The sequence below is a fragment of the Paenibacillus sp. FSL R5-0923 genome (assembly GCF_038009145.1).
GTDB lineage: Bacteria > Bacillota > Bacilli > Paenibacillales > Paenibacillaceae > Paenibacillus_AQ.
Map to the genome: position 1 here is coordinate 2,479,877 of NZ_JBBPAT010000001.1, position 57,671 is coordinate 2,537,547.

Consider the following 57,671-nt stretch of genomic DNA (forward strand, 5'->3'; position numbering starts at 1 on the left):
TAGATATATTTCTATACTTTACTACACAAGGAATAAAAAACCTGCATTTCTTAATAATTCTAGCTACGTCATTCTTTTAAATATTTCTCGAAGAAAACAATTAATCAGACCAGTAAAGACATAATGGGGGATCTGTTTAATAGTTATAAAGCTTCTCAACTGCCAATAACTTATCTTCTTCTGTAGGTTTAGAATAACGAAGTATCATGTCCGCTGAACTATGACCGCTCAATGATTGAATTACCGAAATATCAATATTTGCTCTGACCAACCCTGTAATGAATGTATGTCGTAATTGGTGGGCATGTAGGTCGTGTTGTTCTAATAGATGCTGAACACTTCTAACGCTTATGCGCTTGTCTCTGTTACTTAAGAACAGGGCTTCATAGTCATCTGAACGCTCCTCAAGATATTTCCTTATAGCCCGCCTTGTATCAACGTCTAAGGGTATTGTACGGGCTTTATTACCTTTACCAGCCATAACCCTTAACTCACCTTTGCGTTCACTAAAATCAATGTCAGACCTATCTAAGGCGACCAGTTCAGAAACCCTCAAGCCTGTATTAAGTAGTATCTTAATGATTGCATAATCTCGTTTATTGCCGTTTCTGTCTACTTCACGCTCAAGCCGCATCCGTTCTAGCCTGTCTAGGGCTTTCGGAGCTGTCTGCTTATAGTCAGGGGCTTTGATGATATGGACTTCATCTATGCAATCCAACTTTTTAGCCCATCGACAGAACTTCTTAATAGCGTTATAGACCTTGTTAATTGTAGCGGCGGACTTCTTCTTGCATGCCATGTATGTAACGTACTGCTGAACGTCAGTGCGGCTGAAATGCTCAAGTGTAGTTCCACAACCGTCAAGCCAATGGCTGAATTGTTGCAGGGCGTGGCGGTAGGTCTTTACTGTTGCCTCGCTTTTACCTCGTAAACCTTCACTAATGAACTTGTCTAACATACTCATCTCTCCCAATAAAAAGGACTTAGATAATTCTACGCAATATTTTCAACCTGTTAATTGTCCTATTCGCCCAGATACTGGGTAACTTTCAGGATGATAGTAGCATAGAATTACTATTCTACGCAATAATTCCACGCAAAAGTAAAGTTGGTTTGATTTAAGAGAGGCACTCGGGCGGCGGAACTCTTATAATATAGGTTGATAGTAAAGCATTATTTTGTACTCTTTCTCCCCTTTTTTCAATGATAGATAGAGCGAAGAGAAGGTAGTGCTGAGTACTACTTCTTTATTATTCTTTATTATTCTTTATTATTCTTATATGTAATACTTAGACAGTTAGAATACCCAGATACCATCTAGGATTATTGACCAGAGTAAGGAAAGATATTTCCTTATTTAATGAACTGAAAGGAAAAATCCTTCTCTTAGAAAGGAAAAATTATTCCTATTTTAAGTAAGGATTTTTCTTTGTTACATTTTTTAGACTAACCTGTTATGACTGTCGTTTATCTCTGCCACCTAGATCAATCAGCACTGTATTGTACATCATTCTTGATACGATGATTCCTCCAAGATATGCGTCTTGACGAAGGACTGAATCTACAAAATTCGACGTATAAATAGTGGACTTCTGTTCTTCCTTCCGATAGTCAATCACATCGTAAAGCAGATCCCGAATAACTGGAGTGATTCTACCACTTCCGATATCATCTAAAACTAGTAAAGGAGCCTCTCTCATTTGCTCCATATCTCTAAGACTTTCTTCATACATAGCATCGTCACGGTAGCGATCGCGATTTTTGTTAGCCCAGGTGTTGAATTTGATATAGAGCGCCAGCGGATTCTCGAAGTCAAATATCTCTGGATTCATGCAGCCCTTGTAAATAAACTCATTCATGATTGCACAGGCTGTGTATGTTTTACCTGTCCCTTTATTCTGGTGAAATAGCGCCAGGTTAAATCCTTTTTCTACTACATTCAATGGACGTTGTAGAAATCCGGTGATCTGTTTTTGAAATAAGCCATTATCATCATCAAATTTAAAGTTACGTAGGTTAGCATTCCGGTACTCCTTGGGTATACGTGATAGCTTCAATGCTTGTTCTAGCATAACAAACCCACTGCATTCAGCATTTAATAGATAATTTGGGGGCAGCGGAACAGAACGATTGCGTCTACCGCACCAGTCTTTTACTACACAAGATTCACAAGTTACGTATGGATCTTCCATTATTTCTCCTCCCCATAAATCGCCTTTAAGAACTTATCTACATCAATACCTTTGTTTTCTTGGACGGCCTCTTTAATATCTAAATTTTGATTGATACCATTTGTAGAATGCTTGTCTTGGTGCTCTCTATTTTCGTAGAGTGTAAAGGGCACTCCTGACTCTACCGCTGCATTTACACGTTCCAACAAACCAGTATCAGCCATAAAGTATGCTTGAGGATCAGTTTTCATCTTGTTGTCGTAAGGGACTCCCTTAAAGAACTTGTCAATGTGAGACTTAGTCTTGATTTTATCTCCAGAATACAAATCAATCACCTTAGAAATACATTGTTCTAACGTGCCGGATTTTTTACTCGATTTAGTATGATTCTTTTTAGTAATTTCTTTGTATCTACTTGAGAAGTAAGTAGTGAAATCTGATTTACTCCAATCGTTAACGCTTTCTGGGAGATTGTGCTCTGTAGATTGCTTAGTTTTTGGAAGTGTGCTACGTGGAATAGGGGGACTGAATGATCCATAGGGAATTAATTGCTCACAAAGATACTGCTGATATTCTTCTAGGATTTCTTTCTTCTTTGAATCATTAGCGTTTTTAAGTCGCTTAACATAATCTTTTTGTACAGCAATTGTGGCGGTTTTCATAGCTTTTAGAAAATCTCTTGAACTCTTTCCACTATAACGGAATGACTCAATAACTTGGTTTTCTATGACACCAAGAAGGACATAAGGGTTATTCACGAAGAGCTCTTTCTCTTTGACGAGAAAGATAAAATCTCCATTATCACCTCCATCCCGTGAAAATGATTCTATAAAGCCTAATTCTTTAAGAGATTTTGCATAGTTTAAGATAGATTCCATCGTACAGTTGTTGAAAATCCATGTAAGAAGGTTTCTAGGGAGCTTGACTTCGGTTGTGGTAATACCTCGTGAATAATCGATATTTACAATATTCATAATCTGTCCGAGGAGTTTCAATTCTTCTCCGTTAAGTCGATTACAGCAAGCGATAACATTATCCAGCCTTATGAACGGCTTCGCATCACCGTTATTGAAATAAATCTTACCTGTAGGCATCAGTTTCGCCCCTTTCTTTGAATAGATTCAACCAACGTTATAGGGGGGATATGATACCTAGAGTTCATTCCCTCTCCTAACTTTAGTACGGCAAGCTGAGAGCCATGTAATGCCCATAACATCATTCTCTGGCTTACCTTTGTAATCTTCGATGCCTCATTAAACTTTTTGAATTCTTTCAAAAGTGATTCCTCCTTAAATTGTGTTTACAAGTAAGTGATACATAAAGGGCGATTAAAACACCTTTTGCATACTAGTTATCGTGGTTACAACTTAAAAGGTTGAGATTAAAATTATCTATTACTTTGATTAATATAATTAATAGGTGAAATAAAGCCCCTGAAGGATTTATCAGGGGCTTACTAGTTGGACTACGCATTGTCGGGGAAGAGTTTGTCAGCGTCATATCCTATTTCATTTAGAAAGGACTTTAAGTGAGTGACTTCAATCCAATATGGGTATATTCCAAAGCCCCTAATATTTTCTGGGATACGTTCAACCACAGGCTTTTTTTGCGAAATCCACTTGTTGACTGTTTTCTGACTAACCAAATTGCTGTGACTGTTTATAGTAAGCCTATGTGCAATTTCAGGAATGGTATAGTATCTTTTCATTATTAACGTCTCCCTTCATTAATTGAATGTTCTATGAATTCACGTAAGTCCGCTTCTCGTATACGCCATAAAGAACCGACCAACTTCATTGCTCGTATCTTTCCTTCACCTAGCCACTTGTAGCAAGTGACCCTTTCAATGTTCAACATCTTGGCTACTTCATCTGCAGAGTACAAGTGACCTAGATAAGTTTTAATATCTTCCATTATTGCTGACCTCCTGAAGTGTTATTGCTGATGAAGTTCCGTAGCGACTCTTGAGAGATTCTAATACTTCCCCCAACTTTGCAGCTTGGTAGAGTGCCGTTATTACACATGATGTAGACCGTTGTGTACGAAAGCTGTAATATATCCATTGCTTCTTTGATGGTGAATAAGCGTTCGATAAAGACCGCTCCTTTCGTATGTGTATTAATTAGAATCACAATATAAGAAGTCGGTTTGAAAAATTAACAAAATCTTGTACAAGTTCAACATAATCTATAAAAAATCATTAAATACAGATCAATTGTTTTCAGAAGTATAGGTGAGAGAATGAAGGTAACCAATTAGAGGAATTCCGTAGGTTAATGCAGCTTAATGCTACATTCATTTATAAGATAGTACCTGACTAAAACAAGATTTTATTAGTAAAGGCTTCAAGGGGGAGTGGGGAGAATAATGTCTTTGTTATTTAATAAGTAACTTGAATACTGAGTAAGTGCATGGTAATATCAAATTATTCGCTACACAGGATTCGAGGCGTTATAAACGTGGGTTTATGACCTTTACTACCAAAAATACTGTGTGACTAGCAGAACGGTATAGATTGAGAAAAGACCAGGAAGCCTTATGTATCAAGGGTTTATGCTTGAGAATGGCGTTTGAATAAAACGCACAGGACTTTAAATCCTGCGGTATGTGAGAACCGTACGGGTTCGACCCCCGTCCTCGGCATCACTAAAAACAAGGGTTTCAGCTCATTTGAGCTGGAACCCTTGTTTGATTTTAAGCGGGTTTGCTGGCATTTTGCTAACGCCGGTTCATTCTGGTTTTATAACGGCAGCCTCCTTTACTGAATTTCCATCAAAGGAGCCGGATGCCAACAATATGCAATGTTCCCTTTTCGTACTCGTTTCTTTCGGTTTCCGCAAAAGGGCGTGTACAAAGATTTGAATTCATCAGATCCAATGAAAGCGCATATTTATAAGGGTTACCAGGTTAGATACAGTCCGGATGCAAGCATAATAACCATCGTATTATCAAGTGCAAACTTGAGCGGAGTCAGATATGATGTTTTCAATTAAAACAACAAATCTGTTTTGAATGGTCTCATTTCCATAGCCGGAAAAGCAGCAGTTGCATGCGCTGGGGTAATAAAAGGAGGCAGTTATGCAGGATTTTGCAATGTCGATGTTATGGTTATGGATTTGCTATTTTATGGTGACTATTGTTGGAGTCTTACATACCGTATTTAATATTTATGCGTTAAAAATGAGTCCAATGGACGAAAAAGGTATGGGGGAGGGATATGAAAAAACAAAGCCTTGGCATCCTCTTTATAATGTCATTCTGTTTTCTATCTTTGGTTGGCTATATATGCGGGGGTTATCTGTACCCAACCTTGAAGAAGCTCTTATTACAGGGGCAATATGGGCCGGAGTTTGCATTATAATTGATGTTTTGGGCTGGGTGATCATTAAGCATCCTTGGAGTCTTTCTTTCAAAGAATTCTATATTCATTATCAGCCATGGATTACACTTATATATTTGGTTATTTTTATGGGTCCTGTAATCGGATATTTGTTCGTTTAATTAAATTTCATATGGAGCATGAGGGCATGGCATTGAAATCGGGCGGTCATTGATTTCTGTTTTGCATGCTACACTTGTTCGAGTCATTGAATCGTATACAATTGTTCAGGCACATGAGAAGGCTCTTAACTTTCTCATGTGCCTGTTTTTATTTTGCAGACCTGATCTCATCTTGCAAAGTTATAGTGCTTCCAAGGGCGATGGCTTCATCGACCGCGAATGACAGTCTGATATCTATTAAGGCATCCGCTAATGAGTATGCTGAAATTCCCGTGTGCAGGAAGCTGGACATATTCAATAAGGCTTGTCCTATCCCAATCTCTTCATCAGAAAGGGGAGAGGGATGAAACGGGTTCTGAAATAGACTAAGCTGTCCTGCACGCAATTCATGCAAGGAGAGACTTTCCAGACTGCCTTCCTGTCCGCCTTGAATCCGACTAATGTTCATATACTCGGTCTCTTCGGTTCCCAGGCGACGGATAATCTCATTATCGCGAATTTCCCCATGTGATCCGCGGATGAGTACCCGGTTGGTACGGAGGGGCGAGAAATATTGGGAGCGAGTGAAGTCAAGCACAGCGCTTTTGCCGGAGGGAAACACCATAATTGCGATATCCTGCTGCTCTGTCTTCAGGTCATCTTCGGCCTCCCTCCCCCTATAAGAGAAGTCCATGATTGGAACCTCTAGCCGGCGAGCTGTGATTTCACATGCTGTGCCAGTGATCGAGAGCCATTTACGGATCAGGCTGATTCCATGATAACCATGCGCAACAGAGACTTGAACATGACCTACCTCGCCCAAATGTCCGGTTTGAATATAGGCGGTTCTTGCCTGATGGTGAGGCAACAGCGGATATTGCTCGGCTATTTGAATCAGAGGGAAATCCATGGCGCTGGATCGAAGCAGTTCATATTCAGCCGGCGTAGAGGCGGTGGGTGTTTCGGCCAACACAGGTACTTGCAGCGCTGCAAGCTCCAACAGCAGTGAGGCGGCAGCGGTCTTGGACACCGCCAGGACCACAAAATCGCTCTCGGCCGCAAGGTGTTCTATCGAGCTGTATACGGTCAGTTTCCATTTGTCGATCAGTTGCTGGTATTTGGCAGGGTTGCGGATCAATACACCGGTTACCTGAAATTGCTGCGGAAGCAGGTGAGCCAACTTAAGATACATTTCCGCCCGCCAGCCGCTTCCGATTATTCCAAAACGAATAGGTCTGTTCATCTTTAAAGTACACCTCTAATGGTTGATTAGTATGTAAACAACTTCGCAGCACAGGCACCAGTTGTCTCTTATTATTGTATATAAAAAAATGATAGAGTACATAGGATTATGTATAATGTGAAACTATTACTTTTTGTTGTCTTTAGCTAAGCTATCTTTTGCATTTACATACAAAGGAGCGATTATCCAATAGCCGGATGATCGCTCCTTTGTATAATCCAATTATAAAATTTCAATCAATGACCCATTCCGTGATTGTTAACGGTGTAAATTGTGGAACCCGAATCGACAGCGGAAGCACTTGCAGAGGCGATCATTAAGCTGGAACTAATCAAGACTACGACTGTAAGCAAGAACATTTTCTTTTTCATTAGTAAACTCTTTGACTATTATTTTTTCCATTATGTTGTGATACATTTGAAGTTGTGATTGATGAGCATGTTCTCTTAGGAGCTCAAAGAGTGCTACTGATTTCTTGAGGTTTGTATCGTTTTCAATTTTGATACTAAAAATCAGAGTTTCTAGAATAGTGTTGATTGCTTCGTTCATATTCTCTTGTTCGTAGTAATACATCACCAGCAAATAAATGTATTCCTCGTAATATCTTATATCCACATTAGTCACATACTCTTCTATGTCATTTACGTTGTTTTTAAGATCACTCAGAATCCAATCTACGGAATAGTTATATTTTATCGAGGATTCCAAGATGGTAATTAGTCCTGGCAGTAACTCTTCCTCAGCACTGTTTCTAATAAATTCAACATACTCCTTTAGGACCTCTGTCTGGCCTTCCAAAAGGTCGAGCACGTAGGTATTGGCTTTTGCAATATTACAGTAGTATTTGACTTCATTAATTCCCTCATCATCTAGTCCTTTGATCCAGCCCAATTCAGCATATTTTTGAATACACATTCTAGCTTCAGGATACTTACCGAGCTTTTGCAGTGCGATTCCTTTTGAACATAAGCTAAATCCAAAATAATAGGGAATACTCCGCTTCAGGTTTTGTTCTCTCAATGTGTCACTGCTTGTCTCATATATGAGTGCAATCTGGGTAATCAATCTATCTGCAATTTCAATCATAGCACCCCAATTTTCCAATGAAAAAGATGCCTTAAGCATACAAGTTAAGAAATCAGCATTTAATCCATCCAAATCCAACTTCAATGCGATCTTCCTTTCTTCTGTATATCATTCATCTGTTATTGCTTTGTCGTTTGTATCTCTAGACTATTCTTTATTTTTCCAATAAAGTAAGTGATTTTCATCACTGGAACGAGGAAACAAGAGTTTGTTTTGTGATTGTCCAAATATAACTAAGGTACAGTGTTCTCACTAAGTTCCATAGAATCGAGGGAATTATGTTTGTTAGGCTGTTTATTTGCCCCTCTATTTAGGGGTTATTTGTACGTAAAATACCGAAATGTACCTATCTTGGAAATCCATATTCAATTATGATCTTTCCGAAAGAAAGCGCTATCAAAGTAATTTTGACCACATTTCCTGAGGGGGTAAGGATGATTTGAAGCGAATGGGAAAAAGATTGGGTATGAGTCTGCTAGTATTCATTATTGCAGCAGCACAGTTCGGTTTTACAGGAATGAAAGGCAATGTTGCGCAAGCGGCGGAAAAGAGTATGGCTCAAAAGCCGTATATGGGCTGGAGCAGTTACAGTATGCAAGTGTATGATGGGGCAGGAAACTGGACATCGGCGGAGAGCGTTAAGAAGCAATCGGATGCGATGCATGAGAAGCTGCAAGCCCATGGATATGAATATATTAATATTGATGCGGGCTGGAATGGCGATATGGATGAATACGGGAGACCTATTCCTAGTGAAGTCCTTTATCCGAACGGATTTCAGGAGGTCATTGACTATGTTCATAATAATGGACAAAAGATTGGGATCTATCTGATCCCGGGGGTATCTATCGATGCATATAACCGAAATCTTGAGGTGTATGGGACAGGCGGCGAATGTCGTATTCAGGATATTACGGCCAAGCCGCTTACCATTATGGATTATTGGAATTCCTACACCTATAAAATTGATTTCACGAATCCCTGTGCCCAGAAGTATGTGGATTCCATTGCAGATATGCTTGGTGAGTGGGGGATCGATTTCGTCAAATTCGACAGCGTAACCCCTGGGTCGGGGATTGACAACTTGAGCCGGGATGCACGCGGCGATGTAGAAGCATGGTCCAAGGCTTTGGATAGAAATAACATCTGGTTTGAGCTATCCTGGGCGCTCGACCACAATTACGTAGAATTCTGGAAAAAATATGCTAACGGTTGGCGAATTGATTGGGATGTTGAATCTTATGACGGCAGTGGGTTGACAGCATGGCCGAGTATTTCCCGATTATTCCCCAAAGCAGCACTTTGGTGGCGGGATGCAGGCCCTGGCGGTTGGAACGACTTCGATTCTCTGAACGTTGGTAACGGCTTCATGGATGGTCTGACCAAGGACGAGCGAAAGACCGCGATGACGTTCTGGTCCATTTCTTCCGTGCCGCTCTATACAGGGAATGACATGACACGGCTGGACAGTTATGGACTAGAACTGCTTACCAATGATGAGGTTATTGCCGTAAACCAAGCCGGACGTCCTGGTCATCCGGTATCGATGGATACCCAGCAGCAGGTATGGTATGCCAATAATGGAGATGGGACTTACAGCGTTGCTTTGTTCAATCTGGGTAGTCGGGGTGCGGAGGTTAAAGTCAAATGGAGTGATCTTGGCCTTGATGGTCCGGCTTCAGTGCGCGACCTATGGAGCCATTCCGAGCTGGGAACCTTTGAGAAGGAATTCAGCGTTGGCATCCTTGAACCCCATGCCTCTCGCATGCTTAAAGTAACCGCGCTAAGCGGCACATCAGCTGTCAATAACGATGATACAGGGATGCGCTACAGCGGAGATTGGAAGCGAAATGGAGGCAAGGAGCTGTTAGAGGGGAAGCAGGATCTGAGCATTACAATTAAGGATTCCTCGGCTGCTGCTACCAGTACTCCTCAAGAGGATGCTCTTAACTCTGGGGCTGACCCTGCTGCGGATTCAGCTTCGGCAAGCAATACCACTGTTACGGATGTGGTTTACATTAATGATAATGACAGCGGCATTAAATACAACGGCATATGGCAGGTAAGCTCATCCCGAGAACATGGAGATTATAATGGCGATGTGCACTATACCGAGAAGGACGGTGATTCTTTCGAGTACACCTTTACGGGAACAGGCATTGAGCTGCTGACGGAAAAGCATGAATCGCAAGGAGAAATGATTGTTACATTAGACGATGGGGTTGCACAGACTGTAAATGCGTATACAAGTGGACCGAGAGAGGTACAACAATCTCTTTATAGTGTATCAGGACTTTCTAACGGCCCTCACACGCTTAAGGTGAGCAAGGGATCGGGAAATTATATGCTGCTCGACGCGCTGAGAGTGACAACAGAAAGTCCGGCTGGGGGTCAGAACAGTTCTATTACTCCGACTTCCGCTGGGTTTGATAAAGCAACGGAACAACAGAAGGATGTCACAGTCACGCTTAATCTGCATGGTAATACGCTGAGTGGTATTGAGAATAATGGAGTGGCACTCCGCGAAGAAGATTATACGGTGACTAATGACAAATTGACCATTAAGAAGGAATATCTTGCACAGCAATCTGCTGGCATAACAAGTCTTAACATCATCTTTAACGCCGGTGATCCACAGACGCTAGCGGTACACATTAGCGATTCTACAGGCATCCGTTATGTGATGGTTAATAATGACGATCCGGGAATCAAATATAACGGTACTTGGTCCCGCAGTAGTGGAAGAGGAATGGGCGACTACAATGACGATGTGCAGTATGCGGAGCAAAATGGTGATTCTTTTGAATATACCTTCAGAGGAACAGGGATTCAACTGTTCACTGAGGTAGACGAATCACAAGGGGATATGGATATCTATGTAGACGATCAATTCAAGGGCACGGTAAGCGCTTATCGAAACGGGCGATTGTCACAGCAGATTCTGTACAGTATCTCTGGGCTTACAGATGGACAACACACACTCAAGGCTGTGAAAAAATCAGGCAGATTCATGCTGCTTGACATGCTCAAGGTAGAGATTCCGAATATGATTAATCCGGTCGCAGCGAGCTTTGATAAATCGCCTTCTGCTCAGGAGGACATTGAGATTACACTTCTACAACAGCCGGAAAGCTTTATTGGCATTACGAATGGATCATATCATCTGGTTCCTGGGACCGATTATACGGTAGCTGGTGACCGTGTTACACTGAACAAATCTTATCTCGCATCACAACCAGTGGGAAAGCTGAACCTCAGCTTTACTATTGGTGGCGATTATCTTAATGATGTGCATTCAACGACAGTGGAAGGCGATTCCTTTGAATATACCTTCAAGGGCACTGGAATCCGCTTGATCACACCTACGGGTCCAGATCAAGGTGAAGTAGATATTTATGTGGACGGACAATGGATTCAGACCGTGAATGCTTATAGTCAGAGTCGACTGACACAACAGGAGATTTACAGTATTTCTGGATTGGCAAGCGGCTTACACACACTTAAAGCTGTGAAGAAATCAGGTAATCTCATGCTGACAGATCAATTGAAATTCACAGTCTCAACCAGTGATGGCGGAACAACGAACCCTACAGAACCTCCAACACCAACGCCGACAGCAACACCTACACCGACTGATGCAGGGGGTCCGTCTATACCAGCTCAGCCTTCATCCACACCTACCCTGACTCCGACGCCAACTCCGGCATCTGGAACTGATGGGAAGGATGATGCCGAGACGATGCGACATTCGGCGTATATCAACGGATATCCGGGAGGCTTCTTTAAACCCGATGCTCCCATTACCCGTGCTGAGATGGCAACCATCCTAGCGAAGGTTGCTGAGAAAGAGGCCACTGGATCAGGCGTAACATTCAGTGATGTTCCCTCCAGCTATTGGGGGGCAGATGCTATTGCCAAAGTAGCTAAGATGGGACTAATGAACGGTTATATTGATGGTACTTTTAAGCCTAATCAACCATTGACGCGTGCAGAAATGGCTAGTTTAACAGCCATGCTGAGCCCGAATTCTACAACATCGGGTCGCGGCTTCTCTGACATCACCGGTCACTGGGCACAGGCAGCGATAAAGAAAGCCCAAGATATAGGCATAATGAATGGCTACAGTGACGGAACTTTCCGCCCGAATTCCAAGCTTACTCGTGCGGAAGCCGTTACAGCTATCAACAGAGTTTTGGGCAGGGGCCCACTTATTGGTGTCACGCAGCCAGGGTGGAACGATGTTCCAGTCTCCCACTGGGCATTCGGTGATATTGAGGAGGCATCGACCGACCATATCTCGAAGCCTAGTACACAAGGCGGAGAACAGTGGACAGAATAAGTTGAGCGATGAATGAACGGAGGGGCCTTCTTTGGCCCCTTTTTTCTGAATGATATGAGATGAGAAAAAGAAGGGGGGATGAGCATGAATATTCTAATTACCGGAGCAAGTGGATTTATCGGAACGGCTCTAGCCAAGTATTTGGCAGATAAACATACAGTGATTTGTCTGTCACGCCAAGCTCCGGAAGGGGCTTTTGCGTATGTTCAGGGTTCTTTTGATTCGGCGGAGGATTTGAGCAGGCTGGACTCGTATGATATTCAGGCGGTGATTCATCTTGCCGCAGTTACTGGCGGCTCTACTGAGGAGGAAAGCCTTGCTGTTAATGTGCTGGGAACAAGGAGATTGTACCGATATCTGCTTGACCACGGTTGCCAAAAGTTCATCACAGCGAGCTCCATTGCCGTGGTGGGTGGACTCACTGAGGATTTAATTCCGCTTGAGCTGCCTATCCCAGATGATCATCCCTGTTTGGCAGCGGATGCCTATGGGCTAAGCAAGGCTATGGTCGAGGAGTTGACCCGGTATTTTCATCGCAATCATAAAGATACCGACTTTATCAATCTTCGCTTTGGAGCTGTAGCCTCCCCAGGCTGGATTCCTCCTGTCTTGAAGACAGGATCCAAGCCAACGCTCCCGTTCATCACACTGGGGCATGTCCATGCTGAGGATGTGGTGGAGGGAATTACTGCGGCACTGGAATCTCCACTTAAGCCGGGGGTAAGAACTCTCAATCTGGTTGGGCCGGATGCTAGCAGTAATTTGCCAGTGGCTGAGCTCCTTACCCCGTTGGTGGGGAATGATTTTAATTTGGATTATTATCATTTTTCCGGTCAAGAATATAAGCCTTTGTATGCTATGGATCGGTTCAAGGAGGAATTCGGTTTTGTGCCTTCACATTCTACCCGCCATACGATGGATACAACTTAGAAGGGTTAACACACTGGAAAGATAAAAAAATTCGGATGGTGAATAAAAAGCAGTGATAACGGCGTATATCGCTGCTTTTTATCCAGTTCTGAAAGTTTTAACACCTGTAAAATTGGGTTTGCACACTTGACTATTAAGTAAAATGTTTTAATCTATGGTAATGATAGCGCTATCGAAATGATATTAGGGGAGGGGTCACTACGCTTAAATATTCCAATATCTTTCGTAAATTCTTAATCTCCTATGTAGTCATTTTGGTCATTCCCAGCATTGGCGGATATATGTCCTATCTGACTTCGATTTCTGTGACAGAGTCTATCTCTATTGAGAACGGGGTCACCCAGCTCCAGAAAAGTCAGGAAATATTGGAGCGCCGCATGGCGGAAGTAGAAGGGTTTACCAGGCAATTGGCAGTCAACCAGGAGCTAAACGTTCTGATGAATGAAAGAGACAATGAGACGAACGTGTATGGCATTTGGAGAACGATGCGGAATGTCCTGACTTTCGGTCAGACGAATGATTTTTTGCAAAACTATTATATTTACCTCGCCAATTATAATCTTATTCTAACCCCAGGTTCTTCTTACCGTCCGGAACATTACTACTCTAATTTCAACTATAAGGATCTTTCGCTACAGGATTGGATCAAAGAAGTGCTTGAGAAAACCCACCGCAGTGAAATCAAGCCACTCAGTGACTATGTTAGCAGGGGCATGCAAACCTCCGTTATTACCTATATGCAGTCACTCCCTCTGGATAGTTTCAACGATTCTTCACCAGCTGTCGCGGTAGTGATCATAGACGAGAAAATTATTTCTAGTCTATTATCTGGTCTAACTGAGCGATACGGAGGCTGGGTTCATATCAGCGATGCTGAAGGAAATACGATTGTCCTGCAGGGAAGTGATGAGCAGAAAATGGCCCATATGACCGCTGATTCGGATTTCGATAAAAACAAGGTTAGTCAGTTCTATGAAGACGATCTAGTGATCACGACTCGTTCTGATTCGAACGGCTGGGTATATCAGACAGGGATTCCCCGGCATATTTTGATGGAGAATGCTAACAAGATCAAGCAAATGTCCATACAAATTACGGGAGGAACATTACTCATCGGCTTGATAGTTGGACTAATATTAGCTTACCGTAACAGCGCTCCAATCAACCATATGCTTAGCGTCATGAAGGAGCAATTTGGCAAGGAAGAGGCCTCCGCCAAGAATGAATTTGACTTTTTAAGCGGAAATATTGCCAATATGATCACCAAGAACAAGTTGCTGGAAACCGAACTTAATCGTCAGCTTCCGTTGGTCAGGGATGCATTTCTGAAGCGGTTATTAGCGGGTGAATTCAAAACGCATGATGAGATTCTCACTGCCGCTGAGCAGGTGGGGATTAACTTGAAACAGAACACTGGATATGTTGGAATTGTTCAGATTAACGGCTATGCCGGTATGGACAGCGTTGAAATTCTCAATGAGCTGAATGCTTCCCGTTTGCTGCTGAAGCAGTCCCTATCGGATCTCGGAGTGGATGTACTAATGACGGATATGGGCTCCGACAAAGTGGTAACTTTGTTTTTCTCCAAGGAAGAAGAGACCGACAAGGCGTATGAGGCAGAGAATATCACTAACATTCTGGAGAATTTGGCGCAGTACGTTTTTAATGAGTACCGTATTACTACTCAGGCGGGCTTCGGTGATCTTTTTACAGAAATAACGGAGGTTAGCCTTTCCTTTGACCAAGCCAAACAAGCTCTGGAATATGCCGTCTACATGAATAAAAAAGGAATTGTATGGAGTAGCGAAGCCCAAAATGAGAATACGACCTACTATTATCCACTGGATACAGAGCAACGTCTGATCAGTACCATTCGGGCTGGAGAGCTAGAAGAGGCTAAACGGATTGTCCGTGCGATTGTTGCCCAGAACATGGAACAGCGTGAATTATCCATGGAAATGAAGCAACAGCTTGTTGGTGAAATAAAAGGGACGTTTCTTAAGCTTCTGGATCAAAAGGCTTTTACAGAATACCCGGACATCGAGAGTGTGAAGCGGAGGGTCATAGACATTGGTTCATCGGAACGACTCGAAATGATTCAGACCGAATTTTTTGTCATTATGGAAGAACTGTGCGGACTTATTGCAAATAAAAAGAAGGATGTTCATATTCAGATTATTAAGCAGATCAAGGAATATACCGTAGAAAATTATTCGGATACAGAGCTGAGTCTGTACCGGGTAGCTGAACAGGTGGAACGGCCTGAAAAATACATTTCTCAATTGTTTAAAGAGGTTACCGGTGTCAATTTCTCTGATCATCTGATAAAAGTGAGAATGGATCAGGCTGTGATTTTGCTCAAAGATAGTCGGTATACGGTCGATGAGATTGCTATGCGGGTGGGCTATAACAGTTCACATTCTTTCAGACGGGCCTTCAAGCGGTTAATCGGCGTTTCACCGAGCGCTTATAGACAGTCTATTGATGAATAAACAGTTGTTTGGTGAAAATTAAGTATTAGACTGATTCATTAAAAGAAGCAGCGGCGGACCAAGACTGAACTGCACCCCGTCAAGTAGACAGTACAAATAATCAAAATCGTTAAACGGCCTTGGTCCTAAATTCCATCGGACTACGGCCGTTTAATTTTGCTTGTAACCGTTCGTAATTGTAAAAGTGAATGTAGGCCTCAATGTCCCTTTTAAGCTCTTCAAAGGTATGGTACTTGTGCAAATAATACTTCTCACATTTTAAGGTCCCCCAGAAGGATTCCATTGGACCGTTATCGATGCATCGCCCAACTCGGGACATACTCTGAACCATTTTGTTGCCATCCAGAAGCTTCTTAAAGCCCAGTGAAGTGTACTGATAGCCTCTATCGCTATGAAGCAATGGGCTGCTTTCTGGGGCTTCTTGTAAGGCGAGTTTCAACGTTTGGAATACAAGTGGATTGTTATTGGAACGCCCTAATACATAAGAGACGATGGATTTATCATGGAGATCGAGAATAGCGCTTAAATACGCTTTCTGGTCGTTGCCATACTTGAATTCCGTTACATCGGTGAGCCACTTTTCATTCGGCGTATCCGCATGGAAGTTGCGGTTTAGGACGTTTTCCGCGACCTGTTGTGGAGTAGCATTGGCATACTTTTTCCTCTTCCTCCGAATAACGGACTGAATTCCCATGACCTTCATTAGCCGCTTTACGCGCTTGTGGTTAATGGTTTTTCCGGTTTGTCTGCGCATATGCAGAGTTAATTGACGGTACCCAAAAGTGCGCTCCACTTTCTCATAGATGGTCATCATTACCTGGATCAACTGCTCATTCTCCTGCTCACGAGGGCTGGGCTTGCGATTTAGCCATTTGTAATAGCTTGAGCGTGCAATTCCTGCAATTTCGCATAGCCGTTGAATGCTTGCTGACACGTCCTTTTGAAGTTCTTGAATGGCAAGGTAGATCGTTTCCTGCCGTGTTTGATTTAGCGTCGCCTTCTTTCTAGTTCCTCTAACTTTTTTAAAAATGCATTTTCCGCCCGAAGTCGTTCAATTTCGTACTCCATTTGCTTCATCTTGAGTTTCTGTTGGTCGGCCGCCGTTAACTCTTCTGGGGCTTTCTTTCTTCCTCGACCATCCTTTAACGCGTCCTGGCCGCCACCTTCAAACTTCTTCACCCATTGGTATACTTGCTGATAGGAGACCTGAAACTGTCCAGCTGTCTTTTGGTAATCATGTTGATTGCTCAGACAATACTGAACGATTTCGATCCGTTCTTGCCAAGTCGTAGTTCGCCCTTTTGTCATAGCTTTTCTTTCCCCTTTGTAGGCTGTTAAGCTGCTATGACCATTATACTTGTTAATCCAATTGAAGAGCTGCCTCGTACTAGCAATCTTGTATTTATCGATGATCTGATACTGAGACAAGCCCCCCTCAAGATAGTCCTTCACCGCCTGGAGCTTCAGTTCAGCACTGTACCTTTGAAGATGTGTACGGCGCTCTAGCCCTTCATATCCATGTGTCTTATATCGACGTTGCCATTTCATTAAAGTCGTCTTGTTAATCCCATATTTCATCGCAGCTGCTAAAAAACCAATCTCCCCATTCGATACCTCTTCGAGGATGGTGAGTTTCTCCAAAGCGTTATATTTCCCTCTAGACATGAATAAGCTCCCCTCACAGTAGCAGGCTTTTTTTATTTCGCCTGTCTACCATATGGGGAGCATATCAGACTTGATAAATAAAGTCTTAGACTGCCGCTGTTTTCGTTCAACTAACGTTTCCCGGTAGCTTTGGGGATCGCCAACGGTCTATGGATTACCGATCTCTGATCTCCGATATCCGTGTCTACTTTACTTTATTTAATAAGTTTGTCACCATTCTGCTCAATGTCCCTTGATCGACGAAAGGAGCAAGACTTGCCAGCAGATCTGGGCTAAGATGTTCAGCTTCGACTCCACCAATCAACTTCTCGAGATTTTCCCTGTCCAGAAAAGGTGCGAGGCTTATGATCTGGTCCGCATCGATAGTGCCGTCTGCAACCCGGTCTACCAAGCGGTTTAATGTTTCTCTGCTAATAAAGGGTGCCAGCCCTTGAACGGAATGCCAGCTCGAGCTGCTCTCTTCTGCTTGTTGTACCAAGCGATCTACATGTTCTCTATCAAGAAATGGGGCAATCCCAACAAGATTGTGCACTTCTAAGGAAACGTCAATCGATTTATCTACCAGTCGACATAATGTGTCGCTGCTGACGAACGGAGCGAGTCCAGTAATGGTATTCCACACAATTTCGCCCTCTTCTGCCTGACGAACCAGTTCATCCAATGTATCTGTTCCAAGGAACGGAGCCAGCCGCATGATCACGTCTAAATTAAGGACGCTGCTGTCTAATCGTTCTGTAACCTTATGCAGAGCGCTTGCTTTTACAAACGGCGCTACTTCTACAAGCTCCTCCAGCTCCGCCTCTCCGGTATTGACCATCTCTGCAACTTGTTCCGGCCTGTTCTCTGCGATCTCCTCAACGATCGTTCCTAGGTGCGGGTGCTCCCGAATTTCTGTATTGTCTCCTGCATTTAAAATGTCGTCTACCGTTTTGCCGAATAATCTCGCAAACTTCGGAAGCGTTCCGATATCCGGTAGTGAGTCGCCCCGTTCCCATTTCGATACCGCTTGATGACTTACATTCAGTTGATCGGCAAGTTCCAATTGGGTCAAATCCTGGTCTTTGCGAAGCTTCGAAATATAAGCTCCAATTTTACGCAAGTCGAGCATTGTATACCTCCAATAAAACAAAATGTACAGTGCGCACTGTCAAAAACAGCATAGCATTTCTGCAAACGCAATCCTATCAAGCGTTGGTTGAATTGTCTCATGCGATTTATTCAACTGCCGGTAGAATTGTCCAGATTGAAAATCTCCAGAGAGGGCCTGATTCCGGAAAAATGGCCGTTCTACAGCTATTTTGTTCTCCCTGAATAGGGTTATTTGTACGCTGAAATGCCCAAGTGTACCTTTTCTTTGGGGATAAAAGTCAATTATGATCAACTCGTAGAAAGCGCTATCATAAACTACTGGCGGTTGCTTAGGGGGGATTGTTCTGGAGAAAGAAATAGTATTACACCACAAGTCGTTACCGAAGCGTAAGGGCTCTGTATTTTTACAAAATGCTCGTAGAAGTATGAAAAAGCACTGGCAGCTACATTTGCTCGTGATTCCACCTCTGTTATTCTTCCTCATTTTTAAGTATTATCCAATGCTGAACGCGGTTCTAGCCTTCAAGGACTACAACGTGATTAAAGGAATATGGGGAAGTCCATGGGTTGGATTTCATAATTTTCGATTATTTTTTGATAATCCGCAGTTTTGGACCCTGCTCAAGAACACCATCATGCTTAGTGGTTACCTGCTGCTGGCGGGATTTCCAATTCCGATTATCCTTGCGCTCATGATTAATGAATTGCGCGGGGGAAGGTTCAAAAAGTTCGTCCAGCTGGTCTCTTTTGCGCCTTATTTCATCTCGACGGTTGTCATGGTGTCCATTATTATGCTATTTATGGCACCTCGTCTTGGATTTGCGAACATCGCTCTCAACTTCTTCGGTTTGGAGTCGATCAATTTCCTTGGAGAACCGGGAATGTTTCGTTCGATTTATGTCTGGTCTGATATTTGGCAGACTGCGGGCTATAGTGCCGTTATCTATTTAGCAGCGCTTGCCGGTATAGATCCTACGCTTTATGAGGCAGCCAAAGTCGATGGCGCTTCACGCTTTCAAAAAATTCGTTATATTGATCTGCCAGGTATTGTGCCTACCATCGTCATCATCCTGATTTTGAATGTTGGGAATGTCATGGCTATTGGCTTTGAGAAGGTCTATCTTCTGCAGAACCCGCTCAATCTGGCGAATTCCGAGATCATTGCCACTTATGTCTACCGGGTCGGTTTGCTGAACGCCAATTATAGCTTTGCAACTGCGGTTGGTCTATTCAACTCGGTAATCAACCTTATTTTGTTGCTTACGGTGAATGGCTTGGCTAAACGCATCACAAACAACAGCATCTGGTAGGAAAGGAGCAACCACATGGCAGCAGTTCAGCAAAAAATTAAAGAATCAACTGGCGATAAGCTATTTCTGACCACTATTTATATTCTACTCAGCCTCGTGGTCATCGCGGTGATTTATCCGCTAATTTTTATCATCAGCAGCTCGATTAGCAGTCCAGCAGCCGTTACCTCCGGTCGAGTCTGGTTATGGCCTGTAGATATTTCCTTCAAAGGTTTCAAGGTTCTGCTAAATACACCTGAGATCATTACAGGCTACGGCAACTCCATTTTTTATACAGCCGCAGGGACGTTCATTAGTGTTGTGCTTACGATCATGATCGCGTACCCTTTATCACGCAGAGGTTTCTTCGGACGCAACACTTTGATGATGATCATCACCTTTACGATGATATTCAGCGGCGGGCTGATTCCGACCTATATGGTCGTGAAGGAACTCCATTTGATTGATACCCGCTGGGCACTGCTGATACCAAACGCGATTTGGGTATGGCAGGTCATTATTGCCCGGTCATTCTTTCAATCCTCCATTCCGGAGGAGCTGCTGGAAGCCAGCGAAATCGACGGTTGCAGTGATATGCGGTTTGTCTGGAGCGTTGTCATTCCGTTATCGAAGCCCATTATCGCGGTGTTAGTCCTTATGTATGCGGTAGGACAGTGGAATGCATACTTTGACGCTTTGATTTATTTGAAATCAGCGAATTTGTTCCCACTTCAGCTTGTCTTACGAAGCATCATCATCCAGAACAACAGTGCAGGTACAATGGATGCGATGAAAATGGTGGAGCGGCAGCAGCTTGCTGAGCTACTCAAATATGCACTTATAGTTATCGCTACTCTGCCTGTACTTGTTATCTATCCGTTTGTTCAGCGTTATTTTGTCCAAGGAATGCTGGTCGGTTCAGTTAAAGGTTAATTCACAGCTTTCAGAATCTGGAGAGGGGGAGAGGCACGCAGTAAAATGACAGAAAGATATCGTACCTGCCTAAATTATAAAAGGGAGTGATCGAATTTGAAGAAAAGTATGATGACCTTGTCATTGGTCCTGGTATTAATTCTTACGGTGGTGTTAAGCGGATGTGCTAATAAAAATACAGATAACACATCCTCCGCACCTGCTGAGTCGGGTAACTCGGAATCAGCAAGCAAACCGGTGGAAATCAGCGTGTTCTCGGTTCAGGAATCCGGGATCGATGTTCCTACCAATAAATTTTCGAAATTTGTGGAAGACAAATTCAATATTAAATTCAAATGGGAAATCAACCCTTCAGACGGAGCTAAGGAAAAGCGCCAAATCTCACTTGCTAGTGGTGATTACCCTGATGCTTACCTGCTCACTCACTATATCGATCAGTTCTCACAGGCAGATCTTCTGAAGTATGGCAAACAGGGCGTACTGATTCCTCTGAACGATCTAATTGATAAATATGCTCCGAATATTAAAGCGGCTATGGAAAAGAACGATAATTTGAGAACGCTTAACACAGCGCCTGATGGTAATATCTACGGGCTTGTCGCTTACACAGAGTGCTTTCACTGCTCCTATCCGAGCAAAATGTGGCTCAATACCGAGTGGCTGAAGAAGCTGAATCTGGAAATGCCGAAGACAACCGAAGAATTCAAAAAAGTGCTGGAAGCTTTCAAAACACAAGATCCGAACGGGAATGGAAAAGCAGATGAAGTGCCGCTAAGTGGCTCTATTGAGGAGTTTGGTGTACGCATTGTACCATTCCTCATGAATGCATTTGTATACGATGATGACCGCAATTATCTGAACATGATGGATGGAAAAGTTCAATCGGCGGCTGTCACACCGGAGTGGAAGGAAGGCCTGACCTATATCAAATCTCTGTTTGACGCAGGTTTGATTGATCCAGGGGCATTCACACAGAATGCGGAAGCCTTTAAGAAAATCGGTGAAAATGCCGATGCGGAAATTCTGGGCGCTGGTGCGGGCATGCACCCTGCGATTTTCGTCAATATTGATCCGGGCAATAGAAGCTCGGCACACTACAATCCTGTACCACCGATTAGCGGACCGGAAGGTATCTCCTATGCGACTCATGATGCAGGTGGCGTATCCCCAGGAGCGAAATTTGTCATCACCAACAAAGCTAGCGAGGAAGCACAGATCGCTTTAATTAAAATGGTAGACTACATGTTTACTTCTGAAGGACAGACCAATGGTGGAAGCGGTATGAAGGGCATTGATTGGACTGATCCAGAAGAAGGCGATGTAGCACTGGACAAAGATGTTAAACCAGTGATCAAGACCATTCCTATGGCGGAGGGCGAAGCGCCGCGCAATGCGGGCTGAAGCGGCATGGGTCACTTCTATATGCCAAAAGAGTACCGTGATACCTTCGTTCAAGCTACTGACATCTACGCTTCCAGCGGTTATGAACGCAGATTGTATGATGCGACTCTGCTGTATGAAGGACATGAGCCTAAAGAATTATTCCCGATCTGGTCGATTTGGATTGATCCAAGCGAAATCGATGAAGCGAGCTTATTGCAAACCAACATCAAGAATTACATTGAGCAAAATCAGCTTCAATTCATCACGGGCAACAAGGATCTTAATAAAGATTGGGATGCATATATAAAAGGTCTGAAAGACTTGAAGCTAGATCGTTATCTTGAAATCTTGCAAAAGGCTTACGAAACTTCTAAAAAATAAAATATTGAAATCAGAATCAGGTGCTGTAAGATATACCCCAGCACCTGATTTCTTGATTTCAAGGAAAAATATACATTTTTATTTACGGAGGATCAGTCATGACAGAAGAGAAACATTGCAATCATCAATTTGTGGTTCCAAGACGGGGACTACCGAATACAAGCGTGAGACTTGCGGGAAAGGAGCCGGTGACTGTCGCCTTTTTGGGTGGTTCCATTACAGAGGGGGCAGGTGCTTCCGACGCGGACACATTTAGCTGGAGAGCGCTGACTGGTAAGTATCTGCAGGAGCGATTTGCGAATCATGAATTCCGCTTCATCAATGCAGGAGTGGGTGGAACGAATTCCACGCTGGGCGCTCACCGATTACAGTCGCATGTCCTGCAATACGGCAAGATTGATCTACTATTCGTTGAATTTAGCGTCAATGACGGCAACGACCGGGAAGAATCCATTAGAGGTATGGAAGGAATTGTGCGACAGTGCAGACGGTTGTCGCCCGGCACTGACATTTGCTTCTTGTATACGGCAGCAGAGAAGAATCTGTCAGGGAGCAATCCCTTTAACATTGCCGTCCACGAAGAAGTAGCTGAGCATTACGATCTTCCATCTGTTAATTTTGCAGCTAGAGTTTATGCACAGACCCAGGCCGGACAAATAGAGTGGACCGAGCTGGCTCCGGATGGATATCATCCCAACGATGACGGACATGCGCTGTATGCTTCTTTTTTACAGGAGTATTTGGATGCAGCTCTTGTTCCTGACAACACACATTCAAATACCCGAAGCGCGTTAAGTATTGCTCCTCTGGAGGAGCGAAATTATGAATACGGTAATTTACTGGATTTCAGAGGCGCTGATCATGCAGATGGGTTCGAGCTTCGCGAGCTTACCTCTGATGATCCACTGATGAACTGGCGATTTGGAACGGAGCATTTATATACAGACAGCAAAGAGGCATCTTTTTCTTACACAGTAACCGGACAGAGTGTGGGTCTGCTGCTGCTCTACGGCCCGGACAGTGGGATATTCGAATATTCGCTCAATGGCGGTCCCTTTCATGCGGTTAACTTATTCGATGAATGGTGTCCGCTTGCGTTTCGGCCTATTATTGCTATGTTCGGAATTGAGGAACAACGTCAGGAATTGCAAGTAACCGTGCGAATTACAGGGAAAAAGGATGAACAGAGTAAAGGCACCAGTCTGCGCATTTTGCAGCTAATGTACAATTGATTATTCTAACCTAGAGGATTATACTGCCTCTTATTAAGCGTTTACAATTCTAAAAAAGTTGGTGTTGATCATTTCTTTTACAGAACACAGCGTCGATTCTTCTCCTATCGTAATCCGCCTGACTGACTATGGTGTTCTGCCGGATTCCGGCTTGGATGCTCAGCCAGCCATGACAAGAGCTATTGAGGCAGCCGCCGAAATAACTGGGCCGGTCCTGCTGGATTGTCCAAAAGGCTGCTATCATTTCTATCCGGAAGCGGCGATCCGGAAACCCTACTACATCTCCAACACTACCAGTGAAGAAGAGAATCCTGATGTCACCAAGACTATAGGAATTCTCTTAAAGGGGCTGCACAATTTAACATTTGAGGGCAATGGCTCTCAATTTATCTTCCATGGCAAGCAGACTATGTTCTTGCTGGATGGATGCAAAAATGTAGAGATTCGTAATTTACATACCGACTATGCTCGGCCGACTGTGACAGAGATGGAGATTACTGAAAGCGGTACTCATTATTTCGATGTCCAGGTTCACCCCGATTCGCGTTATGAGATCAGGGATGGCAAGCTGGTCTGGATCGGTGAGGGCTGGAACTTCTCGGAAGGACCAATGCAGACCTATGATCCATTGCGCAATACGACTTGGCGGGTGGACAACTGGTCGGAGCTGGCTGATTCGGTTGAAGAGCTGGAGCCGATGAAGCTCCGCTTGCATTTTGATCATCAGCCTGAGGTTGTCCCCGGGCAAGTCCTGCAAAGCCGTGATGGTATTCGCGATCAGGTAGGTGTCTTCATTGTGGAAAGCTCTAACATCACCTTCAGCGATGTGGGGCTGCATTTTTTACACGGACTTGGTGTTGTAGGGCAGTTCAGCGACAATCTCACCTTTCAACGCATGGATATTTCGCCGCGCCTGGAGACAGGCCGAACGGTTACTGGCTTTGCGGATTTCATCCATATGTCCAGCTGCCGAGGTAAAATAACTGTTGCAGACAGCCGTTTTGCCGGTTCTCATGATGACGTCGTCAATGTCCATGGTACCTATCTACGGATCGTGGAGCAGCTGTCTGCCAATAGGGTGAAGGTTCGGTTCATGCATCCGCAGACTTACGGTTTTATGGCCTTCCATCCAGGAGACGAAATTGAATTTGTTCGTTCTGGCTCTCTGACCACCTATGCTGCTAATGAAGTGATAGAGGTTACGCGTCTCAACCCACGTGAGCTAATATTGACTTTAGCACAGTCTATTCCTGAAGGAATTGGCAGCCATGATGTGATCGAGAATGTAACCTGGACACCGGAGGTTGAAGTCGTAAATAATCACCTCGCGCGGGTACCGACCCGCGGTATCCTTGTGACAACCCGGCGTAAAGTAGAGATTAAGGGGAATGTTTTTGATCGGATGCAAATGAGTGCGATTCTGGTTGCCCTGGATGCGGAGTCTTGGTATGAGTCTGGCAAGGTGGAGGATGTAACCATCGCCGAGAATCATTTTATTGAATGCGGAGGCATCGAGCATCCGGTTATTTTCATTTCGCCAGAGAACACAGAGGTTGATGAGAGCACTCCTGTTCATCAGGGTATAGTTATTAAGAACAACAGGTTCGAGACTGGTGAAACGTTAGTCCTTAGTGCCAAGAGCACCCGCGGACTGGTCTTCAGTGCTAACGAAATTGTCATGGGTGGGGAAAGTACGAACTGTCTTTCCAGTGTTACGGATGCGATACGTTTAACTGCCTGTAGCGAGGTCGATATTCAGGATAATTAATTCAATGTGCTAGGGCAGGTTGTGTTAGATCGCGATATGGATCGGTAGATCGATGTATAGAAAACGCTTTATCTGATCTTTATAATGAGGGCAGACTTGGGGGAATACATTATTTAATTCATGACAGATCGTGAGGGAGAGAACCAATGAAACTTCAATATGACAAGCCAGCAAATGTATGGACCGAAGGGCTTCCGATTGGGAATGGCCGTCTGGGTGGTATGATCTTCGGCGGTGTGGAACAGGAGAAAGTCAGTCTAAACGAGGATACATTATGGTCGGGATTCCCGAAGGATGGGAATAATCCAGGTGCTAAGGAAGCTTTGCCAAAGGTTCGAAAGCTGATTCAGGAGGGCCGGTATACAGAAGCGGACACCCTGACTAGAGAGATGCTAGGTCCGTACACCCAATCGTATCTGCCTTTTGGAGATTTACTACTTCGTTTTGAGCATGGTGGTGTTTATCAATCCTATCGGCGGACATTAGATATTGAACATGCGGTTCACCGTGTTGAATACAAGATTGGTAATGTTACTTATACCCGTGAGATGTTCGCTTCACATCCTGATCAGTTGCTCGTGCTGCGTCTGACTGCAAGTGCACCGGGAGCGCTGAATGTACATGCTACACTAGATAGTTCGCTTCGGCATAGCCTTCACGCTCAGGGTGATAACTTTGTACTCTCGGGAACTGCACCGGAGCATGTTGATCCAAGCTATTTTTGGAGTGACAATCCGATCCAATACGGAGAACCTGGCAAGAGCAAGGGCATGGCCTTTGAAGGACAACTCTCCGTAGTAGCAGAGGATGGGGAAGTTACCGTTGACGGTAGTGGAATTCATCTGTTGGGAGGAACGGCTGCAACCTTCTATTTCAGCGCGGCTACAGGCTTTAATGGCTTTGACAAAATCCCGGGAGCTGAGGGGAAAGATGCTTCTGCTATTGCAGCTTCTTACTTGGCAGATGTGAATGGAAAGTCTTACGACAGCTTGCTTCAAGCGCATGTCGAGGATTATCGATCACTTTTTGACCGAGTGAAGCTCCAATTAGGTAAGACACAAGCCCCGGAGTCGATGTCCACGGAGCAACGGATTACGACATACGCGGCACAAGACCCTGGTCTTGTCGAGTTGCTGTTTCATTACGGGCGCTATTTGATGATCGCAAGCTCGCGCCCCGGAACACAGGCTACTAATCTGCAGGGAATATGGAATGCGGTTACCCGTCCGCCGTGGAGTAGCAACTATACACTGAACATCAATACAGAGATGAATTATTGGCCAGCTGAAATTTGTAATCTGGCGGAATGTCATGAGCCGCTGCTGGATATGATCGGAAATTTGGCGAAGATGGGTGCGGAGACTGCTCAAGTCAATTATGGTGCCCGAGGCTGGGTGGCTCATCATAATACGGATCTTTGGGCACAGACAGCACCGGTGGGGGATTATGGTGACGGAGATCCAAGCTGGGCTTACTGGACGATGAGTGGCGTTTGGCTGACACAACATCTCTGGGAGCATTATGCTTTTGGCGGGGACGAGGAATATTTACGGACTTCCGCTTATCCTGTGATGAAGGAGGCGGCTCTGTTTGCACTGGATTGGTTTATTGACGATGGTAACGGAAGGCTTATGACCTCCCCATCCACTTCACCAGAGCATAAATTCCAGACAGCGGAGGGCTTGGCTGCAGTCAGCGCAGGTGCTACTATGGATATTTCGCTCATCTGGGAGCTGTTTACGAATTGTATCGAGGCTTCGGAAACGCTTGGAACGGATGAGGATTTGCGTGCAGAATTGGTAAGTGCTCGTGAACGTTTATTGCCACTGCAGGTTGGTAAGTACGGACAGTTGCAGGAATGGTCCTTAGACTTTGAGGATGAAGATATGTATCACAGACATACCTCGCATTTGGTCGGTATCTATCCGGGCCGGCAGTTGTCAGAAGAAGAGACCCCTGAGCTGTTCGCTGCCGCCAAAACTTCGCTTGAACGGCGTGGGGATGAGAGCACGGGCTGGAGTCTGGGCTGGAGAGTTGCGCTCTGGAGCCGCTTCCGGGATGGCAACCGCTCACTACGACTGCTCTCAAACATGCTGCGGCTGGTGAAGGACGGGGAGTCCGAACAGTATAGTCACGGCGGTGTTTATGCCAATTTGCTTGGCGCACATCCACCGTTCCAAATTGATGGTAACTTCGCCGCTTCTGCCGGAATTGCTGAGATGCTACTGCAATCTCACCTGGAGTATCTCGATCTGCTGCCTGCACTGCCAGATGAATGGCAGGAGGGAAGCGTGGCGGGGCTACGTGCCCGCGGTGGTTTTGAAGTTAGCATTCAGTGGGATAGAGGCCATCTCGTGGAAGCACAGATTACCTCCCTTCTAGGCAATGAATGTGTGATCCGCACAGATGCTTCGCTCATGGTGAGTAATGGCGGCAACGAGATGGAATTTGACCGCTCCGTAGATGGAACGGTGAGCTTTCCAACGACCGCAGGCCAGACCTACAAGCTTATAGTTGGTAAGCAATAATAGTCAGTTTCATACGAATATGGACAGCAGCAGAGACCTAAATTACAGGATCCTGCTGCTGTTTTTTTGTACGAATATAATGCTGATCAACAATTAGGGAAAAACTCCCTGAAATTCGGAGATTTTTGCTCGCAAGACTAACAATCAGGGAATTTCTCCCTGAAATTCATCCGATCTGGTGGTGAATTTGGAATTCACTCTGTTTTTTAGGGAGGAATTCCCTCATTACATTGAAATATAGTGTTTTCTGGCTTTTTTTAGGGAGGTTTTCCCTAATCTATCTCTTCTAGCTGCCCGAAGGTGAAAACGGAGTGTGGATACGAAATTGTTGAGCATGAGTAGTATTTTATGTACATCCTCTTCTTCTTGTCATCGACATGAATACTAGGGGGATTTAGGTTTGTGCTAGATGTGTTAGATCGCGGTATGGATCGGAAGATCGTTGTATAGAAAACGCTTTATCTGATCTTTATAATGAGGGCATACTTGGGGGACACAGGTACAGAGCCTGCCGCCTTCAAGGTCCAAAACGCAGTAACAAGGAGGCAAATCATGCTAACTGATAGTGCTACAACGGTAAAAGTGAATACGGACACAGCATCTCTTATCCGTGTAACCAATGATGAGGTGAATCTAGAGATTGATCTCGGGACGGGTGAAGCATCCGTTGCCCGCGGAAACACTTCTCATGTAAAAGGGATTCGCAGTGCATTCCGCTGGCAAGGTCGGGAATATAACACTGAACATTATCAGAGTCACACACTGAAGTCTCAGGAAGTGGTAGTTCGTGAGGGCTTTGGAAAAGGTGTTCACGTAGTCATTTTGCACGAAACGTCCCTGCTGCCACAGCTGGAGCAGCATTTCTATATTTATGAATCTTCATCATTTGTATTGATGCAAATTGTAATCGCAAGCGATGAAGAGATCAAGGCAAACCGGATGGCTGTCCTTCAGACCAAATCGGTGTCACTTGGCGGGGAGTCAGGGCAACCCGAAGAACCAAGCATTCTGCGTGTGCCGTACGACAACGACAAGTGGGTCAGATATACAGTAGTGAAGCCGCCGATGGATACGGAAAGCTATGAAGTAACTGCATTGTTCGCGCCGGAAAGCTGGCAGGGAATTATTATGGGTTCCATTACGCACAAGGTGTGGAAGACAGGGATTCGTATCAAAAGCGAACGGAGCGGAGGGATCGAGGAGCTGGATCTTTACGGCGGCGCTGTAAGTGAAATGACCCGCGATTTCCAGCCACATGGTTATGTGAAAGGAACAAGAGTAGAGTCACCGCTCGTTTTCGTAGGGTTCTATGATGATTATAGAAAAGGGCTTGAAGCGTACGGTCAGGCTAATACCTGGATAGAGGCTCCTCTGTCATGGGATGGCGGCGTTCCTATCGGCTGGAATAGCTGGTCTGCGGCAATGGCTGAGCTTGATTACGATCTGTATACATCCACCAGTAATTTTCTGAAAAATGAAGTGCAGCCGCTAGGATTCCAGAATGAGGACACACTGTACATCAACTTTGATGCTTTCTGGGACAATTTCACACCAGAAGAAATGAAGAATGCACTGGACCTGGTTCGGGAGAACGGTCATAGACCGGGAACTTACTGGACGCCTTTTGCCTTCTGGGGAAGTCCGGCTCAGTTTGGAGATCTCGTGGAAGGTACAAACGGCAAATACACTTATGGTGATATCTTGCTGCGAGACAGCGAAGGAGAAATTTTGCCGGATGTTGATGGAGGGCTGGCCATTGACCCGACACATCCAGGCAACCTGCAAAGAATAGATTGGTACACGAATAAATTTATCTCGGAAGGCTTCGAGTATGTCAAGCTAGACTTCTTGGCACATGGTGCACTGGAAGGGCAACATTACAATCCGGAAATTACGACGGGAATTGCGGCATATCACTATGGGATGACTTACTTGCAGAACAAGCTCTCACCAGAGGTGATCGGTCGGCCGTTCTTTATCAATCTATCCATCGCGCCATTGTTCCCTTATGCATTTGCACATAGCCGCCGGGTATCCTGTGACGTCTTTGGTACACTGCACGATACAGAATATTTGCTGAATTCGTTGACACATGGCTGGTGGATGAGTCATACCTTGTACCATTACAATGACCCGGATCATTCCGTGCTCTACAAGAGCCACAACCAAGATGCCACTGGCTGGCATGAAGGACGGAGCCGACTAACTGCTTCGGTCATCGCTGGAACGGTACTTCTGCTAGGCGATGATTTCCGAAAAGAAGAAGCAGCCGCACGGGCCAAAGCGTGGCTGGGCAATAAAGAGATTATGGATGTCGCCCGCCTAGGGAAGACTTTCCACCCTGTCGAAGGGGATCTTGGTAAGCAAGCTTCCGATACTTTCGTACTTGAAGATGCAGAAGATGATGTATTCTATCTTGCTGTCTTTAACTATGATGCTGCGAATTCTGCTCATAAATCTATCTCCTTGGAGCGTGCAGGGTTGAAGGGTCAAACAGCTTACCAACTGCTTGATCTATGGGAAGGCACACAAGGGGAAACAGCGGGAGAGCTTGTAGTTACGCTCGAACCGGCAGAGTCTAAAATCTTCAAATTAACGGCAAAAGCCAACTGATTATACACATTGAAAAAAGAATACGCGCAACCGCTTCTCGCGGATAGCGCGTATTCTTTTTTGTTGGAGTCTTACATTCGTATTCGGCTTTGGGGATTAAGGCGGTACTGTGTGGGATTAATGCCGTAGCAGGTACTGAAATGTCTGGAGAAAGGATGGATGGAAGGATAACCCAGCTTCTCAGCGATCGCAGTCACACTAAGCTCACTCTCCAGAAGCAATCCTGCCGCCCGCCTCATGACTAAATTATGATGATAGACGCGTGGCGTCATTCCGGTCTCCCGTAGAAACAGCTCATGGAAATATGTCCGCTTGAGCCCACAGAACTGTGCCCAATCTTCGATAGACTTACCACGCTCGGGGTGGGTGTTCAAATATTCCAGCAGGCGGACAATACGATAATCACTTGGCTGATGCTGATGGAGGGCATTATACCAGCTCAAGATCCAGCCGTACAGATAGCTATTGGCCGTCTCATTACGATAGAACAGCGCGTCATTGTAAGACTTGGCAATCATCACAAGACTATCGTATAGCAGGGGATATTTAGCTAGTGGAAATACGCAAGGCAACTCGTTCAGTTCGGCACAGGGTGCTTCGGTGGCTTTTTTTTCAAATTGTAAGACTTCAGGGGCATGGATAAATAAAAGGTTATTAGATACTGGAGAGCGGTTGTCCCATAAATCAAAATAGATGTTGTAGGACGACAGTGGATGAGAAGGCAAGATATGAAAAGCATGGGGTTGACCGGGACGGAGAAAGACAAGCGTCCTCCGTTCAATCGGATAACGTATTCCGTCGATTTCCATCTCACCGGGGCCATCAGTAAACAAGTGGAACGCGTATGCATTACCGACTCTCAGATGCTCATTGCTGCTGCCGTCGTACACATAAGGCATAATTGCGCCGACATATGGAGTCATTTCAGATAGTTTATTCATGCGGATCCTCTTTTCTTATCTTACCGTACAAATCGTCAAATGATCGAATAGGTCAACAAAGACAGTGATTCATCCAAATGATACGATAAATACAATAAATCCGCAACATATTGGATAGGTTTAAGAAAGTATGATTCATCTTGAAAGAGATGGGATTATGAATGGTTTTACACTATATAGCGGATTAATTAACAACATTTTTGAGGGTTATCGCGCTTGCACAGATTCTACTATGGACAGGAGAAAATAAAATGAGCGATTTTAGATTATGGTATTCTACCCCTGCAACGGATTGGTCACAAGGATTGCCACTGGGCAACGGAAGAATAGGTGCAGTAGTGATAGCTGCTCCGTATCGTGAGGTATGGAACATGACCGAGGTTACCTACTGGTCGGGTCAAGCTGAGTCAGAGCCTGCTCCTTTCGGCGGCAAAGCTGCGCTGGAAGAGATGCGGAAGTACTTCTTTGCTGGCGATTATAACGAAGGTGACCGTCTAGCCAAACAACATCTGCAGCCGAAGAAACGAAATTTTGGTACGAACCTTGGTTTATGCGAGGTTGTCATTGACTTTGCAGAACAGGATACGGATTCCGGGTCAGCAGCGGCTATCGAGCGAGAGCTGGATTTGACCTGTGCGGTGGCTCAGACAGTGGTTCAAAGTAGAAGAACAACGCTGTATCGTGAGATTTTTGCCTCTCATGCTGATGATCTGGTGGTCTCAAGAATTTGGAGCGATGAACCGGGAGGTGTATCCTTTACGATCGGTCTGGAGGGTGGTTCAGAGTCGTTTACGACTCAAGTCGTGAATGACGACACTATTGAATTCAGAGGACAAGCCACAGAGAATGTGCATAGTGACGGCACTTGCGGGGTATGGGCAAAGGGACAAATTAAGGTAAGCATTTCCGGTGGTACGATGTACAGAGGGGACGGTCAATTGAGAATTGCCGGGGCCAATGAGGCGCGAATTTATTTTGCCGTCAGCACCGATTACAACCGTAGTAACTCGGAGTGGGAAATGGAGAGCAGCAGCACATTACAGCAGGCTTTGATTAAAGGATATGCGCAGTTAAAAGAAGATCATATCGAAGATTATGAGCAAGAATATGGTAAGGTGGATATCCAATTAGGTACCACTGGGAAGGTGAATCTGCCGACTGATCAACGTATTCGATTACTGGCACAGAACCCGGAGGAGGATTCGCAGCTATTTGCGTTGTTCCTGCAATATGGACGATACCTGACCATTGCTGGAGCTCGTGAGGACTCCCCTTTACCGCTAAATCTACAGGGAATATGGAATGATGGTGAGGCTTGCCGCATGGGGTGGAGCTGTGACTATCATTTGGACATCAATACCCAAATGAATTACTTTCCGACGGAAGTCGTAAATCTTGGGGATAGTCATTTACCGTTAATGCGCTATATTGAGGACTTATCTCATGCTGGAAAGGCAAGCGCTCGCGATTTCTATGGCAGCAAAGGCTGGGTAGCACATGTATTCTCGAATGTCTGGGGGTTCACGGCTCCGGGCTGGGAGACATCTTGGGGGCTAAACGTTACAGGTGGACTATGGATTGCGACGCATCTGATGGAGCATTATGAATACAGTCAGGACCGTCTATTTCTGGAGGAACAGGCCTATCCAGTGCTAAAAGAAGCAGCGGCATTCTTCCTAGATTATATGACCATTCATCCCAAATACGGCTGGTTGGTGACTGGACCTTCGAACTCGCCGGAGAATCATTTCTATCCTACGGATAGCAGCGATGGGGCACAGCAGCTGTCTATGGGTACCACTATGGATCAGATGCTGGTGAAAGACCTTTTTGAGTTTTGTTTGAAGTCTGCGAAGCTACTGAATACGGACGAGGAACTACAGGAGCAGCTGGAGCAAGCGATATCCAAGCTGCCACCATTTCAGATCGGCAAGAGAGGACAGCTGCAAGAGTGGCTAGAGGACTACGAGGAAGCGCAGCCGGAGCATCGGCATTTGGCCCATTTGTTCGCGGTATATCCAAGTAATCAGATCACACCAAGTAAGACACCTGAACTTAGCGCTGCGGTGAGAGTAACACTTGAGAACCGGATGGTTCAGGAAGAACTGGAGGATGTGGAATTTACCGCAGCATTGTTCGGTCTCGGCTTTGCCAGATTGTATGATGGGGAAAAGGCCTTTAATCATATTTCTCATTTGATTGGTGGACTCAGTTTCGATAATTTATTTAGCTTTTCCAAATCGGGCATTGGAGGAGCGGAGTGCAATATTTTTGTGATCGATGGGAATTTCGGGGGTACGGCTGTTATTGCCGAGATGCTGCTGCAAAGCCATGAGGGTGAGATTCATCTGCTGCCTGCACTTCCAAAAGCATGGGGTACAGGATCGGTATCTGGACTGCGGGCCAAAGGAAATGCTGAGGTTGATGTAGCTTGGGACAATGGTCAATTAGTGGAAGCTACGATCCGTACCTACTCGCCAGGAACCGTGACACTTCGGTTGGGAGATAGAAGAGCTACTGTTCAAGGAGAAATAGGAGGAAGCTACTATTTTAACAGTCAGTTAGAGTTGGTATAATGATTCAGCGGGGGGGATATGAACCCCCGCTTTAATTATGCTGGGTTATTAGCGCATGATTAAAGGGCTATCCGGTCTGTTATGGACCGGATAGCCCTTTTGCCGATGTCTGCAAATTAACGATTTATGCCTGAAAATAACTTTCATTTATTTGGATCATAGTAGCCTAAGGGGAAAAGAATATAATAGAAGAAACAGATGCAGACAACAAAGAGGAGGGGACATCAGTGTATAGTATTTTTCTAGTTGATGATGAAGAAATAGGCCTTGAGATGATGAGAGATTATATCCGCTGGGAAGAAATGGGCATTTATGTCGTCGGAACTGCGAGTAATGGTAGAGAGGCTCTAGAGAAGATAGAGGCCATTAGACCTGATATTATTCTTACAGATGTCCAGATGCCGATTATGAACGGTATTGAAATGGCTAAAAAAATACATGAGAGCTATGACTGGATGCAGTTAATGTTCCTGACTGGGCATGACGAATTCAACTATGTAAAATCGGCTCTAAATGTAGGTGCTGTTGGATATTTACTGAAGCCCCTCGACTTGAATGAAATTGGAAGCGTTATCGCAAAGGTGAAGCAGCGCTGTGAGGAAGTTCAAATGAAGAAACGTTCCATGGAGGCGGCTAAAACGAACCTTCTTAAGGAGCTTTCCTATGAAAAAAATGCGGAACATGCCGCTGATCTGGCGACCAGCTATTGCAAGCTTACCCGTGAGTCTGAGAGGAATCGCTACGCAATGGCGCTGTTCAGTATCGATCCGATTGAGGCAGAGGGGGAACAGCAGAGTTTGGAGGATTGTAAGAACCGGTTGGTAGCTTTTCTGGATCATTTCTTCAAGTCGAAGAATATAGAGACGGTATTTGTGCCCTACAAAGATGGGGAGGTAGGTGTGTTTATGGAAGCACGCCAACAGCCTGGGTATTATGCGTGGGAGGATTTGGCCGCGGCTATCCGAAGTGGACTGGATTTCACAGTGACGGCAGCAGTCGGTGCACAGGAAACCGAATTAACGGAGGTTCATTGTCTGTATAAGCAGACGCGTGAAATCCTAAACGAGCGTTTCTATAAAGGTACGGGTTCAATTATTCATGCCTTGGCGATTTCAAACCAGTTTGATAGTGAGCATGTGCCACCTTTTAATAGGAAAGAGTGGTTTGAAGCTATCAATCAGCTAGATTTCGAGCAAGCCGCACAGAAGCTGCATCAGTATTTCGAGGGGCTAGCCACACTAAGAATCAAGAAAAAAAATATCTGCGATTGGGCGATTGATCTTGTCGACGAGCTGCTGGAGCAACTGCATCAACCTGTTCCTGAGGGGGTTAAACGGGCGGAGTTATATCATTCCATCTATAATGCACTGACTTTAAATGAGATTGAGGATTTGATCCTGGGCACTGCAGGCAATGCTATGAGCTTGCTGGGTGAGCGTCTTATGGACAAAAACACGAAGCTAGTTCACAAGGTTCGCAGTATGATCGACCAGAATTTTGATCAGCCGATTACGATCAATAGCTTATCAGATCAGGTTTATTTATCGCCCAACTATTTACGCTCCATTTTTAAAGACAAGACTGGTATCACGATTCACGATTATTTAACACGTATCCGGCTCGATAAGGCTACAGAGTTGCTGGCTGACGGCTCGCTCAAAATTCAGGATATCGCCCAAAGAGTCGGTTACGAAAGCACATCTTATTTTATCTCCCTATTTCTGAAGAACCAAGGGGTTACACCTAACGAGTATAGGAAGAGTCTATGATTGTGCCAGCGCTTCAGTTCGGCAAATAGGAAATAAAGTTACTTTCCCTTACGAATAGTAAACTTGCGATATGGATATTAATCCCTCTGCTTTTTACAATTAAGCATGTATTATAACTAGCACATGTGAGGGGCTTCATTCATCAAGGCAATCAAAGGTGTTTTAGTTCATCGAAAATCGGTAGCGCTTTCAAGATGCTTCTTAACCAACTCCTTTGATGACTTGATGGACAGATATAGCCCGAATATCACAAAAGTGCAAGGAGACCTACAAACGGAGGGATTAAATGTTCGGGAAAGCAATGAAAAGAGGATTTTTGTTCTTGGTCATCATCTGCTTGGTAATAGGCAGTGGCGGTCAGTTTGTCAGTACGGTTTATGCCGATGATACGGAGAGTACTACCTATGAAGCTGAAGCTGATGGAAATGCTATGACTGGCAATGCTTCTATTTCTGAACACCCAGCGGCTTCCGGGGGGCAGAAAGTCGGAGGCATGTATCAAGGAAGCACTTTGCAGTTCAATCATGTGACTGTAAGTGAGAGTGGGAATTATAAAATTACAGTGTACTATTTTTCTGGCGATTCGCGGCCATTCAATATCAGTGCCAATGGCGGCGATAAGCAGTTTGAAGAACCACCCAAGACAGTGGATTGGGATACGGTGGGAGCTTATGATGTGACACTTCCGCTGAATGCTGGAGAGAACAGCATCCTGATTGATGACAACAACTGGTATTCTCCAGACATCGACAAGATCGTAATTCATGGACTGGACGACAGCGACCCAGGTGAAGGATCTGGAGGCGACTGGAAGGAGAAGCTGCATGGTGCAATCATAGAAGCTGAAGCGCCTGAAAATATAATTACAGGCAACGCCAAAATAGCGGACAGCAGCGTTGGTTCCGGTGGAAAAATTGTAAAGGATATGAATAAAAACAGTACTTTACAGTTCACAAATGTCACTGTGCCGGCAGCGGGAACGTATTTGATCCGTATTTCCTATATTTCCGGTGACCAGCGGCCTGTCTATATGCAGGTGAATGATGGACTGGATGAATTGGTTGATCTGCCAAAGACAGCAAGCTGGGATGCGGTAGGAACTTATGATGTAGAAGCCTCCTTGCAGGAAGGGCTGAACACGATCACTTTCTCGGATCATGACTGGTACTCTCCAGATTTCGACCGGATTGAAGTCATTCCGTATACGATCAGTTATGAAGCGGAGTCTCCGGTTAATGATTTAACTGGAGAAGCGCGAGTTGGCGATAGCCCGAATGCTTCCGGTGGACAGAAGGTAGGGTATCTGAATGGCGGCAGTTCCTTAACTTTCAATAAGATTACGGCTCCGATGACAGGGGATTATCGGATCACGGTAGCTTATTTCTCAGGTGACCCGCGCAGCTTATACGTCAGCGCTAATGGTGGGGCAGAGCAGTATTATGAACTGCCAAAGACACCAGACTGGGATACGGCGCTCACATATGAGCTTACACTGCCTCTGAACGAAGGCGAGAATACAATCAAATTCTCAGACGGCAACTGGTACGCGCCAGATCTGGATCGAATTATTGTAGAACCGGCATTGGGTACAGATCCTAATCCTCCAGTTGAAGAGGATGGTGATCTGGGGACACCAGGGACTTCGAATAACTACGGGGCCATCACCGTTACCGAATATACTTATGGAACGCTCGTATCGAATGGACAATATGAGGTTTCTTTTAATACTAAGTCTGGATACGCAAGCTACAAGTGGACGGATGGTCAGAAGCTGCAAGGAATCTATAGCAGCATCAAACTCGGTGATACTCTCATTGAGACTACAAGCTATGAGAATCATGCAAGTGCTGGTGCTCCAGTAGAAATTCAGGATGGCTTTGGCAAAGGAGTGAAGCTTACTTTTGTTCATACCTCAGCTGGACAGCCAACGCTCAAACAGGTTTACAAGTTTTATGACGATCAGAAGTATTTCTTAACTCGTCTGGATGCCATTAGCGATACGGCGCTACAGACTAATTATATGTCGCCTATTACCGTAAAACGTTCAGGTGGAGTAGATATCGGTGCCAGTGCAGATAACCGGGTACTGACCGTTCCTTTTGACAATGATGCTTGGATTCGTTATAAATCTCAATCTATGAACCGAGCGGATACCAGCTATGAAATGACGACTATCTTTAATAACTCGACACGCAGCGGCCTTGTGCTCGGGTCGGTAACTCATGATACGTGGAAGACCGGGATCGACTGGAAAGGTTCTTCTAATCGGCTGAATGAGCTAGCGGTTTATGGCGGAGCAGCCAGCGACGTTACACGGGATACCCAGCCTCATGGCATCCTTACAGGCGCAGAATTGTCTTCGCCGATGATTATGGTGGGGGCATTCAGTGATTACCGCACAGGACTTGAGGAATACGGAAAAGCTAATGCGATCATCACACCTCCACTGTTGCTGAATCCTGAGTTGCCGCAAGGCGTGCCTGTTGGTTTTAACAGCTGGGGAGCTTACGAAGGTACACTTTCATACCAAGACGTTGTGGATGTCTCCAATTATTATAAGGAGCACCTAAATGATTTCAATAATAACGGTAATGTATTTATTAATATGGATTCCTATTGGGACAATTTGAATGATAAGCAGCTTGCTGACGCTGTATCAGTAATTAAGGGTAATGGTCAGCATGCAGGTATCTATTGGGCACCATTTGTATATTGGGGCAACAATATGAGCCAGCCGGTAGAGGGTACCGACAATAAGTATACGTATGGCGATATTGTCCTCAAAGATGCCGAGGGTAAACCGCTGCCGACGCTGGATGGGGCTTTTCCTCTGGATGTGACACATCCAGGTGCTAAACTGCGCATGAATTATTTTTTGGACAAATTTAAGGATCTGGGCTTTACCTTTATCAAATTGGATTTCTTGACGCACGGTTCGCTTGAGGGACAACATTTCGATCCAACCGTAACGACAGGGATTCAAGCTTACAATGAAGGAATGCTTTATGTGAAGGATCGTTTGGATGGAAAAATGTTCATTAGCGCATCTATTGCGCCAATCTTTCCAAGCCAATATGCACACAGCAGACGTATTTCCTGCGACACCTACGGCAAGATCAATGAAACGGAATACATGCTGAATTCGTTAACTTATGGATTCTGGCAAAATGGCACGATTTACACCTATACGGATCCCGATCATTTAGCGTTGGCCCGCGCTTCCAGCTTAACTGAAGCTCGCAGTCGAATGAACTCTGGCGTCATCGCCGGTACCGTACTTCTCGGCTCTGATGATGTTAACGATCCAAAGGCACAGGAGTACATGACTGCCTTGTTTAACAACAAGGAGGTTCTCGAATTAGCGTTAAAAGGAAAAGTGTTCAAGCCGCTGGAAGGAAATACGAATGCAAATGCAGCGGATACTTTTGTGATGAAAGACGGCAACGATTATTATCTGGCTGTATTCAACTACAGTGCCAATGCTTCTGCAGACAAAACGGTGAATCTTGGTAGAGCCGGACTGGACGCAGCGGATTCATACACGATGCAAGACCTATGGACGGGAGAGGTTTCGACTATTTCAGGAACACTCGCGTTGTCTTTGCAGCCGACAGAATCGAAACTGGTAAAATTGACAGCTGCACCTAAGAAAGTAACAGGTGTATCGCTAGATAAGACAGAGCTAACATTAACCGCTGGTGAAACCGGAAAGTTGACGGCTGCGCTATCTCCGGAAGAGGCGGCGAATAAAGCAGTACACTGGACTTCGAGCGATACGTCTGTAGCTACCGTAGTGTATGGAACGGTAACGGCTGTAAATGCTGGGAAAACCATAATTACTGTGGAAACAGCAGACGGCGGCTTCAAAGCTACGGCAGAAGTTACAGTCAAAGCAGCCTCCACTGTAGAACCGGGAAATCCTGAAGTCCCTGCGAATCCGGGTAACAACAACGGTACTCCTGGTAGCATTGTAGATCAAGAGAATGGCGCGGGCACTCTAATCCTTACATCAGAGATGCTGAAAGTGGATCGTGCATCTGGTAATGTCATCGTGGAGATTAAGGGAGATACACAGCAGATACAATTATCCTCCGATGTAGTTCGCCAGTTGGCGAATCATACGCTGGTTTTGAAGTCCGGTAAGTTCTCCATAAAGGTGCCTGCGGATCTGCTCCGCCAGTTGCAGAGCAAGCTACCGGAAGGTCAGCGGGATGATAGCACGATAACCCTGAAAGTAGCACCACTCAGCAGCAAGGCGAATGAGATCATTGCTGCAGCGGAGGGAACTACTCAAGCACAGGTTAGACTCATGGGTGATATCTATGAGTTCAGTCTGTCGGTGACCACGAAAACTGGCACAACAGAAATGCTTTCTGCGTTCGAACAACCCATTACGCTAAGCCTGACAGTGGGAGAAGGCTTTGATTCCAAGCGTGGAGGCATTTACTATATTGCGGATAACGGTAAGCTGGAATATATCTCTGCGAATTATGCTGATGGTGTATTGACAGCACAAGTTAACCACTTCAGTAAATATGCTGTGCTGGAGCTCAAACGGACCTTTGTCGATGTGCCAGCCAATCACTGGGCTAGTCCTGCAATCCAAGAGCTGGCGGCGAAGCTGTATGTTCAAGGGACTAGCAAAGACAAGTTTGAACCAAACCGTGCGATTACGCGTGCCGAGTTCACCTCTATGCTCGTTCATTCCCTAGGGTTGACCACAGGGGGAGATGTTAGCTTTGCTGATGTTGCACCGTCTGCTTGGTACGCAGAGTCCATTTCTATCGCTTATAAGGCGGGCATCGTGAGCGGCAGAAGTGCGACCAAGTTCGAGCCGGCTGCACAGATTACCCGTGAAGAAATCACGGTCATGTTAATGAAAGCCTATGAGCTGAAGAATGGCAAAGTAACTGTTGCTTCAACTGATGTGACATTCAAAGATATGAAGCAGGTCTCCTCTTGGGCAGCCGCTTCTGTAAAGGGAGCAGCAAGCCTAGGAGTGGTTCAAGGTCAAAATGAAGGTCTATTTGCACCAAAAGGGATCGCTTCCCGAGCAGAAGCGACCCAAGTGATTTATAACTTGATTATGAAGTAAAATATTGCAAATATACAAATGAACGAAGGAGTTAAGCAATCTCTAGATGCTTAGCTCCTTCGTTTTTGGTGTTCACTGAAGCTTTATTAAAATGATAATGGTTATATCGAGGGGCTCGTGGCAAGCTCGTGGTAACTAGGCTAGGTGAGAGCGATTAGGGAAAATCTCCCTAAAAATAGCCAAAAAATTCTTGGATGCGATGTAATTAGGGAAATCCTCCCTAATAATCGGGCGAATTCTGAATTCACCTCCAAATCAGCAAATAATCAGGGAGGATTTCCCTGATTATCAGTATAATGAGCAAAAATAGCCAAATTTCAGGGAGGATTTCCCTAATTGTTAATCAATATTTCTGATTTCTCAATAAGCTTTGCGGTTATTCAGATGCGTCGTTCCTTACATTTCCTTTTGTGGTAAGCGAATTTGCACAGTGGTTCCTATTCCGAGCCTACTAAACACAGTAACGCCGTAATGCTCACCAAATCTCAGTTTTATCCGTCGATCTACGTTTGAAATCCCATAACCTCGCCCGGGTTTATCGTCAAGTAAAGTGTGAAGTGTCTCACGACTCATCCCCATGCCATCATCAATTACAGATAGAATAATATCACTATTTTCGACTATGCCTTTGATATGAATATTTAGCGGGCTTTCCTGATTCCACACAGCATGAAGCACCGCATTTTCTACAAAAGGCTGCAAGGCTAGCTTGACTGTAGAGTAAGGTAAGATCGCTTCATCAATATTGTAGGTGATGTTCAGTTGTCCTTTGAATCGGATCAGTTGAATGGCATTGTAGCTTTGCGTCAGCTTCAATTCTTCATTAATAGTTAAGATGCTCTTTCCTTTATTCAGGGAGATGCGATAAAACTTGGCGAGATGAAGCACCAAATCCTGAATGCGAGTATCTTGATGTTTTAGGGCAAGAGACGAAATGGAGCCCAGTGTATTGTACAGAAAATGGGGGTTGATCTGGGCTTGAAGCAGGTCAAGCTCTGCCTCCTTGTTCTGTAGCTCCTTCTGATACACTTCGGTGATTAGACTCTTTAAGCGTGTAGTCATTTGCTTGAAGGCAAAATGAAGCTGGCCAATCTCATCATTGCCTAAATATTCATCATTCGTAGGGTTGAAGTCACCACGTTCTAGCCGCCGGATCATTCGGATTAACATTCGAATACGCTTGCTAAACATCGATGCAGTAATATAAATCAGCAATAATGCGACGACTATAAAGCCTAAAGAGATTTTGATGATGAGCTCTGACAGTGATTTCGCATCCTGAATGATACTGTCATAAGGGAATATAGAGACGGTTTTCCATCCATTTGTGAGCGTGTTATAGACGGCGAAAGCCTTTTCCCCTTTATATGTAGTATCAAATCTGCCAGAAGGCAATTCATCAAAGTTCTGATCAAGCATTTCCGGCAGACTTGTATTTAATAATTGTTTGTCGGCGGCTGATAAAATAAGGCCCTTGTCATTAACAATAAAAATATCTTTGCCGCCTGCTTCTTTCTCCATTAAAGAATAGATCACCGATTCGGATATTTCGAAGACCAGAATACCGTAGGGATATTGGTTGCGATTATTGTTCAGTAACCTAGCTAATGTAAACATTGCGGGATTATCTTGTGACTGCGGTGAGGACAGATGAATAATATTCCCGTGAGACTGCATCAGCTGCTTGTACAGCTCTGTCTCCTTCACTTCGGGTGTAACCGGCTTGATATAGTAATTATCCTTGGGCAGTGATGGATTGTCGGAATAAATGAAAACGCTACCAAAATCGGGATAGGCAGCCATTACCGTGTCTATACGATTGCCAATATATTGATAGACGTCTAGATAAGATGGATCATCTTGATATTCGCTCGTGAGGTAAGTGGCTAGCCTATTATCCAAGTAAATAGAAGCGGAAATATGCTCATAGCTGTCCAGTTTGTTCTCCAGGTTCTTGTTGATCTGGGCCGTTGAATTCATCATATTGATGTAGATTTGATCGGTCAGCTTTGATTTTGTAAGTTCGAATGAAAAATAGACAAAAAGCATCATTGGAAGAATGGTGACCAGAACGAACACGAGGAATAGCTTGGAGCGAAAGCTAAGGTCGATAAAAGGCATATAAATATACTTTTTGTAAAAATGACGCATCGTAGAAGTCCCTTCTTTACTGTGAATTCACGGAAAGCCAAGTTTATCATATCAGACTGAATATCGAAATCCAATGCTCGAATGTTAAGAAACTCCTTTAAAAAGCGCTATCATTCGGAGGATTGAAGTATAGAAAGGAGCCCTATACGGACTTAAGATAAATAGGAGAGAAGCTGAATCGAGATGTAGCAGGGCATGCTGCACTAAATAAAAAGGGAGGGTATTTGATGCATAAAGCAAGCGCTATCAAAACAGTCAGGGGCAATAATTTTTGGTACAGATTAAAAGAGCAGAAATGGTTATTTTTGCTAATGCTCCCTGCCATAATTGCGACATTGCTATTTTCCTATGGACCTATGTTTGGTATGTATATGGCATTTACAAACTATCAACCGGGTGGAGGAACATTTTTTCAACAATTTTTCCATGCTGACTTTGTTGGCTTTAAGTGGTTTGAATATTTCTTTACCACAGGAGACTTCTACCGTGTAATGCGTAATACGCTTGCGACAAGCCTCTTGACCTTGTTATTCGGGTTTCCTGCGCCGATCATACTCGCGCTTGTGCTGAATGAAGCCAAACAGGGATTTTTCAAACGCTTTACGCAGACGGTTTCTTATCTACCGCATTTTATCTCATGGGTTATCGCCGCTAACATTGTAATTACGCTGCTAGCTTCCGATGGGATGTTCAACAATCTTCTAGTAACGCTCGGCATTGTTAATGAACCAGTAGCTTTTCTACAAAACGGACCTTTATTCTGGTGGATTATCGCCTTGTCTAATATGTGGAAAGAAATGGGTTTTAGCGCCATTATGTACCTAGCTGCAATATCCGCTATTAACCCGGAGCTTTACGAAGCCGCAAGAGTAGATGGAGCTAGCCGATTCAAGCAAATGTGGAATATTACGCTCCCTGCTTTACGTCCAACTATCGTGATATTGGCCATTCTTGCAGTCGGAGGTATTTTGAATGCCGGCTTTGAACAACAATATCTGTTGCAAAATAACACTGTACTTGAGTACTCGGAAGTTATCGATATTTATGCATACAAATACGGGTTACAAAACAGCATGTTCTCATACGGGGCTGCCGTGGGGGTATTCAAATCCGTTATTGCCTTCATTCTTGTTGTAATCGTGAATCGAATTTCTAGAAAAGTGAACGACCAAGCGTTGTTCTAAATAACAAAATGGAGAGGAGCGCTTGAGATGTTTTTGAACAGATACGGAGATCATATCTTTAAGTGTTTTGTATATTTGATTCTTATCCTTGTATTGCTAGTTACCTTCTTACCTTTTTGGAATATTCTCGTTCTTTCATTAAATGCTGCTGAGGATACTGTTCGTGGCGGCGTCTACTTTTGGCCAAGAGATATCACCTTTGATAGCTACAAACAAATTTTGAAAGATACCGAAATTATGAACGGGATATGGGTAACGGTTAAACGGACCGTAATTGGTGCACCACTATCAGTTCTTGTGATTACGATGCTTGCTTATCCGCTAAGCCGGCGGAATTTGATGGGACGCAAGGGCTGGAACCTTTACTTCGTCTTTACGATGTATTTCGGAGGCGGGCTAATTCCTTATTACATGGTGCTTAAAGCCCTGAATATGATCGACACTTTCTCCGTTTTTATTCTGCCAGGCTTGATGAATGTCTTCTATATGATTATTGTCCGTACGTTTATGGAAGGATTGCCTGGTGAGATTGAGGAATCAGCGAAAGTAGATGGAGCGAATGATTTAATGATTTTCTTCCGGATTGTACTGCCGTTAACAACACCAGTACTCGCTACGGTGGGCCTCTTTCAGGCAATATCGCATTGGAACTCGTGGTTTGACTCCTATGCATTTACTTACAGCTCAGACCTGAAGACCTTGCAAGCGGTCCTCGTCAAAATACTGAGTCAGTTCCAGACCGGAGGTATGGTATCGCAATCGCAAATGCTGGCAAACTCCGCCAAGCGAAATGCTGTTTCAAGCGATACGATCCGGATGGCAGCGACGATGGTTGCAACATTGCCTATCGTTCTAGTATATCCGTTCCTGCAAAAGTATTTTGTTAAGGGTATGACTTTGGGAGCTGTTAAGAGTTAATATGATTAAATAACCGAACGCCAGCCGGAGAGGAGTTGTCCAGCTGGCGGCCCTGAAGGGGGGTGAGCGGACAGACTTGCTTGGTTGCTTGATAGACTTGTGACGTAACTTAATTAATGGGAGGAATTAGGGTGTCTATGATAAAGAAAAACAAATTGTTGAGCGTAAGTATGACTGCTGCATTATCTGTGGGTCTATTAGCGGGCTGTGGCTCTAATGATGGAACAGACAATACAAACAAAGCGGCTGGAGACAATACAAAACAAGAGCCGATTACACTTACATGGTTTGATTCAAATACTAAGGGAGAGCCTTTTACTGATGCTGTCGCCCAAGAAATCACTAAAAAGACGGGCATTGAGATCTCCATTCAGCAGCCAACAGGAAATCCGACAGAGAAGCTAAGCTTGATGCTTGCCAGCGGTGACTATCCAGATGTGGTCGTGATGAGCCGTGGGGATGCTTCGCTTGATAAATACATCACAAGCGGTGCCTTTATTCCACTCGATGAGCTGATTGAGAAGAATGGCCCTGATATCAAGGAAATGTATGGCGACACACTGACCAAGACTCGTTATAAAGACGGAAAGAACTATTACTTGGCTAACTGGTATGGACTAGATAGTGATCCAGTCTTCGGGATGCTGATGAGAAAAAATCTGCTTGCAGATCTGGCTCCGGATAAAGCAGATGGCAGAGCACCGCTTACAACAGATGAATTAGAAGCGATTTTGAAGGATTTTAAAGCAAAAAACAAGACGATTGATGGAAAAGAATCCATTCCAATGACCATGAACGGCGAGAATATGGGCGCCAACCTTGGAACATTCAAAGGCATGTGGGGTCTGAAAACTTACTATGATAACAACGGAACATTGCAATATGATGTTAAGGATCCAAAGTATCGTGAAATGTTGCTCTACGTGAATAAATTATACAGAGAAGGTCTGATTGAGAAGGAATTTGCGATTAGCAAAACGCAAACTTGGGTTCAAAAGCTGGCTACTGGCGCAGTATTCTCCACACCAGGCGCTTACTGGGATCCAGGTAACGGGAACGGAACTTTGAAGAAGGATGGCGGAGAAGATAATCAGCTCTTCCCATACAAGGTAGTTGCCCCTGGAGTAGACCCTGCCCAAACGACATTTGGACCAAGAAGCTCACTTGGATGGGATGCTATCGCTATTACGAAGAACAACAAGCACCCTGAAGAAACAATGAAGCTGTTCAATTTCTTGGCAAGTGATGAAGGACAGCATTTGCTGCTGTGGGGCCAAGAAGGCGTTCAATACACCATGGTGGATGGCAAGAGACAACCGGACCCTGCATTCTTGGATAGCTTCAAGGAAAACTGGGACGACACAGTCAAGAAGAGCGGTGTCCGCAAATGGTTGTGGTTTATCAAGAATGGTCTGGATGCAAATGAACAGCCTTACGATATGGCCGTTAAATATCAACGCAGTGAAGTAGATCAGATGGCCATCAAGAGTCTTGGGGATTCCGTATGGGATACAGCGGCATATGACAACTTGAGCCCTGATGGCGGAACACCTGAAGCACTGACTGCACAGAAGGTAAAAGATATTATGGATCAAAGCATTACGAGAGTAATCATTGCTCCTACTGAAGCCGAAGCCAACGCGACATTCGATAAGATGCTTGCGGAAATGAAAAAGGCTGGGGATGAGAAAGTAGAAGAAATCATTAACCAGAAGTACGCAGAGCGTATGGAGCTGTGGAATTCAAAATAATTAGTGTAAGGGCTTCCTCTCTGCATTCAGGCAGAGGGGGAGCCTTTTTCTATGTTTTCAAATGTTAATTAAACCAGTCTATTAGCATGCGCATTTTTGCGGAAATCTAGCGGGGCCTGGTGATAGTACTTTTTGAATTGATGATAGAAATGGCTGACATTGTCAAAGCCAGACTCCAGAGCAATTTCGACCACACGTAGTTCAGTAGTAAGTAGCAGATTACGTGCCACGTTGAGCCTAAGTTGGTTGATATATTCTGTTGGTGTCTGGTTCAAGTATTGGCGGAAGGCCCGGTTGACATGACCGGCGCTTCTGCCCGACAACTCGTACAGGGCATGAAGGCCTTTGTTTAAGTTTTCTTTTAGATGCATCTTGGAAACGGCATGTTCGAGCCACAGTGGGAATTCTGGCTGCTCGATGGTTTCTGGAGAGAAAAAATGCTGGGTAAGTGTATCTACGAGTATTCCTTTCAGATAAATCCTGGACTTTACTTTGTCTAAGGTAGAAAGCATTCGGATGCGTTCGAAAGAACGAATGAAATCATCCATCTCCAGTTGAGATAACATGGCGATTCTAGGGAGCGGAGTATTTAATATCCCGTGCAGGAATTCTTCTTCATTCAGGTAACTAAAGGCATCATTAATGAGGCTTTTTCGGCAGGGAATGTTCAGAAAGCGGCAATCGCTATCCCCGTCAGCTTCATAGCGATGGGTATCATCGGGCCGGATGAAGACAAGGCAGCCAGATTGAAGAAGCTGGGCAGCCCCGTTGACGATATGCCGGCATCGGCCTTCAGTAAGTATGAAAAATTCATAAAAATCATGCGTATGTTCTGGGGATACCTGACTCAGAGATTCTACCCAGAAGGGATCAGCTAGCAATTCGGGGTTTATATGGCTTGCCTCAGTGTATTTGATCATGTTTTTCCTCCAGTGTTAGTGATATCAAAATAGCACACTATTTTTGCGAACACAATAGAAGAAATGTATACATATTATTGTTAAAATTTTAATACAAGAAGTCAAAATAGCACATTTGTGGAGGCGGAAATATGCAACTTGTCAATCTAAACGGAAAATGGGAAATGAAACGGCTTCATGAACCGAAATGGCTGGAAGCCAGCGTGCCAGGCTCTGTCTACCATGATTTGTTGAATGCCGGTGAAATGCCAGATCCGTTCTACCGCGAGCAGGAGTATGAGGTTCTGGAACTGTCCAATTACGATTACGAATATAAGCGTAGTTTTCAGCTGGAAGCAGGCGTACTAGAGCATGACCGAGTATTTCTGCTGTGTGAAGGGTTGGATACGCTTTGTGAGCTTTCCCTGAATGGAACTAATATTCTGAACAGTGACAATATGCACCGGACGTATGAAGTGGATATCAAGGCTGTATTGACGCCTGGTGATAATACTATCCACGCCATTTTTCGCTCCCCAGTAGAATTCACTCTACGGAAGCAAGCAGAATTGCCGCTCAGTGGATGTGCTGATGCGGTAGAGGGGATATCGCATCTGCGCAAAGCGCACTCCATGTTCGGCTGGGACTGGGGTCCAAAGTTACCCGATCTAGGAATCTGGCGTAGTCTCTCTATTCAGGGCTACAACAGTGCTCGCCTTGATGATGTTTATATTACGCAATTCCATGAGAAGGATAAGGTCATGCTGGATGTTCGAGTTAGAACAGAGAGCTGGCAAGCGGCTGATCGAGAAATTGTGGTTAAAGTTCACACACCAGCGGGTCTGTGCATTGAGCATCGTGTGTCTGAAATGATTGGGACGGATCAACATATTGCACTGGAAATTATGGAGCCAGAGCTGTGGTGGCCGAATAATCTCGGTGCTCAGCCACTGTATAACGTAGAGGTTGTAATTGAGGAAAAGTCACAGGAGTTAGATCGTAGAGAATTTCGGATTGGACTTAGAACCATTACTGTGAAGCAGGAAGAAGATCAGTGGGGAGAATCGTTTGCTTTTGAAGTCAACGGTGTGCTTATTTTCTCTACAGGTGCCGACTATATTCTGGAAGATAATCTTCTACCTCGCGTAACTAGGGAGCGCACGGATCGCTTGCTCCAAAGCTGTGTCGCTGCCAATTTCAATACGATTCGCGTATGGGGTGGCGGGTATTATCCGGATGACTATTTCTATGATCTGTGCGATGAATATGGCCTCATTGTCTGGCAGGATCATCTGTATGCCTGCGGCATTTATGCTCTGACGGAAGCCTTCGAGGAGAATATCACTCACGAGACCATCGATAACATGAAACGTCTTCGCCATCATGCTTCGCTAGGCTTGTGGTGCGGCAACAACGAGCAGGAGCTGGCTTGGGACGAATGGGACTGGGAGAAGCATTACTCACTGCAGCTTAAGGCAGATTATATTAAGCAATATGAGGTGCTTCTACCGGCAATCGCTAAAGAAATTGATCCGAATACCTTCTATTGGCGTGCTTCACCATCCTCCAAGGGGAGCTTTGACAAGCCGAATGACGAGAATTACGGAGATATGCATTACTGGGGGGTCTGGCATGGGAAAGAACCGTTTACCGATTACCGGAAGCTATATCCGCGCTATATGTCTGAATTCGGATTGCAGTCTTTTCCGGGCTTGAAGACCATCGAGTCGTTTACGCTGCCGGAGGATCGCAATATCTTCTCTTATGTCATGGAGTCCCATCAGAAGAACAATACCGGGAATGAGAAAATTCTCTATTATATTGGGGAGACCTACAAATATCCGAAAGATTTTGATTCTGTATTGTATGCCTCACAGCTGATCCAAGCAGAAGGGATGCGCTGCGGCGTTGAGCACTGGCGTAGACATAGAGGTCGCTGCATGGGTGCATTGTACTGGCAGTTGAATGACTGCTGGCCGGTAGCTTCTTGGTCCAGTATCGACTATTATGGCCGGTGGAAGGCTATGCATTATGCGGCTAAACATTTCTTCGCGCCGATTCTTGTTTCTGCCCATGACGAAGGAACGAAGGTCTCCCTTCATGTCTCTAACGAAAGCAGAGAACAAGTTATTGGTGAACTGAGTTGGAGACTGCTTACTACGACATCGGAGGTCTTGCTGGAAGGCACAAAGCCAGTGGAGATTGCCGCGTTAAGTACTGCTGAGTTCGAACAGCTTGATTTCGGTCACATACTGGATACGAAAGGGAAGAAACGTGAGACTTATCTGGAATATTCTTTTGAGGTAGAGAGCGAGACAAAGAGTGGCGGCACGGTCCTGTTTGTTAAGCCGAAGCATTTTAGCTTCGTTGACCCTGAGCTTGAAGCTATGCTTACCGAGGAAGAAGAAAAATTTGTCATTACCGTGAAGGCTAAGACGTATGCTCGTTTTGTCGGCCTAGACTTCAAGGAGAGAGATGCCATCTTCAGCGACAACTATTTTGATATGTCGGGTGGTACAACTAGGACCATTACCATCGCTAAAAAAGATCTCGACAAGCCGGCTACGGTGGAAGAACTTCGTGAACAGCTTACTGTACGCTCCGTATTTGATATTTAAATAGGAAGATTCACGGGAAGCAGGCCCATAAATTAGGGCCTCTTTTTTTATGTATTTTTTTTACTATAGCCGCTAATAATCATTTATTGTTCTGCAAAGCTTAATAACATGAAATTGAATTTTTTATAGATCAATATTTTACTACTTAAGGTATAGATATTAAGATTGTATCCCCTTCCAATTATCTTTAAAATAGACTTCAAACAACAAGATAAATCAAGCCGGTTATATTTCAACAAGATCTGATAAGAAGAGTAGGAGGATATTATGAGTATTTATTATGATGACAGCCGCAAGGTGTTTCATTTACAGTCTGAGCAATCCAGCTACGTTATTGAAGTCGTTAGAGGTGAGCTTCCAGCGCATATCTATTGGGGTCCTAAATTAGAAGGAATAGTGCAGCCGCTGAATTTGGTGGAACGTTGCTCCTTTAGCCCGACCTATACGATGGAGGACAAGAGGATTTCCCTCGACACTATTCCAAGTGAATTTCCGTCTTATGGGAATGGTGATTTCCGGGAACCAGCGCTTGAGGTTCATTTGGTAGACGGTACGACCGTTACGGATTTCCTTTATAAGAGCTATAAGATCAATAAAGGAAAACCTGAGTTAAAGGGACTGCCTTCCACTTATGTTGAAAGTGAAGAAGAAGCAGAGACACTGGAACTTTTTCTTCAAGATGCCAAAAGCGGACTGATTGCTGTATTAAGCTACACCGTGTTTAATAATCAGGATGTGATCACACGTTCTGTACGGATTGAGAATCAAGGTAAGGACAATGTGGTGCTGAAGCGTGTGTTAAGCGCAAATGTTGACTTCCATGATTCCGATTATGACATGCTGCAATTATCCGGTACTTGGACGAGAGAACGCCATATCTATAAAAGACCGCTTGTACCTGGTATCCACCGAATTGACAGTAAGCGCGGCGCGAGTAGCTCCACGCAGAATCCTTTTATGGCTTTGCTTGCAAAAGATGCAACAGAGGACCACGGTGAAGTATACGGGTTCAGCCTTGTGTACAGCGGAAGCTTTCTTGCGCAAGCAGAAGTGGATCCATACGGTATTTCCAGAGTGGGGATCGGCATTCAACCGTTTAATTTTCAATGGCTGCTTGAACCTGGGGAATCCTTCCAGGCTCCTGAAGCTGTGCTGGTAAGATCCAGTCAAGGGCTTGGGGGATTATCAAGGACTTATCACCGCCTATATCGGACCCGGTTATGCAGAGGCGAATTCCGTGATCGTAAGCGCCCTATTCTCATCAACAACTGGGAAGCTACCTATTTTAATTTTAATGCAGATAAAATCAAAGAAATCGCTCAAGCAGGCAAAGATCTCGGACTTGAACTGTTTGTCTTAGATGACGGCTGGTTTGGGAAACGAGACAATGATGATAGCTCACTCGGAGATTGGGTAGAGGATCGCCGCAAGCTTCCTGAAGGTCTTGGAAAACTTGGAGAAGATATTACGGCAATGGGCATGGAATTCGGATTATGGTTCGAACCGGAAATGGTATCGCCAGAAAGTGATCTTTATCGTGAACATCCAGATTGGTGTCTTCATGTGCCAGGTCACAAAAGAACGTTAGCTCGCCAGCAGCTTGTTCTGGATTTATCCCGTAAGGATGTATGTGATTATATTGTGGAATCGGTTAGCTCCGTGCTGTCATCGGCTCCGATTACTTATGTGAAATGGGATATGAACCGGAATATGACGGAGATTGGATCTGCTCTTCTGCCAGCTGAACGTCAACGCGAAACGGCTCACCGCTATATTCTTGGACTTTATGATGTGCTGGAGCGTATCGTCACCCGTTTCCCTCATATTTTGTTCGAAAGCTGCTCCGGCGGCGGCGGACGATATGATCCGGGAATGCTGTACTATATGCCACAGACCTGGACCAGTGATGATTCGGACGCGATTGAAAGATTGAAGATCCAATATGGAACAAGCATGGTGTATCCTGCAAGTTCTATGTGTGCTCACGTATCGGCTGTTCCTAACCATCAGGTGCACCGTATCACACCACTCGAAACACGCGGTCATGTTGCGATGTCTGGTAACTTCGGCTACGAACTAGATATGACCAAGCTAACTGATGATGAGCGTGAGGATATCCGGAAACAGGTCTCAGAGTACAAGGAACTTAGAATGCTGATTCAGTTCGGTGATTTCTATCGACTGCTTAGTCCTTTTGAGGGGAATCAGACGGCGTGGATGTTTGTTTCGGATGATAAAAAAGAAGCCTTCGCCACATACTTCAGAGTTCTGGCCGAGCCTAATGCACCTCTCCGCAGATTGCGGTTGAAAGGACTCGACCCAGCTAAGAACTACAAACTTGAGCTTAACGGTGAAGTATACAGAGGGGATGAGCTGATGCACTTCGGACTCTCACTTCCACAGCTTGAGGGCGATTTCAAAAGCTTACTAGTTGTACTCAAAGAGGTTTAATAAGAAAAGGAGTAAGCCACTGGCTTGCTCCTCTTTTATATGAATCAATTTTCGAAAAATACATGTTTGGTTTGGAACGCTAGATCCTGTTCGCGGTAAGTCGAAGGATTGACCCCAAAATAGGACCGGAAAACCTTTCCGAAGTAGCTGGCATTATCAAATCCGCTCTCCGTCGCAATCTGGTTGATACTCAAATCTGTTGTTTTGAGTTTGGAAGCTGCCAACTCGATCCGCCGTCTTTTTAAATACTCAAAGGGTGAAAGATTGATGTTTTTTTGAAACAGTCTGCAAAGATGATGTTTGGAAACACCAACATGAGCGGCAACATCGTCTAAGCTTAGATTATTATTATGCAGATCATCCTTCATGAATTGAATAGCGGCGTGAAGCTTGTCATTTTTTATATAGGTAGTTAACAAATTTGGTTTCTTGAGGTATTTCTCCATGGACAAGATCCACTGAAAGACTTTTCCCGTTAAAAGATGCAAATCTCTTTCTTCATGAACCTGAATGTCCTTGAATGTACTCCACAATAAATCTATCGAAACCGATTCTTGGGGGAGTTCTACAATTGGACCGCAATGAGCAGCGAGTTGGTTCCAAAGTGAAATCGCTAAAGGCCCCCGTAGATTGAGCCATAAAACTTCCCAAGGCTCGGTGCCTTCTTCCGGATAATAATACCTGTGTATGCTGGGGACAGTCACTAGAAAAGCTTTGCCCTTCGTTAACCGATGAACAACCCCATCTATTTCAATTCTACCTTCTCCCGATAATGTGTACTGAAAAATAACACAACTTCTCTCCGTCCGGTTCTGGCCGTTGAAGGAGTAGGCAGGTGAATCGAGTTGTTCCCAACCGATAGAATCAAACAGAAGCATGGAAGCTTCTTCTTCCGAGCGAAAGGTGTAGGAGGAACGGAACATTAGCAAAATTCCTTTCTAGAAAAAGCTTTTAAGTACAGATCAATAATTTACTACTGTTGTTTACTCTATCAAAGTGTAAACTTTTTTCGTTGTCTGTTCAATCTCTGTTGAATACGCAAGTCTGGATGCTCATTTTTTATAGCACATGGTTACACTCTAATGAACTGTGATCTCGTTCGGTCTGGATTAGATTATTCTCAGCTTTAAAAAAATCAGATCCGGTGTGGTGGGGGAAATTACCTCACCTTTTTTGTTGCTTAAAATTCCCGATTACGCATATAATACAAACAAGTGTTCTTATTTTTATGGAGGCGATCGCATGCAAATCAGCATCGGCCAAATAATTGAAATTATATATCAGGATAAGGCGAGAAATATCAGCCAGCGGAAAATTGAAATACACAGTATCCGTGACGGACGCATACGAGCAAGCTGTCTGACTACAGGAACGCCTCGCATGTTCTTGGCAGCAAATATTCTTTCATGGCAGCCCGTGCAGGAAAAGCGTCATGCCTAAGGAGCGTGTCATACTACTGTCTGATTGCCAGGCATTTTACGCCTCCGTGGAGAAAGCTGCCCACCCTGAATATCGAGATAAACCTGTTGCAGTGGGGGATCCAACAAGAATGAACGGTATTGTGTTGGCGGCCTGCCCGCTTGCAAAAGCGAAGGGGGTAACAACGGCTTCGCGTGTAGGTGAAGCTTTAGCAAAATGCCCAGAGCTAATCGTAGTAAGGCCACGCATGGGGACTTACATTAAAGTATCACTCTTAATATCAGAGATTTACCGAACATATACCGATCTGGTAGAACCCTACAGTATCGATGAGCAGTTTCTGGATGTCACAGGATCTCTTGCGTATTTCGGAGGATCGCTGCAGGATATGATTCATAAAATTCAGCACCATGTTTTACTTTCGACGGGAGTCTGGACACGGGTAGGTATTGGATCTACTAAGGTTATGGCAAAGATGGCGACAGATAACTACGCCAAAAAGATGAAGGATGGGATCTATGAACTTTCTTTTGACCAATTAGAGACGACCCTTTGGAAACTTCCCGTGCAGGATATGTTTATGGTAGCGGCTAGAATGACCAAGAATTTTTGGCGTATGGGTATATCCACAATTGGAGATATTGCGCGAATGGAACTGTCAGAATTTAAGCGACGAATGCGAACTACCATGGGGAAGCAAAGTGATATTCAAGCGGAATATTATTGGCAAACTGCGCGCGGGCTAGATCCTAGTCCAGTGGTCACAGGAATGCGTCATCAAATCAAATCAGTGGGACATGGCAAGGCTTTGCGCTGGAATTTATACACCAGGCATACGGATATTGAGGTTGTGCTGCTTGAGCTCGTCATTGAAGTATGCCAGCGAGCCCGGCGGTATGGTTATATGGGATCGGTAGTATCTATTTCAGTTTTAGAGACGGACGGAGAGCGTTCAAATGCTTACGAGCGTCAGATGACATTGCCCGAACCCACATCACTAACACACGAAGTAGCTGCTGCTGCGCAAAAATTATTTGCAGACAACTGGTCGGGCCTTCCCATAGGTCGATTAGCGATTTCCTTGACTAACCTATCAGATGATAGCGTCATCCAACTTACACTCTTTGATGACAGGGTTCGGGCTTACAACAAAGAACGTGCAATCGATCAAATAAAAGCTCGTTATGGCAGTAAAGCTCTAATCAGAGCTTCATCTATGCTTGAATCCGGTGTTGCCCTAGAAAGAGCTGAACAGATTGGAGGTCACTATAAATGAGTAAACTTGAGGGTAATGAACGCTGGAAAACGAAAATGATCATGACCGAGCATGTTGAGCAGTACGAGGAACAGCAGCGTGAGAACCCAGATAAAATGATAACTATGGAGGAACGTACGATGGTTCGAGACCTCATTTTGCTTCCTTATATAGATACTATGGTTAGCAAGAGCCTGAAAGAGATCGAGCCCTCCAGCAACATTCTTAAACGTGCCTATCTGATGGCTGGTCAAGCCATTCAACGCCGGATCATGCAGGATACTTATCGGCTGCAAAAAGAGCTGAAACAGCGGAATATCAGGGTGCTGGCAGATGAACAGGAGGAATTCTTGGTGTATTACAAAATCTTTTGCCGTGGATATCAGGAACGCTTTGGTTTAACTCGAGATGTTATGCGTACAGAGATAAGCTTAAGGTTGACTAAATACACAGCTGAACTCGGAGCAATATTAAAAGATCATTTGAAATAAAACAAGGCTTTGTCAGTAATTATACTGGTGTGGTCTTGTTTTGTGTGAACCAGAAATTAATCCCGGAGACCTTCTACTGATGGAATAATCGCCCAGGGATATGATAAGCTCATGTAGAGTTATCATATCCCTAAACAGAGGAGGGAAATCTATGAGCCGTTTGATCACAGGGAACACTTATTATGGATTTCAGGTTGTTAATGAGGAATTTATCCCGGAGAACGAATCCAACGTATTCACGCTGGAACATCTGAAGAGTGGCGCCAGGCTGCTGTTCGTGCAGAATCAGGATGACAACAAGGTATTTAGTGTAAGCTTCAGGACCCCGCCTGAAGATAGTACGGGGGTCTTTCATATTTTGGAGCATTCCGTATTATGTGGTTCAGAGAAATATCCGGTCAAGGAACCTTTTGTAGAATTACTGAAAGGCTCGATGCAGACGTTCCTGAACGCATTTACGTTTGGGGATAAGACGATGTATCCAGTAGCGAGCCGGAACGATCAGGACTTCTCTAATTTGGTGGAGGTTTATCTGGATAGTGTTTTTCAACCGAATATTTATAAGCAACAAGAAATTTTTGAGCAAGAGGGCTGGCACTACGAGCTTCAGCATCCCGAAGATGAGTTAATCTATAAAGGCGTGGTTTACAACGAGATGAAAGGTTCATATTCCTCGCCGACTACGGTATTGATGGATAGAATCAAAAAGTCATTGTATCCGGACACGATTTACCGTCATTCTTCAGGTGGAGATCCACAGGAAATTCCTGCGCTAACCTATGAGCAGTTTCTCAAGGCGCACAGCAACTATTATCATCCGTCCAACAGTTATTTTTATCTCTACGGAGACGTTAATATTGAAGAAAAGCTGCAATTTATAGACCAGGAATATCTTGGGTCTTATGAACGAAATAGCTTCGATACTTCCATTGCGCTACAACAGCCCATTGGAATGACGGAGCTGGTAGCGGATTATCCGATTCTGGAAGCAGAAGCAGCCACTGATAAGACTTATTTGAGTCTAAATTATGTGATTGGAACTTCTACTGATCGGGAACTGAACCTTGCTTTTGATATTTTAAAAAGCATGCTAATGGACAGCAACGCAGCTCCGCTCAAGCAAGCCTTGCTCGAAAGCGGACTTGGCAAAGACGCGTTTGCTTTTTATTCCGACAGTATGGTTCAACCGCTGCTTGGTATTACGCTGACGCATTCCAATGCCTCCTCTAAAGATGCCTTTGTGGAGCTGGTGAAGACTACATTAAAGCGTTTGGTCCAGGACGGACTAGATGAGAAGCTGGTGCTGGCAGCGGTCAACAGTAAGGAATTTGAACTGCGGGAAGCGGACTTTAATCAGTATCCGAAGGGTCTTACTTACAATATCGAAGTGATGAAGTCCTGGCTCTATGACGGTCAGCCGACTACTCACATGCGCTATGAAGAGGTGCTCACGGCCATTCGGGAAAAGCTTGCGGACCGTTATTTTGAGAAGCTGATTGAGGACTATTTGCTGAACAGTGATCATTGCAGT

At 44.6% G+C, this 57,671-nt stretch carries 37 protein-coding genes and 1 pseudogene (1 of these 38 cut by a window edge); 23 read left to right on the forward strand and 15 right to left on the reverse strand.

What is annotated here, in order from left to right:
- Positions 1 to 136: 136 nt before the first annotated feature.
- From MKX35_RS11030 to MKX35_RS31855, 6 genes are all read right to left on the reverse strand, one after another.
- Positions 137 to 958: a tyrosine-type recombinase/integrase gene (locus MKX35_RS11030; protein ID WP_076275654.1), complete on the reverse strand. Its 822-nt coding sequence runs from the start codon at positions 956 to 958 to the stop codon at positions 137 to 139.
- A gap of 496 nt (positions 959 to 1,454) precedes the next feature.
- A complete protein-coding gene (locus MKX35_RS11035; RefSeq protein ID WP_076275653.1) occupies positions 1,455 to 2,192 on the reverse strand; it encodes an ATP-binding protein in 738 nt (245 codons plus the stop codon).
- Entirely contained in the window at positions 2,192 to 3,265 is a 1,074-nt protein-coding gene (locus tag MKX35_RS11040; protein ID WP_076299631.1) for a hypothetical protein, read from the reverse strand. The genes MKX35_RS11035 and MKX35_RS11040 overlap by 1 nt, the downstream gene beginning before the upstream one ends.
- A gap of 371 nt (positions 3,266 to 3,636) precedes the next feature.
- Positions 3,637 to 3,879, reverse strand: coding sequence for a hypothetical protein (locus tag MKX35_RS11045; protein WP_076275650.1), 243 nt, complete (start codon positions 3,877 to 3,879; stop codon positions 3,637 to 3,639).
- A gap of 2 nt (positions 3,880 to 3,881) precedes the next feature.
- Positions 3,882 to 4,085 (reverse strand): helix-turn-helix domain-containing protein, encoded by a 204-nt coding sequence (locus tag MKX35_RS11050; RefSeq protein ID WP_076275649.1) that lies wholly within the window; start codon positions 4,083 to 4,085, stop codon positions 3,882 to 3,884.
- The gene (locus MKX35_RS31855) at positions 4,085 to 4,303 is read right to left on the reverse strand and encodes a helix-turn-helix domain-containing protein (protein WP_076299630.1); all 219 of its coding nucleotides are present in this window, start codon (positions 4,301 to 4,303) and stop codon (positions 4,085 to 4,087) included. Before MKX35_RS31855 ends, MKX35_RS11050 begins: the two co-directional genes overlap by 1 nt.
- Before the next feature lie 946 nt (positions 4,304 to 5,249).
- Between MKX35_RS31855 and MKX35_RS11055 the strand changes: the two genes are divergently transcribed.
- Positions 5,250 to 5,672: a hypothetical protein gene (locus tag MKX35_RS11055; RefSeq protein WP_076299629.1), complete on the forward strand. Its 423-nt coding sequence runs from the start codon at positions 5,250 to 5,252 to the stop codon at positions 5,670 to 5,672.
- Between the two features lie 148 nt (positions 5,673 to 5,820).
- On the opposite strand, the gene MKX35_RS11060 is transcribed toward MKX35_RS11055, so the two are convergent.
- A complete protein-coding gene (locus MKX35_RS11060; protein ID WP_076299628.1) occupies positions 5,821 to 6,894 on the reverse strand; it encodes a Gfo/Idh/MocA family oxidoreductase in 1,074 nt (357 codons plus the stop codon).
- Positions 6,895 to 7,221: 327 nt separating this feature from the next.
- On the reverse strand, positions 7,222 to 8,064 hold the full coding sequence (locus MKX35_RS11065; RefSeq protein ID WP_081382900.1) for a hypothetical protein: 843 nt from the start codon (positions 8,062 to 8,064) through the stop codon (positions 7,222 to 7,224).
- 364 nt (positions 8,065 to 8,428) lie between these two features.
- On the opposite strand from MKX35_RS11065, the gene MKX35_RS11070 reads away from it, so the two are divergent.
- From MKX35_RS11070 to MKX35_RS11080, 3 genes are all read left to right on the forward strand, one after another.
- A complete protein-coding gene (locus MKX35_RS11070; protein ID WP_256716319.1) occupies positions 8,429 to 12,319 on the forward strand; it encodes a X2-like carbohydrate binding domain-containing protein in 3,891 nt (1,296 codons plus the stop codon).
- Between the two features lie 84 nt (positions 12,320 to 12,403).
- On the forward strand, positions 12,404 to 13,249 hold the full coding sequence (locus tag MKX35_RS11075) for an NAD-dependent epimerase/dehydratase family protein (RefSeq protein WP_076299626.1): 846 nt from the start codon (positions 12,404 to 12,406) through the stop codon (positions 13,247 to 13,249).
- 281 nt (positions 13,250 to 13,530) lie between these two features.
- On the forward strand, positions 13,531 to 15,741 hold the full coding sequence (locus tag MKX35_RS11080; protein WP_081382898.1) for a helix-turn-helix domain-containing protein: 2,211 nt from the start codon (positions 13,531 to 13,533) through the stop codon (positions 15,739 to 15,741).
- A 109-nt stretch (positions 15,742 to 15,850) separates the two neighbouring features.
- Here MKX35_RS11080 and MKX35_RS11085 read toward each other — a convergent pair whose 3' ends face one another.
- From MKX35_RS11085 to MKX35_RS11095, 3 genes are all read right to left on the reverse strand, one after another.
- Positions 15,851 to 16,771 (reverse strand): IS3 family transposase, encoded by a 921-nt coding sequence (locus tag MKX35_RS11085; RefSeq protein ID WP_341044459.1) that lies wholly within the window; start codon positions 16,769 to 16,771, stop codon positions 15,851 to 15,853.
- The gene (locus MKX35_RS11090) at positions 16,729 to 17,406 is read right to left on the reverse strand and encodes a helix-turn-helix domain-containing protein (protein ID WP_341044157.1); all 678 of its coding nucleotides are present in this window, start codon (positions 17,404 to 17,406) and stop codon (positions 16,729 to 16,731) included. The genes MKX35_RS11085 and MKX35_RS11090 overlap by 43 nt, the downstream gene beginning before the upstream one ends.
- A gap of 184 nt (positions 17,407 to 17,590) precedes the next feature.
- Positions 17,591 to 18,514 (reverse strand): helix-turn-helix transcriptional regulator, encoded by a 924-nt coding sequence (locus MKX35_RS11095; protein WP_076300750.1) that lies wholly within the window; start codon positions 18,512 to 18,514, stop codon positions 17,591 to 17,593.
- Positions 18,515 to 18,920: 406 nt separating this feature from the next.
- Between MKX35_RS11095 and MKX35_RS11100 the strand changes: the two genes are divergently transcribed.
- The 7 genes and pseudogenes from MKX35_RS11100 (at position 18,921) to MKX35_RS11130 (ending at position 30,622) form a co-directional block, all read left to right on the forward strand.
- Positions 18,921 to 19,805: an ABC transporter permease gene (locus MKX35_RS11100; RefSeq protein ID WP_143759569.1), complete on the forward strand. Its 885-nt coding sequence runs from the start codon at positions 18,921 to 18,923 to the stop codon at positions 19,803 to 19,805.
- A gap of 15 nt (positions 19,806 to 19,820) precedes the next feature.
- A complete protein-coding gene (locus tag MKX35_RS11105) occupies positions 19,821 to 20,717 on the forward strand; it encodes a carbohydrate ABC transporter permease (RefSeq protein ID WP_042190759.1) in 897 nt (298 codons plus the stop codon).
- A gap of 108 nt (positions 20,718 to 20,825) precedes the next feature.
- Positions 20,826 to 22,481 (forward strand): annotated as a pseudogene (locus MKX35_RS11110) (extracellular solute-binding protein).
- A 98-nt stretch (positions 22,482 to 22,579) separates the two neighbouring features.
- Positions 22,580 to 23,713: an SGNH/GDSL hydrolase family protein gene (locus tag MKX35_RS11115; RefSeq protein WP_076300751.1), complete on the forward strand. Its 1,134-nt coding sequence runs from the start codon at positions 22,580 to 22,582 to the stop codon at positions 23,711 to 23,713.
- A 61-nt stretch (positions 23,714 to 23,774) separates the two neighbouring features.
- On the forward strand, positions 23,775 to 25,481 hold the full coding sequence (locus tag MKX35_RS11120; RefSeq protein WP_076300752.1) for an alpha-1,3-galactosidase-related protein: 1,707 nt from the start codon (positions 23,775 to 23,777) through the stop codon (positions 25,479 to 25,481).
- A gap of 146 nt (positions 25,482 to 25,627) precedes the next feature.
- Positions 25,628 to 28,009 (forward strand): glycoside hydrolase family 95 protein, encoded by a 2,382-nt coding sequence (locus MKX35_RS11125; RefSeq protein WP_076300753.1) that lies wholly within the window; start codon positions 25,628 to 25,630, stop codon positions 28,007 to 28,009.
- Between the two features lie 552 nt (positions 28,010 to 28,561).
- A complete protein-coding gene (locus tag MKX35_RS11130) occupies positions 28,562 to 30,622 on the forward strand; it encodes an alpha-galactosidase (RefSeq protein WP_076300754.1) in 2,061 nt (686 codons plus the stop codon).
- A gap of 71 nt (positions 30,623 to 30,693) precedes the next feature.
- Here MKX35_RS11130 and MKX35_RS11135 read toward each other — a convergent pair whose 3' ends face one another.
- Entirely contained in the window at positions 30,694 to 31,563 is an 870-nt protein-coding gene (locus MKX35_RS11135) for a helix-turn-helix domain-containing protein (RefSeq protein WP_076300755.1), read from the reverse strand.
- Positions 31,564 to 31,814: 251 nt separating this feature from the next.
- Here MKX35_RS11135 and MKX35_RS11140 point away from each other — a divergent pair, with 251 nt between their 5' ends.
- The 3 genes from MKX35_RS11140 to MKX35_RS11150 all read left to right on the forward strand — a co-directional run bounded on the left by MKX35_RS11140 (position 31,815) and on the right by MKX35_RS11150 (position 41,003).
- Positions 31,815 to 34,139, forward strand: a complete 2,325-nt coding sequence (locus MKX35_RS11140; RefSeq protein WP_076300756.1) for a glycoside hydrolase family 95 protein — start codon at positions 31,815 to 31,817, stop codon at positions 34,137 to 34,139.
- Positions 34,140 to 34,366: 227 nt separating this feature from the next.
- Complete coding sequence (locus MKX35_RS11145) at positions 34,367 to 35,908, forward strand: response regulator (RefSeq protein ID WP_076300757.1); 1,542 nt, start codon at positions 34,367 to 34,369, stop codon at positions 35,906 to 35,908.
- 286 nt (positions 35,909 to 36,194) lie between these two features.
- The gene (locus tag MKX35_RS11150; protein WP_076300758.1) at positions 36,195 to 41,003 is read left to right on the forward strand and encodes an S-layer homology domain-containing protein; all 4,809 of its coding nucleotides are present in this window, start codon (positions 36,195 to 36,197) and stop codon (positions 41,001 to 41,003) included.
- Positions 41,004 to 41,399: 396 nt separating this feature from the next.
- Here the strand turns inward: MKX35_RS11150 and MKX35_RS11155 are convergent, their stop codons facing one another.
- Positions 41,400 to 43,154, reverse strand: a complete 1,755-nt coding sequence (locus tag MKX35_RS11155; RefSeq protein WP_076300759.1) for a cache domain-containing sensor histidine kinase — start codon at positions 43,152 to 43,154, stop codon at positions 41,400 to 41,402.
- A gap of 227 nt (positions 43,155 to 43,381) precedes the next feature.
- Here MKX35_RS11155 and MKX35_RS11160 point away from each other — a divergent pair, with 227 nt between their 5' ends.
- The 3 genes from MKX35_RS11160 to MKX35_RS11170 all read left to right on the forward strand — a co-directional run bounded on the left by MKX35_RS11160 (position 43,382) and on the right by MKX35_RS11170 (position 47,007).
- A complete protein-coding gene (locus tag MKX35_RS11160) occupies positions 43,382 to 44,338 on the forward strand; it encodes an ABC transporter permease (RefSeq protein WP_042190740.1) in 957 nt (318 codons plus the stop codon).
- A gap of 27 nt (positions 44,339 to 44,365) precedes the next feature.
- Positions 44,366 to 45,256 (forward strand): carbohydrate ABC transporter permease, encoded by an 891-nt coding sequence (locus MKX35_RS11165; RefSeq protein ID WP_042190738.1) that lies wholly within the window; start codon positions 44,366 to 44,368, stop codon positions 45,254 to 45,256.
- A 137-nt stretch (positions 45,257 to 45,393) separates the two neighbouring features.
- Positions 45,394 to 47,007 carry an extracellular solute-binding protein gene (locus tag MKX35_RS11170; RefSeq protein ID WP_179086743.1) on the forward strand — a complete coding sequence of 538 codons (1,614 nt, stop codon included), beginning with the start codon at positions 45,394 to 45,396 and terminating at the stop codon, positions 47,005 to 47,007.
- A gap of 68 nt (positions 47,008 to 47,075) precedes the next feature.
- Here the strand turns inward: MKX35_RS11170 and MKX35_RS11175 are convergent, their stop codons facing one another.
- Positions 47,076 to 47,927 carry a helix-turn-helix domain-containing protein gene (locus tag MKX35_RS11175; protein ID WP_076300760.1) on the reverse strand — a complete coding sequence of 284 codons (852 nt, stop codon included), beginning with the start codon at positions 47,925 to 47,927 and terminating at the stop codon, positions 47,076 to 47,078.
- Positions 47,928 to 48,058: 131 nt separating this feature from the next.
- Here MKX35_RS11175 and MKX35_RS11180 point away from each other — a divergent pair, with 131 nt between their 5' ends.
- Together MKX35_RS11180 and MKX35_RS11185 are read left to right on the forward strand one after the other, a co-directional pair.
- Positions 48,059 to 50,524, forward strand: a complete 2,466-nt coding sequence (locus tag MKX35_RS11180) for a beta-mannosidase (protein WP_076300761.1) — start codon at positions 48,059 to 48,061, stop codon at positions 50,522 to 50,524.
- A 267-nt stretch (positions 50,525 to 50,791) separates the two neighbouring features.
- Entirely contained in the window at positions 50,792 to 52,975 is a 2,184-nt protein-coding gene (locus MKX35_RS11185; RefSeq protein ID WP_076300762.1) for an alpha-galactosidase, read from the forward strand.
- Positions 52,976 to 53,019: 44 nt separating this feature from the next.
- On the opposite strand, the gene MKX35_RS11190 is transcribed toward MKX35_RS11185, so the two are convergent.
- On the reverse strand, positions 53,020 to 53,898 hold the full coding sequence (locus MKX35_RS11190) for a helix-turn-helix transcriptional regulator (RefSeq protein ID WP_042190729.1): 879 nt from the start codon (positions 53,896 to 53,898) through the stop codon (positions 53,020 to 53,022).
- 319 nt (positions 53,899 to 54,217) lie between these two features.
- Between MKX35_RS11190 and MKX35_RS11195 the strand changes: the two genes are divergently transcribed.
- The 4 genes from MKX35_RS11195 to MKX35_RS11210 all read left to right on the forward strand — a co-directional run.
- On the forward strand, positions 54,218 to 54,415 hold the full coding sequence (locus MKX35_RS11195; RefSeq protein ID WP_076284709.1) for a hypothetical protein: 198 nt from the start codon (positions 54,218 to 54,220) through the stop codon (positions 54,413 to 54,415).
- Positions 54,408 to 55,670, forward strand: coding sequence for a DNA polymerase IV (locus tag MKX35_RS11200; RefSeq protein WP_076300763.1), 1,263 nt, complete (start codon positions 54,408 to 54,410; stop codon positions 55,668 to 55,670). Before MKX35_RS11195 ends, MKX35_RS11200 begins: the two co-directional genes overlap by 8 nt.
- Positions 55,667 to 56,140 (forward strand): hypothetical protein, encoded by a 474-nt coding sequence (locus tag MKX35_RS11205; RefSeq protein ID WP_042190722.1) that lies wholly within the window; start codon positions 55,667 to 55,669, stop codon positions 56,138 to 56,140. The genes MKX35_RS11200 and MKX35_RS11205 overlap by 4 nt, the downstream gene beginning before the upstream one ends.
- A 151-nt stretch (positions 56,141 to 56,291) precedes the next feature.
- Positions 56,292 to 57,671: the 5' portion of an insulinase family protein gene (locus MKX35_RS11210; RefSeq protein WP_076300764.1), read on the forward strand. It continues 1,551 nt past the right edge of the window; the window shows 1,380 of its 2,931 coding nt (coding positions 1–1,380); it begins with the start codon at positions 56,292 to 56,294; its stop codon lies off the right edge, out of view.

Bases quoted from the DNA above. Each gene is read 5' to 3' on its own strand.
- MKX35_RS11080 (WP_081382898.1), top strand. From the start codon at position 13,531: ATGTCCTATCTGACTTCGATTTCTGTGACAGAGTCTATCTCTATTGAG.
- MKX35_RS11160 (WP_042190740.1), top strand. From the start codon at position 43,382: ATGCATAAAGCAAGCGCTATCAAAACAGTCAGGGGCAATAATTTTTGG.
- MKX35_RS11100 (WP_143759569.1), top strand. From the start codon at position 18,921: ATGAAAAAGCACTGGCAGCTACATTTGCTCGTGATTCCACCTCTGTTA.
- MKX35_RS11030 (WP_076275654.1), bottom strand. From the start codon at position 958: ATGTTAGACAAGTTCATTAGTGAAGGTTTACGAGGTAAAAGCGAGGCA.
- MKX35_RS11165 (WP_042190738.1), top strand. From the start codon at position 44,366: ATGTTTTTGAACAGATACGGAGATCATATCTTTAAGTGTTTTGTATAT.
- MKX35_RS11070 (WP_256716319.1), top strand. From the start codon at position 8,429: ATGGGAAAAAGATTGGGTATGAGTCTGCTAGTATTCATTATTGCAGCA.
- MKX35_RS11040 (WP_076299631.1), bottom strand. From the start codon at position 3,265: ATGCCTACAGGTAAGATTTATTTCAATAACGGTGATGCGAAGCCGTTC.
- MKX35_RS11200 (WP_076300763.1), top strand. From the start codon at position 54,408: ATGCCTAAGGAGCGTGTCATACTACTGTCTGATTGCCAGGCATTTTAC.
- MKX35_RS11190 (WP_042190729.1), bottom strand. From the start codon at position 53,898: ATGTTCCGTTCCTCCTACACCTTTCGCTCGGAAGAAGAAGCTTCCATG.
- MKX35_RS11170 (WP_179086743.1), top strand. From the start codon at position 45,394: ATGATAAAGAAAAACAAATTGTTGAGCGTAAGTATGACTGCTGCATTA.
- MKX35_RS11130 (WP_076300754.1), top strand. From the start codon at position 28,562: ATGCTAACTGATAGTGCTACAACGGTAAAAGTGAATACGGACACAGCA.
- MKX35_RS11185 (WP_076300762.1), top strand. From the start codon at position 50,792: ATGAGTATTTATTATGATGACAGCCGCAAGGTGTTTCATTTACAGTCT.
- MKX35_RS11205 (WP_042190722.1), top strand. From the start codon at position 55,667: ATGAGTAAACTTGAGGGTAATGAACGCTGGAAAACGAAAATGATCATG.
- MKX35_RS11195 (WP_076284709.1), top strand. From the start codon at position 54,218: ATGCAAATCAGCATCGGCCAAATAATTGAAATTATATATCAGGATAAG.
- MKX35_RS11075 (WP_076299626.1), top strand. From the start codon at position 12,404: ATGAATATTCTAATTACCGGAGCAAGTGGATTTATCGGAACGGCTCTA.
- MKX35_RS11090 (WP_341044157.1), bottom strand. From the start codon at position 17,406: ATGTCTAGAGGGAAATATAACGCTTTGGAGAAACTCACCATCCTCGAA.
- MKX35_RS11105 (WP_042190759.1), top strand. From the start codon at position 19,821: ATGGCAGCAGTTCAGCAAAAAATTAAAGAATCAACTGGCGATAAGCTA.
- MKX35_RS11150 (WP_076300758.1), top strand. From the start codon at position 36,195: ATGTTCGGGAAAGCAATGAAAAGAGGATTTTTGTTCTTGGTCATCATC.
- MKX35_RS11135 (WP_076300755.1), bottom strand. From the start codon at position 31,563: ATGAATAAACTATCTGAAATGACTCCATATGTCGGCGCAATTATGCCT.
- MKX35_RS11125 (WP_076300753.1), top strand. From the start codon at position 25,628: ATGAAACTTCAATATGACAAGCCAGCAAATGTATGGACCGAAGGGCTT.
- MKX35_RS11180 (WP_076300761.1), top strand. From the start codon at position 48,059: ATGCAACTTGTCAATCTAAACGGAAAATGGGAAATGAAACGGCTTCAT.
- MKX35_RS11095 (WP_076300750.1), bottom strand. From the start codon at position 18,514: ATGCTCGACTTGCGTAAAATTGGAGCTTATATTTCGAAGCTTCGCAAA.
- MKX35_RS11045 (WP_076275650.1), bottom strand. From the start codon at position 3,879: ATGAAAAGATACTATACCATTCCTGAAATTGCACATAGGCTTACTATA.
- MKX35_RS11140 (WP_076300756.1), top strand. From the start codon at position 31,815: ATGAGCGATTTTAGATTATGGTATTCTACCCCTGCAACGGATTGGTCA.
- MKX35_RS11060 (WP_076299628.1), bottom strand. From the start codon at position 6,894: ATGAACAGACCTATTCGTTTTGGAATAATCGGAAGCGGCTGGCGGGCG.
- MKX35_RS11115 (WP_076300751.1), top strand. From the start codon at position 22,580: ATGACAGAAGAGAAACATTGCAATCATCAATTTGTGGTTCCAAGACGG.
- MKX35_RS11155 (WP_076300759.1), bottom strand. From the start codon at position 43,154: ATGCGTCATTTTTACAAAAAGTATATTTATATGCCTTTTATCGACCTT.
- MKX35_RS11055 (WP_076299629.1), top strand. From the start codon at position 5,250: ATGCAGGATTTTGCAATGTCGATGTTATGGTTATGGATTTGCTATTTT.
- MKX35_RS11050 (WP_076275649.1), bottom strand. From the start codon at position 4,085: ATGGAAGATATTAAAACTTATCTAGGTCACTTGTACTCTGCAGATGAA.
- MKX35_RS11175 (WP_076300760.1), bottom strand. From the start codon at position 47,927: ATGATCAAATACACTGAGGCAAGCCATATAAACCCCGAATTGCTAGCT.
- MKX35_RS11035 (WP_076275653.1), bottom strand. From the start codon at position 2,192: ATGGAAGATCCATACGTAACTTGTGAATCTTGTGTAGTAAAAGACTGG.